The sequence below is a fragment of the Paenibacillus filicis genome (assembly GCF_038070315.1).
Lineage (GTDB): Bacteria > Bacillota > Bacilli > Paenibacillales > NBRC-103111 > Paenibacillus_G > Paenibacillus_G filicis.
Window position 1 is genome coordinate 804,901 of record NZ_JBBPCC010000001.1, and the last position, 40,483, is coordinate 845,383.

Genomic DNA, 40,483 nt, shown 5'->3' on the forward strand with positions numbered 1-40,483 from the left:
CTCTTCTCTCCATGCCTTCCCTAATAAGCATCGAAAATGAGTTATTCCTGCTGCTTGTCCCTTATGACATATCCGGGTCCGGGCTCCAGCTCGCGGAAGCCTGCCATGCGTCTGGCCTGACATCCGATAGGTCTCCCGCTCCCGATCATAAGCACGTTGCAGATCTCGCCGGCATGGGCTGAAGGTAAGACAAATGCCCGGGTATAAGAGAACGACTCGCTTAGGGTCGTATGGACGGCGTTGATGACCGGGTCATGCTCGCCTTTTCCCATCAGGTTCAGCAGCACCATGCCGTGGCCGTTCAGCTTATCGCGGATGATATCGAAAAACTCCCTGGAAATCAACGTTTGGGGAGTTCCCTTCTCCGTGAAAGCATCCAGCACAACGCAGTCATACGTATGCGGTTTTTCTTGCTCCAGAATCCGGCGCCCATCGCCAATCGTCACATTGTCCAGGCGGTAGCCGAACCATGTCCGGCTTAGCTCCACAACTCTTGCGTCAATCTCTGCTACTTTGCACCGTTTTCCCGTCAGATGTCCAGCAATAGTGCCGATTCCATGTCCGATAATAAAGACGTCTTCGGATTCAGGGACATTATGCTTCAGCAGATGAATCATAGTCCTCGGATATTCAAATAGCATACGCTCCGGATGATTTAAATCTATAGCCCCTTGCGTATCCCCATTGGCAAATTGCAGCACCCGAAAGCTCCCCTTCTCGCCATACCAATCGGTTGTATCGTACACCGTGATTTCCTGATGAAATCCGGATTCCTGAACCCGTATATGCACTGAATATTCTCCTTCTCAGGCCGGGTAACCGGGCCTTCTCGCGCTCTTACGCTGGATACCTGTGACAGTCAGTATAGCATTAGCGTTCTCCGTTTCACACCCCGTCTCTGTTAAAGCTCGGTATATATCTGCTTCTGATGCAAACAGGCGGAGTCCAGCATTCGCCGGAATCCGCCATGTTTCCCTATACGATGGAGTTTGGTTTAACGCTGGAGATCCAGCAGAAATGTCTTGATTTCATAGGGCTTGATGTCGAAGCTTACCTCCGCACCTTGCTGTTCCTCCGACACCGGCCGCTCCAGCAGATCCGTCTCCTGCCAGGACAGCAGGCGGAAGTCGCTGGTCAGACGAACCTTGCCACGCGCACCCGTGTATTCGTGCAGACGCACGATCAGACGCTCGCTGTCTTCAGCCTTCTTCACCGCATCGATGAATACATGCTCCGCGTCCAGCTTCAGCAGTGACTGGAGCGATATGGCCGAAGCACCCGCAGCCAGCGTGAGCGGATTGTTCAACGACCAGGCCTCCTGAACGGTACGGCCCTCCACCCAGTCCCCCTGATGAGGCAGCAGCGCATACGTAAATGTATGCGTCCCTTGATCCGCCTGCGTGTCTGGCTCTATCGCCGACTTGATCAGCGACAGCCGGATCGCGTTGTCCTTGATGTCATGCCCGTATTTGCAATCGTTGAGCAGGCTGACGCCATACCCGCGCTCCGAGAGATCCACCCACTGGTGGCCCACGGTCTCGAAGCGTGCATAGTCCCAGCTCGTGTTCCAATGCGTCGGACGCTTCACATTGCCGAACTGGATATCATAGGTCGCCTCCGTGGAACGGACCGATACCGGGAATGCGACCTTGAGCAGCTGCTGGCGTTCGTGCCAATCCACCTCGGTGGCAAAATCAATCCGCTTGCTGTCCGCATAGACGATAAGCTCCTGACGAATGCTGGAATCCATGTACGTCCAGGTAAAACGGACCACCGCCCGCAGCAAGCCGTTCTCCACCAGCTCCACCGCTTGCAGCTCGCCGATCTCCCGCTGCTTCTCCTGATAAAATAAATCGATATCCCACGCCTCGAACATCTTCGGCTTATCCTCGAATACCTGGAGCACATTGCCGTGCTTGCCGGCTTCCAACACCTCGCGGTCAGCCGCCTTGTCGTAAATCCGGGTCAACTGCCCCGCTTCGTTCCATGCCAGCACATAGTGCGGGGTCGTCAGTTCCGATACGGTAAATGTAAAGGGCGAGCAGTTGCTTGCAGGGAGCAGTTCGGAAGACTCGGACGCCTCAGCTCCACCCAAAGCTCCGGTAGCCGCTGTGTCCTGCGCTTCCGTCCAGCGAATCGTCAGGCCGGATAGCGCAGGAATGTCCTCCACGCGAATCAGCCACTTTCCGTCCTGCCAATCCGCCTGCAGCGTGTGGCCATCCGACGTCTGCCAGCTCCCTGAGCCGTCATGACCCGCCGAGGCCCGGATACGCACCGCCTCTGTGCGGGCAAATGACGCGCTGTTGAAGATTGTCCAGGCTGCTGAGGCTCCGTCTGTCGAAATGCCATCTTCATCTGCGAGACGGACAGCAGCAGCCTCCCAAGCCTCGCGACCGAGACGCTCGGCCTCTGCGTACTCCACACGGCAATCCTCGTACACCTCCGTAATCGATGAGCCTGGGATAATGTCGTGGAACTGATTGCGCAGAATAATCTGCCAGCCCTGATGCAGCTTGCTCTGCGGGTAAGACTGCCAGGTTCCCCCGGCAACACTGCCCAGCGTCTGCAGCCACTCAGACTCCCGGTACAGCAGCTCCAGCTTACGGTTGGTCCGTTTGTTATACGCCTGGCTCGTATACGTGCCCCGGTGGTATTCCAGATACAACTCGCCATCCCAGGTATGCACATATTGATCCGTGGCGTTTACCGTGTCATGCAAGCTATCGAAATACTCATCCGCCCGCCCTGTCGTGACTTGCGGCAAGCCTGGCATCTGATCCAGCCTGCGGCGCATCTCCAGCATATCGCGGTTGACACCCCCGCCGCCGTCCCCGTACCCATAGGACAGGAGCAGCTCCTGGTTCACGTTTTTATCGCGGTACGTATCCCAGATCCCCTTGACAGAGAACGGCTCGATCAGACCGTTATACGTATACCACCAGACCGTCGAGCCCGGCACCTCGGGTGTCGTGACAAAATGTGTCAGCACCTCCGAGCCGTCCATCCCACGCCAGCGGAACGTATCATGCGGCATCCGGTTGTACTGATTCCAGCTGATTTTCGTCGTCATGAACGTGCGGATGCCGGACTTCTTGAGAATCTGCGGCAGCGCCCAGCTATATCCGAACACATCGGGCAGCCAGAGATAGGTGCATTCCACCCCGAATTCGTCTCGGAAGAAGCGGGTTCCATACAGAATCTGGCGCACCAGCGATTCCCCGCTCGTCAGGTTGCAGTCCGCCTCCAGCCACATCGCGCCTCCGGCTTCCCAGCGTCCTTCCTGGACGCGCAGCTTGATCTGCTCGTAGATCTCGGGGTAATCCTCCTTGATGTACGCATACAATTGCGGCTGAGACTGCAGAAAGACATAATCCGGGTACTTCTCCATCAATCGCAGCACCGTACTGAACGAACGGGCCGCCTTCTCCCGCGTGTGCGTCAGCCGCCACAGCCAGGCGACATCGATATGCGTATGGCCGATGCAGCGGACGGTAACCGCGTGCTTTTTCTCCCAGCCGGAGACAGCCCCAGCGAGGAAATCCCGGGCGTCCCGCACACTGGCGTAGAAAGTCTCTGAGCCCGGACGAGACCAGTCCAGCCTCAGGAAGGCGCGATCCAGCGTCTTCAGCAGCTCCTGACGCTCCGGCTGCTGCTCGCCCAGCAGGCGGGACGTATGCAGTACGGCACGTCCTGTATAGTACAGATCATCGGCCGCCTCATCCAGCCAGGCCAGCTCCGCCCGCTTGAACTGGTGCTCCTGCTCTGTTGGGGGACCTCCTCCCTCCAGACCGGCCCAGATCCGGAAGCTGAGTTCGATTCGTGATCCGGCTTGGTGCCCGGACAAGAAAACCTCCAAGTGATTCGAATCAACGCCCTGATAAGGCGTTCCGTTTACATAAAGCAAGGACTCAAAGCCGGAGTTATTGCCTGCACCCGTGCGGCCGAAATCAAATAAGCCGACCGGCGTACGGCCCTCCCAGTCTGCCGGAATATCCACTTGACGGCGCAGCCAGACATACAGGTCACGTCCCTTCCAGTGCTCCCCCTGGCGAATGGTCGTCCACTGCCCTCCCTCAGGCGGATGCTGCACACCGTTAGCCTTCTCCTCATCCACCTGATAGTCCCATTCATTTAAGCCGACGGCGTCGCGATAGCGATACTTCTCCAATTCCTTGATGCGCTGCTCCAGCTTCTCCTCTGTCCAAAACATACGTTTCCCCCCCTGTTTATAACACGTGTTATATGGCAAATAATCAGACCACCCGTTACGAGTGGCCGATATATGTCTAACCTGAGATCATGCCTATCCCAATAAAAAACCAGCCTGCTTGGCGTAGGGACCACGCCGCAGTTCCTCAGCTCTTCTCCAGATCGTCCGTCCTGTCTCTGACGCGTCAGATGCTTTCTCCCGGCTGATAGGAAGCTCTTAGCCACCGCTTCCCCGCCACAGTCCGCACGAATCCCAGACCCGGCTCTTGCCCTGATGACGTTCCCGATTCGCCGGCCTGCTTCTGCTTAGGCTCCTGCTCCACAGCCTCTCCGCTCCCGTTGATCTGCTCAAGCAGCGCCTGCACGGCGGCCTCCCCCATGCGCGCATATGGAATTTCCATCGCGCTGAGCGCTGGCACCATATGCCGGTTGGACCGAAGCGTGTCGTCCGCGGCCATCACCCTCAGGTCGCTCCCGATACGTAAGCCATGCCGGTAGGCATACCGGTAGACGGCGATCGCGCCGATCGACCAGTTGCATAGGATCGGAGGAATCGAATCCGCTTCGCGCAGCGTCCCGAGCAGCGTCTCCACCGCTTCCCTGTCCTCTATATCGAAGGTTCCTATACACGGCTCCTGCTGTCGCTCCGCGCACCAATCTAGATAAGCCTGCCTCCTGCTCCGCTCAGCCCAATTCTCCGCACTTCGCCCCAGCACGAGCTGCATATAGACGGGCGCTCTGTCCCTGCCGTCTGCGGCAGCAAGCAGTTCCAGCGCATCCCTAATGCTCTGCCCGTAATCCGTCAGCACCGACACAACCGAAGGGGTCTCCGCATATCCCTCGACCGATACGAACGGCACACCGGATTGCCGGACCGCCTCTTCCCACTGCGGATCGGCATAGCTCACCTCATCCAGTGACACGATGCCGTCGATTCTTCGCTGCAGAAACAAATCGATCAGCTTGAATCGCCCCTCCTCACGGGTACCCTGCCCGCTGATCAGCAGATGATAGCCGGACTCGCCGCATGCGCGCTGCATCCCTTCCAACATCTGCAAAAATAACGGGTTGCCGGTATCCCCGAAGGCAGCGATGCTGAAGCTCTTGCCTGTTTTCATCCCGCGCGCCTGGGCGTCCACATGGTAATTCAGCTCACGGATCGCCGAGAGCACGGCTTCGCGCGTCTCGCTGCTGACCCCGATTCCCTGCGTACCGTTCAGTACGGCGGATACCACGCTTCTGGACACGCCCGCAAGCTTCGCAACGTCGAAGCTGGTGACTCGTTTCGTCCCCATATTGATCCACCTCACCGCAAATATAACACGTGTTATAAACGGATTCAATACTAATTTTCCAGCCTCAGCAAAAAAAGATGCGCCCTGTAATCAAGGCGCACCCTTCCCTCCAAAATTCCATTACTTGTTCGGGATCGATTTCATAAATTCGCCGATCCGTCTCACCGCTTCCTTCAGCCGGTCCTCCTCCTGAACGAGCGCAATTCGGACATAGCCCTCGCCTTCTTGGCCGAATGCATCGCCCGGAATGACGACAACACCCACAGCATACAGCATTTCCCGGGAAATTTGTCGAGAAGTCCATCCCTTCGGAATCGGCGCCCAGATAAACATCGAAGCCTTAGGCTTGCGGATGTCCCAACCTATCTGCCGCAGTCCCTCAATTACGATATCCCGGCGCCGCTCATACAGTCCAGCCACAGATTGGCTGCCAGGTTCCATATCCTCTCTCATCGCTTCAATGCCCGCCCGCTGAACGGATAAGAAGACGCCGTAATCGATATTCGACTTCAGCGTACGAAGCGCGCGAACGGCATCCGGCTGACCGACCATGAAAGCGATCCGGCAGCCGGCCATATTGAAGCTTTTCGACAGCGAATGAAATTCGACAGCAACGTCCTTGGCCCCTTCGACTTCCAGAATACTCGGAGGTCGAAAGCCGTCAAAGGCCATTTCCGAATAAGCGACATCATGGACAAGCAGCAATTCATGTTGGCGTGCAAAATCGACAAGCCGCTCGAAGAACGGAACCGTAGCCACCGCCGACAGCGGATTGCTCGGATAGTTGAGCAGCATAAACTTCGCTTGTTTCAAGACCGTCTCGGGAATTTGCTCCAGCTCAGGCAAGTAATCATGCTCCTCCCGCAGCGGGATGAGATAAGGCTTTACCCCGGCAAGCACCAGGCTCGCCGAGTAAATCGGATACCCCGGGTCCGGTACGATCGCGATATCCCCAGGGTCCGTCACAGCAAGGGCCAGATGAGCCAGCCCGTCCTGGGAGCCCATCAGCGCCACAATCTCCGAAGCAGGGTCCAGGGTAACCCCGAACCGGTGCCTGTACCAATCCGCTACCGTCTGACGGAACTCCGGTGTTCCCTCCGTCCCCGGATACCCGTATTGCATAGGATCCAGCGCCGATTCGCTGAGCGCCTTCCGGACTCGTTCTGACGGCCCTCTGTCCGGACTTCCGATTCCCAAGTCGATGACATCGACTCCCTGGGCGATCACTTCCTGCTTCCACTGCGCCACTTCAGAAAAAATGGCCGAACCAAGTTCGGCCAGCCGCTTAGATTCCCAACGCTTCATGCTTTCTATCCTCTCTCTTTCTTCTGCGTTTAAACTCCGTATTCTCTTAACGACTAACGGCGCAAGAAGCTGATCCCCGACAACTCATGAACCCCGAACATCAACAGCAGCAGGACGGCCGCCAGCGATACGTAGCTGATTCCGAACCTCCACCTTGTCGAGGGCAGTACCTCATAATATTTGTCATTATCGTAAGGCGTGTAATCGACCTGACACTTAATGGAGAGCTGCTCGCCCTCTTCCTTCTGGATTCTTTCGATGCCGGTGACATGTGTCCGGTGAATGATCGCTTGCTGCGTCATTGGCACCGTTCCATGAAACTGAAGACCTTCCCAGAACAGCTCCACGCGCTGCGTCTCATCCTGCAGGTCCGTATACGTCGTGAAGGGCAGCTCCCGTTTGTGCTCGGGTCCAGGTATCAGATAGCCCTGCTGGATCAACGGCTCCGCAGCTATCATAAAGGTCACGCTTACGGCCCGCTTCTCCTGCTTGCCCTTGCTGTTCTTCACGTACTTCACGTACAGATCATAAGCGAACATCGCCCAGATGATAAAGAACAGCCAGCTTTTCAGATAGACGATCACGACAAGTCCGCCGATCAGACCGACCAGCCACAGCCAGCGGGTGACGGCAGTCGCAATCCGTCCGCCATCCAACGGATGAATCGGCAGCAGATTGATCAGATTGAGGAAAAACCCCGTATAGGCCAAGCTGTACAACAGTCCGCTGTCCCAGATATAAGCCGCAGCGAAGACGGCGGCGGCCCCGATCGTGCCGAGCAGCGGCCCTCCCAAGGCGACATAGGCTTCCGTAGCCGCATCACGCGGATGGCGCTTCATATTGATCATCGCGCCCAGGAACGGGATGAATACCGGAGCGCTCACCGGAAGTCCCTTGATCTTGGACGCCCAGACATGCCCCATCTCATGGATGAAGATGAGCAGGACGAAGCCTACGGCAAATTGCCAAGGAAACGCCTGCGCATACGCCCAGATCGAGATCGCCATCGTGATGATCGCGCCACCTGCCTTGCCTAGCTTGAGCAAGGGCAAGAGGGCTTTCAGCTGAGTTAGCAGGAACATGGCGGCCGCGCCGATATACCATAGCGGACTTTGCTTTTTACGTTTTGTTTGCTGCTCCAAGGCACAGCCACGCCCCTTCGGTTTTTATCGTTTTAGTGGCTCCAGGCCTCGGTGTAGGCTTCCGGCTTGAAGCCGATGGTCACGCGCTTGCCGTCTGTTACGATCGGCCGTTTGATCAGCATGCCATGCGAGGACAGCAGCTTGATCTTCTCATCCTCGGTCATACCCGCGAGCTTGTCCTTGAGCTGCAGCTCCTTGTACACCTCGCCTGATGTATTAAACCATTTCTTGATGTCCAGTCCGCTAAGCGGGATCAGCTCCTGCAGCACTTCGACGCTAGGAGGCGTTTCCTTGATATGAATCCGGTCAAGCTCCCAGCCCTCCGTTTCCAGCCACTTGATGGCGCTGCGGCAGGTTCCGCAGACCGGGTAATGGTATATCGTCAGTTTATCGGTCGGTTGGGTCACAGTTCTCATCCTTTTCTCTATGAAAATTAATCAGGCCAGGTAACGCTTTTTATTATACCGACGAACGCAAGCCCACTGCAAATGACATCAGCCTCCGGCTCAAAAGTTGAAAAGCAGCGGTTATCCATCCATAATGGATACCAATGGAAACTTTTGTCGGCAAAGGAGCCTAGGCATGATTTATGTATTAAAAGCGCTTTACAGCTTTCTGCTGCCCCCCGGATTCTTCATCCTGTTGCTGGCGCTGCTCGCAGTGGTAGTGTTTATCCGTCTCCACCGCAAGTCCGGCGTGCTGATCGGGGCGGCTGCGGTTATCCTGTACGTCTTATCCACGCCCCTGGTCGCCGATGCGGTGATCGGCAGCCTGGAGAAGCGGTACGCCCCTCCGGCATCCTTCGAGGGAGACTCTTATATCGTGCTTGGCGGCGGGTCCCTGGCAGGCGTCCCGAGCCCAGCTGGAGAAGGGCAGCTGTCCGGACCTACCTTGCAGCGGGTCATCACCGCCGTCCAGCTGTATGAGCGCAAGCCACTGCCGATTATTTTCTCAGGCGGGCAGGTGTATGAAGCTTCCGGCAATGAAGGAAAGCTGGCGAAGCGGATGCTGCTAGAGCTGGGCATACCGGAGAACCGGATCCTACTGGACGATACCAGCCGGAACACGCAGGAGAATGCCCGGCATACGCAGCAGATTTTGACGAAGCAGGGACTGAGGAATCCCTTGCTCATTACGTCGGCCTTTCACATGGCCCGCTCGGTCAAGCACTTCGAAGCCCAGCAGGTAAAGGTAACGCCATACCCGACGGACTTCCGGACAAGCGGCAGCGGGAAGTCCCGTTCCTTCACCCAGCTCTGGATTCCGCAAGCCTCCGCGCTCGATAATCTGTCGGTCGCGCTGAAGGAATATCTCGGAATGCTGCAATAGTCTGACCCTTCAACACATCTACGCAAAAACAAGCAGAACGTTCCATTGGGTCCCAAGGAACGTCCTGCTTGTTCTAGTTCTGTGGAGGTCCGGCTACGGACCGGTTCGGCTACTGCACCTCACGAGCTTCGGCCTAAGTTCACTTCAGCTTTCGCGCCCTCATGTGCTTGGCCTAAGTTCGCCTTCAGCTTTCGCTCCCTCATGTGCTTGGCCTAAGTTCGCATCAGCTTTCGCTCTCTCATGTGCTTGGCCTAAGTTCGCTTCAGCTTTCGCTCCCTCATGTGCTCGGCCTAAGTTCACTTCAGCTTTCGCAGTTCAGCTTTCGCGCCCTCATAAGCGCCGACCGCAGACCGGTTCAGCTATCGCTCCCTTATCAGCTCCGACTCAGCCGTCTTGACTCAGCCTTCGCCACGCTCCAGCAGTCTCGCACAGGTCAGCATATCCTCCGGTATCGGCGCTTCGAATTCCATCCAGCGTTTCAGGACCGGATGCGTCAGACCAAGCGTGGCCGCATGGAGGGCCTGTCTCCCGATCAGGCCGCGGTCCGCCTCCGCCACGCCATACATACTGTCCCCAACCAGCGGATGGCCCAGGTGCTTCATATGCACCCGGATCTGGTGGGTGCGCCCCGTCTCCAGCCGGAGGCGCACCAGCGTCGCCGCACGGAACCGCTGCTCCACCCGGAAGTGCGTAACCGCCCGGTATCCGGATTCCGTCACGATGCGGATATGGGGGGAGTCAGGATCACGGTCGATCGGCGCATCGATGATACCTTCGTCCTGTGCGACAAGACCATGCACAAGCGCGATATATTCCTTCTTAAGCCCGTCCGCCTGCATCTGCTCGGAGATTTGCTGATGAACGTAAGGGTTCTTGGCGATCGCCAGCGCGCCCGACGTTTCCTGATCCAGCCGGTGTACGGGACGGAAGCGGAAGTTTTCGCCCCGCTCCTTCCAGTAATGGACAACGCCGTTGGCAATCGTACCGGTGTAGTGCCCGTGAGTCGGATGCACGATGACACCGGCCTGCTTGTTCAGAATCAGCAGCTCGTCATCCTCGTACAGAATTGTCAGCGGCATCGCCTGCGGCAAAATATCCTCCGAATCCTCCTCGGCCATACGTGCGGCAACCAAGTCACCGGTACGTACCGCCACATCGATATATTTGCGCGCTCCGTTGACCGTGATGCCCTCCTCGGTCAGCTTGAGACGCGAGACCAGCTTGCGGGACAGGCCCATCCGCTTCTGCAGCACCGTGCGCAGCAGCAAGCCGTCGTCCTCGGGCGGTACGATATACTCCAGCGGCTTGTAATAGGCCGTCATGACTTCCGGCGGAACACCTCGGCGCTCCGCACATACTCGACATCCGCCACACCTGCACGGTGATTGGCGGTTCTTGCGATCGTGAAGAACAGATCTGATAGCCTGTTCAGGTACCGTCTGACCTCTTCGTTAATCGGCTGAGTCCGCGCCAGCGTCACGACGCGTCGCTCCGCCCTCCGGCACACCGTCCGGCAGACATGCAGCGTGGAAGAAGCCAGACTGCCTCCCGGCAGGATAAACCGCTTGATGTCCGGCGTCTCGGCATCGTATTTGTCGATCAGCGTCTCCAGCCGGTCGACCATCTCGGCCTTCACCTTATAGGGCCGCAGCTCCTGCTTCAACAGCGCCAGATCCGAACCGCAATCGAACACCTCGTGCTGAATTTCGAGCAGATCGGCCATCAGATCGGCATCCCTCTCCGGATCAAGGAAGCCCATCGCTTGCCCGATAAAACAATTCAGCTCATCGGTCGTACCGTAAGCCTCCACCCGGTCATCGTCCTTATCGACCCGTCCGCCGATCACACCGGTCTGACCGGCATCTCCCGTTCTTGTGTAAATACGCATCGTAAACCCTCCCCTGAATGTGGTTACTTGATCATCTCATACAACCGCGTCATATCCAAGCTGCTGCGCACATGCTCCGCCAGCCGGTCGAACGCCGCCTCACGCTGCTCCTGGAAGCGCAGCTCTGCCTGCAAAGGCGCCCAGCCCTTCCCGGCCCGTATACGATTCAGGAAGGCACGACGGAAATCATCGTTGTGCAGCACCCCGTGGAGATAGGTGCCCCACAGCTTTCCATCCTGCGTCACGACTCCGTCTTGGATGAGCGCTTCCCCTGAACCCGCTGATGCACTGGAGCTTACCGCATCCGGCTCCAGGGTAAAGGCAGGCTCGACGGGCTCCAGGAAGGACGTGCGCCCCATATGAATCTCGTAACCGGTAACCGGATAGTGGGCGTCCTGCTCCGCATATAGCCTCGTGCTGCCTTCCACGCGTACCGTACGCTTATCGGCGGCAAAGACCGTCTCCGTAGGCAGCAGACCCAGTCCCGGGAGCTCCGGACGGTCTGATTCCACCAGCTCGGGATCCAGCAGCCGCTGGCCGAGCATCTGATAGCCGGCACAAATGCCGACCACCCAGCCGCCTTCGGCTGCCAGCTGTATGATCTCCCGGTCCAGCCCGGCTTGACGCAGATAGATGAGGTCATCCACCGTGTTTTTGCTCCCTGGCAAAATCACCGCATCCGGTCGTCCGAATTCGCCGGCCTTCGTCACGAACCGCACGCGAACATCGGACTCCTGCAGCAGCGGATCGATATCCGTAAAGTTGGATAACCGGGGATGTCGAATCACGACGATATCCAGCTTCTGACGCTCGTCTGCCGAGTCAGGCTGTCCCGCACTCCCGGCATGCCCCTCGGCCAGCCTGCGTTCCAGCGACGCCGAATCCTCATCCTCCAGGCCTAGATCGGGCAGATATGGAATAACACCGAGAACCGGCTTGCCTGTCCGTTCCTCCAGCCAGTCCAGTCCCGGCTGCAATAAGGTGACGTCTCCGCGGAATTTGTTGATCACGAATCCCTGAACCCGCGCCCGCTCCTCTTCCGTCAAAATCTCGAGCGTACCGACGAGCGAAGCGAATACCCCTCCGCGGTCGATATCCGCGACGAGCAGCACCGGAGCATCGGCCCACCCGGCAAGCCGCATGTTGACAATATCGCGGCTCTTCAGATTGACCTCGGCCGGGCTTCCAGCCCCTTCCATCACGACGATGTCGACCGACTGCCTTAGCCGGTGAAGCGCCTCCTTCACGACAATCTCCGCCTCCGGCAAATATTTCTCCCGGTAGGTCCGGGCATCCAGGTCGCGGTAAGGCTTGCCGTGAACGACGACCTGCGATACCATGTCCTTCTTAGGCTTCAGCAGAATCGGATTCATATCGGTCGTAGCCGCAATCCGACAGGCATCGGCCTGCATGCCCTGAGCCCGCCCGATCTCCTTGCCGTCCGGAGTGACATAGGAATTCAAGGACATATTCTGCGACTTAAAGGGAGCCACCCGGTAGCCGTCCTGCAGCAGAATGCGGCATAAGGCTGCCGTCAGCAGGCTTTTGCCGACATCGGAGGCCGTGCCTTGCAGCATTAGCGTTCTCGCATAGCCGTGACCTCCGGAAGCAGCTTCTTCTTGTTCTCCACTATGCCCAATTGTGGCCATTGCGGTAAGACCCGGCGCAGTATTCACGGCCGATTGAGCAGCCGACATATCCGAGATGGATCCCGTTGATTGCCCTGATGGCCTGCCTAGTACATTCTCGGAAGCGTCCGTATTCTGAAGCTTCACGTCAGATTCCTGCCGTATTCGCTTCTCGGATGAAGACTCCGCATCCAAGGATGTCTCCGGCATATCGAGAGACTGCCCGGCAGATGCCCTGTCCTTCTCTGCCAACAGTTCACCGATCACCTCGCCCAGCAGCACGATCACTTTAGCGTTGCTCTCTTGCCCCTTAACTGCGAGGCGTCCGTACGTGCCGTCTAGACCGGGGAAGGTGGAGGCGTCACGCAGCAGCACGCCCCGCCTGCCCATCGCCCGCTGCACATCGGGGATAAGCAATCCCAGCGGCTTCAGCGAGAACAACACAAAGTTTACGTCGCTGTCGTACACAGTTAAGCCCAAGCCGCGCAGCCCGGCAGTCAGCTCCTCCCGCGCAGGAGCCAGCCAGGCCAGCGTCCGGCGGGCGTATTCGCCGTCTTCCAGTGCGGCCAGCCCAATCCACTGAGCGAGTGCATTTACGCTCCATGGCACCTGCAGCCGCTTCAGCCCAGCGATGATGTCCGGATGAGCGATCGCATAGCCGAGCCGGATACCCGGCACCGCATAGAACTTCGTCATCGAGCGGATGACGATTAGATGCTGACTTGCCGCCGCATCGCGTGCCAGCGTCAATCTCTCCTCGTTCTCCGTGAAGTCGAGGAACGCCTCATCCACGATAGCCCTCGTGCCATCCGCGCCTGAGGCCAGCCATCTCAGCACCTCCTCCGGCAGTACCCGGCCGGTCGGATTGTTGGGATGGCCCAGGAACAGCGTGTCGCAGTCCAGGGACGCCTCACGCAAGGCATCCAGCGTGACCCCGAAGCCGTCCCGCTCATGGGCCGCAATATCCGCGATGCGTCCTCCCGCTCTCTCCACGGCCTCCTCGTACTCGCCGAAGGAGGGACGGACCAGACCGGTCACTTGCGGGCGCAGTACCCGGACCGCCAGGTCGATCAGCTCCGCAGCCCCGTTGCCGACCAGTATACTGGCCGGCTCGACGCCATGCTTCTCGGCCAGCCTGGCCGTCAGTTCCCGGACCGCCGGGTCGGGGTAATGAATCAGCTCCCGCCACCGCTCCGTCAGTATATGTCGCACCGCATCCGGCGGCCCCAGCGGATTCATATTGGAGCTATAATCGGTAAATCCTTCCTCCGGTGTGCCAAATAGCTCCGCAGCCGTTCGCAAATCGCCGCCATGCCCGTAACGCTCCAGCATCATCATCCGCTCCTTTCTACCACTGAGCCGCCAGCTTCATCAACACAAGCAGCAGCACAGCTTCCAGCACTTCATTGATCGCCCCGTAGGTATCGCCAGTGAGGCCTCCAAGCTTACGGTTTAAATACGCCGCCACAGCCGTCCCGACAAGCACCGTGGATGCAATAGTCAGTAAGGCTAGTCCCAGCGCCTGTCCGGCTGTCAGCGTCAGCCAGCCCAGACTCCCCGGCAAGCCGATAGCTGCCCCGCTCAGCAGCACGGCCGCCACCGTAGCGGCCCCTACATGCCTGCGTCCGACTTCGCGGAAAAAACCGCCGAGCCCACCGCCAGAGTCGGAAGCGTCCTTACCTGACGCATGACCCTGGGTTGTTATTTGACCCTGGATTGCCACTTGATCCTGGCCTATTACTTGACTCTCGCCTGCCGCTTGACCAACTTCAGCTTGGCCCGCTTCAGCTTGGCCCTGTCCGCTCTCAGGGGACTGCGCAGCGCTAAGCTCATGATTTCCGCTTCCCGCCGCCACAGCGGCTGCAGCATCGCCTGCCTGCTCGATGCCTTCCTGCACATGATCCGCATCCTGTACACGCACATGGCCTCCCCCGGCAGCCTTGCCGGAGCGGGCATAGGGCCATCCCCAGATGGCGACGACCATAAACCAGCGGCTCCACAGCATGACCAAGGGCAGCAGCAGCCAAGCCGATGTGCCGACGCTGCCCGATGACGGCAGCAGCTCGGCCAACAGCGTCCACTTCACGAGCAGCAGCAGCACGCAGACGATCACACCCATCGCGCCTACCCGGCTGTCCTTCATAATCTCCAGCATCCGCTCCCGCGAGCGGTGGCTCAATACGCCATCAGCCGTATCCATTAAGCCGTCCAGATGCAGCGCTCCGCTAAGCGACGCCCAGAAAGCCAGCGTCAACGCCGCCGTCACGGTCGCGGGCAGCTCCAGCACATCGGCAAGCAGCACGCCGAACGCCACCGTGAGCGCGCCCATCAGCCAGCCGGCAAGCGGATAAAAAATAACGCTCCGGCGAAACAAAGCGTTATCATAATGCAGCCGCACCGGCACCGGCAGCCGGGTCAAAAACTGCAAAGCCGCCGCACAAGCCGCGCCGGCCTCTCTTAGCCTACGAGGAGCAGTCCCCATACGAGCAATCCTCCTGCAATCAAGTAACTTACACCGTACAGCATCCGTACGGCACCTGCAATATCGTCCCGCTGCCGTTCACGCAGCGGCCAGCCCATCCGGGCCCGCTCGCTGACCCGGCCGTGGTATACATTCACTCCGCCAAGCTCGATCCCGAGCGCACCAGCCGCAGCCGATTCAGGGATACCACTGTTCGGACTAGGATGACGCTTGGCAAATCGCAGCACCGAGCGCGCGGAGCGGTTACCAGATAATCCAGGGACCGCATACGCCCAGAGGATCAGCAGCAAGCCAGCGAGCCGCGCGGGGATATAATTAAGCACGTCATCCCATCGGGCGGACGCCCAGCCGAAGTCGGCGTACTTCTCATTTTTATAGCCAACCATCGAGTCCAGTGTATTGGTGGCACGGTACAGCATCGCAAGCGGCGCACCTCCAAGCAGCGCGTAGCAGAGTGGAGAGACGAACGCATCGACGATATTTTCCGCCACCGTCTCCACCGTCGCCCGGGTGAGCTCCGGCTCCTCGAGCTTCGTCGTATCCCGTCCGACGATATAGCCCGTATACTTGCGTGCCTCCTCCAGCTCACCGTTCTGCAGCGGGACGTACACCGCCATGGCGGCTTGCTTAAGCCCCTTCACCGCCAGAGTCGTCGAGATGAACCAGACGTTCGCGGCATAGCCGAGCCATGGGTGTATCCATGACGTTAGCCAGACGATAGCGGTTATCACGGCGAAGGACAGACCGACGGTTACGGCTGTGAGCCCGATGCCTCGCACGCGCAGAGAGCGGGCCGATAAAGCAAGCCCCTGCGGGCGCAGACGGATCTCGAACCAAGCGATCCATCTCCCGATCAGCACGACCGGATGCGTAAGCCACCGCCAAGCCGGATCGCCGATAATCCAATCGGTGACGATCGCCGCAAGCGCCATCCACAACGCCTCTTCCCAGCTAAAAAACAACAAGCCCCGTCCCCCGCCATCTATGTTAGATATGTCTTAGCATTGAAAAGCGCGGCTTTTTAGCTCCACCGCAATACCAGCCGTCACAAGGAACAGCTGGTCGGCTTCCTGCGCGAGCCGTTGGTTCATCCTGCCGGAAGCATCGCGGAACAGCCGTCCCAGCTTATATTCCGGGACCAGCCCGCTTCCTACCTCATTGGTGACAAGCACGATCGGCTGCCGGGCTGAGTGAAAAGCCTCCACCAGCTCATCCACCTGTTCTTCCAGTCTACGGCCAGCATCCTCCTCCGGCTCCAGGCGCAGCAGCCAATTGGACAGCCAGAGCGTCAGGCAGTCTACCAACACGACTGGAGCCTGTGCCTCGCGGATCGCCTCAGCGAGTCCGTACTGCGCCTCGACGGTGTTCCATGGGTAGCCGCGCCGATCCCGGTCCTGACGGTGCAGAGCGATCCGCTCCTCCATCTCCTCATCATAGGCCTGTGCCGTAGCGATGTACAAGCCGTCACTCCCCAGTGTAGCAGCATACCGCTCGGCAAAGGAGCTTTTACCGCTTCGGGCGCCCCCCGTAACCAGCACCTTCACGCTCTATGTCCTGCCTGTGCTAATAATGAGGCCTGTTCCGAAGCTTGCTGGGCCGATGTTTCGCTTAGGTTAGCATCGCGTACTGCATCGGCTTCCGCTCCGCCAGCCGGCCCCTGCGAAACTCCGGCATCGGCGAAGGTCGCCATTTCCTTCATGATCCTTACCGACGCCTCGATCAGCGGAAAGGCCAGCACCGCGCCCGTACCTTCGCCGAGTCGCATATCCATCCGCAGCATCGGCGAGAGGCCAATCCGTTCCAGCAGACGCGCATGCCCCTGCTCCTGGGACAGATGCGAAGCGATCATATACGACGCGCTCAGCGGAGCTATCCGGGCGGCAAGCAGGGCAGCAGCCGATGAGATGAACCCGTCGATCACGACAGGGCAGCGGTGACGGGCAGCGCCCAAGATGACGCCGACCAGTCCGGCGATCTCCAGCCCCCCGACCTTGGCCAGCACATCGACCGGATCAGTCGCATCAGGACGGTTCAGTGCAACCGCCCGGCTGATCACCTGCTGCTTATGCTTTAGGCGCTCGTCGTCGATACCGGTCCCCCGTCCGGTAGCAGCCGCAGGGTCGGTATCGCCCAGTACGGTCAAGATGGCCGAGCTGGCCGTCGTGTTGCCGATCCCCATCTCGCCGGTGGCAAACATCCGGTAACCCCGTTCGACCAGCTCGCCGACCAGATCTATGCCGACGGAGATGGCCGCTTCCGCTTCCTCCCGGCTCATCGCAGGCCCGGCTGCCATATTCGCCGTCCCCTTGCGCACCTTGCGCGAGACGAGCTCCGGATGGCTCAGCTCCGCATTCACGCCGATATCCACGCAGACGACATCGGCTCCGGCCTGACGCGCCAGCACGTTCACCGCCGCTCCTCCGTTCAGGAAGTTTAGGACCATCTGCGGCGTCACTTCCGCTGGGAACGCACTCACGCCTTCCTCACAAACCCCGTGATCCCCGGCCATCACGATGACCGCCTTGCGGGACAGATCCGGTGTCAGCTCACCTGTGATGCCGGCAAGCTGCCGTGCGGTCTCTTCCAGACGGCCCAAACTGCCCGGCGGCTTGGTCAGACTGTCCAGACGTTCGGACGCCCGGACGACCCAAGCTTCATCCAGCGGCGAGATGGCCGATACGGCTTCCTGCCAGTTGCTTTTACTCATCATCAATTCCCCCTGCCAATAAAATTTGCGGAACACCGCTTTCCGGATGGGCCAGCACATGCGGCCGGGTTCCATATACGCGTTCCAGTAAGCCCGCCTGCAGCACCTCCTGCGGGCTGCCAATCGCGGTGACAACCCCGTTGTGCAGCAGCAGCAGTCTGTCGCAATATTGCGCCGCCAGATTCAGATCATGCAGCACAGAGATCACGGTCATGCCGCTCTCCTTCTGCCAGCGGCGAACCCTGTCCATCATCTCCACCTGATAGCCGATATCCAGGAACGTCGTGGGCTCATCCAGCAGCAGCAGCCTGGGCTCTTGCGCCATCGCCTTGCCCAGCGCCACACGCTGCCGCTCGCCTCCGCTCAACTGCTCCACCGACCGTTCCCGCAGCGGCTCCAGCTTGAGCCACTGGATCACCCGCTCCACCAAGGCCGAGGAATCTACCCTTTCATCGCCGAGCCAGTTCTGGAACGGGTACCTGCCCATCTCGATCACTTCCTGCACGGTGAAGCTGATAGGCGGCAGCGCATCCTGCTGCAGCACAGCCACTAGGCGGGCAAGCTCCTTGCGGGAATAACTGGCGACCGGTCTGCCATCCAGTTGGATGCTCCCCGCACTCGCTGGCTCAACGCCGGTCAAGGTTTGCAGCAGCGTCGTCTTGCCGCTTCCGTTGGGACCAAGAATACAGAACCATTCACCCGGCTCCACCCGAAATTGAACGCCGTCCAACACGGTCTGTGCCCCGTAACGCTTATGCAAACCTTCCACTGCCACCTCGATCATGCCTTCATGCTCCTCCCCTAAGCCCCTTGTCCGCGAACCAGCTTCTTACGCCGCCTCAATAAATACGCAAAGAACGGAGCCCCCATGAACGCGGTCACCACACCGAGCGGAATTTCCGTAGGCGCGAGCAAGGTCCGTGCCAGTGTATCCGCAAGCACCACATAGATCGCACCCCCAATGACGGATAAAGGAAGCAATAACCGGTAATCCGGTCCGACCAGCAGACGGATCAGGTGCGGCACGAGCAGCCCCACGAAGCCGACTACGCCCGCTACTGACACCGCTGCAGCCGTAATCAGCGTCGAAGCGATCAGCACGACCAGCTTGGTCCGCTCCACATGCACGCCCAGATGAGCAGCCTGCCGCTCGCCCAGCGCGAACAGATTCATGGCCCGGCCGTAGCCGAGCAGAATGATCATCCCTACCGCCAGATAAGGCAGCAGCAGCAGCGAGTAGGACCAGCCTCTCAGCGCCAGGCTGCCCATCAGCCAGAAGATGATCTCGTTGATCACCTGCTTGGACATCGAGACCATCAGCGATACCAATGCGGATAGAAACGCCTGAAGCACAACCCCAGAGAGAATGACCGTCTCAATCCTCAGCTTCCCGTCCGTCCGGGCTAGCACAAGCACCAGCATCAGAGATAAGGCCCCTGTGCCAAAGGCAACAGCAGGCACGCTCCATTCGCCGAACACATACTGCAGCCCGAATAAAATAAGAAAGGAAGCACCTACCGACGCACCCGAGGATACCCCGAGCGTATAGGGATCGGCCAGAGGATTGCGCAATACGCCCTGGAAGGCCGCTCCAGCCAGTCCCAGCGCCGCCCCCACGAGCATGCCGAGCACAATCCGCGGCAGCCGTACCTTCCAGACGATCTGCTCTGAGGAGGCAGCCCATGACGGGTCTATGCGTCCATCCATGCCCGGCAGGTGATGCAGCAGAATACTCCAGACATGAACGAACGGTACCCGGACCGAGCCGACGGACAACGCTGCGGTCACGGTCAGCAGGAGCAGCAGAATCGCCGCTCCGCCCCACATCATGAGCTTACGCTTCATTTACTTCACCAGTTCCGGATAGATGCCCTTGGCGATTTCCTTCAGACCTTCCGTAATTCGCGGTCCCGGACGACTGGTCGTATCCTTGTCGATCCCCGCCAGCTTGCCTTCCTTCACGGCATCGATCTTCTCCCACCCGCTGCGCTCGCGGATGAGCTGATCGAGCGTTTTCTTCGACTTGTCGTCGATCAGGTTATTCGGGTACAGGATCACCTTCGGATTTTCCGCGATGACCTTCTCTTCGCTCAGCTGAACATAGCCCTTCTCGGACGCATACACATTGATGCCCCCGGCTGTCTCGATCAGCTCGCTCAAGAATTCTCCGGAACCAACGGTCCAGCCGGGCGAGAACTCGATCAGCACTTTCTTCTTCTCCTCAGGCTTCAATCCTTTTACCGCGTCCGTAACCTTCTGACGATCGGCCTTCATCTGATTGACCAGCTTCTCAGCCTCGGCCTGGCGGTCGAAAATTTCGCCCATCAGCAGCAGATTGGTCAGCACGTCATCGATTTTCTTAGGCTGCACCTGGAACAGATTGATCTTCAGCTCGCGCAGCTTCTCCACGGTTTGCGTCTTCATCGACACGCCGGTCAGCGTCAGATCGGCACCTGCTCCGATCAGTGCCTCTTCATTGGGCTTGGTGATGCTGCCGAGCTTCGGCTTCGACTTGGCCTCTGCCGGATAATCGCAGAAGTCGGATACTCCGACTACCTTATCTCCCAGCCCCAGTGCGAATAACATCTCCGTTTCGCTAGGGGAGGTCGAGGCGATCCGCTCTGGTGCCTTCTCGAATACGAATTCCTTGCCTGTCGCATCCTTGACCTTCAGCGGGTAAGTCGTACGCTTCGCTTGCGCAGCACCCTGCTGCGTTCCGCTTTCGGCCTTCGGAGGGTCGACGAGCTTGCCTTGATTAGGGGCTTGTGGAGGAGCCGGGCTAGCTCCACAGGCTGCCAGTGTCCCGGCCAGTGCCAGACTCAGAACGACAGTCAACAGCTTTCTTGTCCTTCGTTTTAACTTGATATCCATGTCATGGTTCTCTCCTTCTCTATAGGGCTTACATGTACGATGCAAAAAACCTCTGCCGTCGGATCTGGATCCGGAGCAGAGGACAGACTTGTACCTAGTGGCCAGCCTGCATGAATGATTCCGCAGTAAGGTCCCATCGCCGCCTTGTCGCTGCCGCCCCTTTTTCCTCGAAAGGAACTAGCTGTTCCGGCTGCGGGCAGGTCTCCTGACTTCCGGACTCCTTACGGCGCTTCCTGCCTTCCCATGGCCGCCTTTGGGCGTCCAGCAGTGGCTTCATTCGAAAGCTTATCGTCCGGTTACAGTGGCGGGACCGCGCCGGGTTTTCACCGGCTTCCCTTTTAACCCATCGGGCAGATGCATCAGCCCTGGGCACCCGTGCCGTCGGCCATCCCGGACAGGCCGGGACGGCTTTCATCTTGATTTGCTATTTTTGCGCGATCTGCTTCATCACCAGCTTGGCCTTCTCAATATCCTTGGCATTCTGGGGAATAAACGCATACAGATCTTTTCCGTTAAACTGCAGGTCCGTAAACCACTTGGTATGCTCTAACGGAATACCGTACAGATGCTTCTCCAGCTTTGGATTCGACTTGTCTGCCGACTTATTACTCTTATCGTCGACCGGCAGCTCCAGCACCCCATCCGGGAAATCGGCCGGATTCGCCACATCATCGAGAGGCACGAAACCGCCCTGCTTGCTCATCCCCTGAAATTGTTCTCCCGGGATGACCAGAATCCCGTTGCCCCCTGCTGCAATCTCTACAATCATCTTGTCCATCGAAAACATCGGAGATGCCGATATCGATACTGTCGGAGCTTCCCCCACCTTGCCGATCAGGGAGGCCTCCAGCTTCTCCGCTACGTCGCTTGGAATGCCGGTTTTAGACATCATGAAGATCGGTACATCCGCTTTCGGTCCGCCTCCGCAACCCGCCAGAATCAGAACCAGTAAAGCACAGAGCAGCCAGCTTCCTTTCCTCAAGACCAGTTCCCTCCATCCGATATGTTCGTCAGCTTCCCAGGCAATCTGCCTAGCCGTCTCATCGTCATATCTTACCATACCGGAATCGTTTGTATCAAAATTATTTGCCCTCTGCATAGACGCCAATACCAGTTGCGGTGCAACAAAAGAAGCCGCTTCTCAGCGGCCTCTTCGGTGGTTACGCATATATTCGTTAATTTTAATATCCAGCTCCATACTGATTTCAACAACGCGGGGGGAGGTCAAGCTGCTGCCGCTCTCTACAAGCGCCTCAAGCTCTTGACGCAAACGATAAATTTCATCTTCTAAAGACGCAGATGCCGAGGTTGCTTTTCGTTTCCCAAAAATCCACTTGGCCTTGTGGTCGTTTTCATGAATCCATCCGACTTGAAGGTGTTGCCGAAGCCGATATTCCGGAAAAGCCATTGTTCATCCCTCCCTGTTCCCGATCTTTAGACCCACAAATAAAAGTTTCATAAATGTTTAGCTATGAAACTTCCATGTATCTAACATACCAGTTTTGGGAGAACTTGAAAATGGCTTTTTTTGTCGAAACTACAACTTTTTCATGAAATTTCCTATCCTGTCGAATGCTTCGGTCAGCTGGCTCACGGAATAGGCATACGAACACCTTAAAAATCCCTCTCCGCCCAGCCCGAATACGTTCCCGGGGACAGCCGCAACCTTTCCTTCGAACAAAAGCCGGGTCGCGAATTCTTCCGAACTAAGACCCGTTTCCTGGATAGACGGGAAAGCATAGAATGCGCCCTGAGGCTCATGGCACGGTAGACCAACTTCCCGGAATCCCTGAACCGTGAGTCTTCTGCGCTGGTTATAGGACTCGACCATCCGGTCCTTCTCTTCCCCACCGTTGCGTAGAGCTTCCAATGCAGCCACTTGACCCATTGACGGAGCGCACATGATCGTGTATTGGTGAATCTTGAGCATGCCCGCGATCAGCTCACGGTGTGCACAGACGTAGCCCATCCGCCAGCCGGTCATCGCGAACGACTTGGAGAAGCCGCTCACCAGAACCGTTCTGTCGCGCATCCCCGGGATCGAAGCGAAGCTAACATGCTTCTGCTCATAAGTCAGCTCGGCATAGATCTCATCGGAGATGACGATCAGATCGTTCTCTTCGACGATCTTGGCGATCGGCAGCCAATCTTCGTAGGTCATGATCCCGCCCGTCGGATTGCTCGGGTAACAGAGGATCAGAACTTTCGAGTTCGGCGTAATCGCAGCCCGCAGCGACTCCGGCGTCAGCTTGAAATTGTCCTTGGCAAATGTTTCGATGCCGACAGGCGTGCCGCCGCTCAGTCTGGCAATCGGACCGTAGGTGATATACGTAGGCTCGGGGACCAAAATCTCGTCGCCCGGAGAGATCAGCGCCCGCAGCGCCAAATCGATCGCTTCGCTGCCCCCTACCGTCACGATAATCTCATCCGACGGCTCATAAGGAACGAGGAACGAATCATACAAATACTCCGCGATCGCCTCGCGCAGCTCCGGCATCCCGGAGTTCGGCGTATACTTCGTATTGCCGCGCTCAAGCGCATGCACGCATGCATCCCTCACATGCCAGGGCGTACTGAAGTCCGGCTCGCCCACCCCGAGCGAGATGATGTCTTTGCTGCCTACAGCAAGGTCAAAAAATTTGCGGATGCCTGAAGGAGGGATATCTCTGACTACCGGCGTCAGATAGCTGCCCATGGATTTAGAGCTCTGGCCGGAGCTTTGCTTATTTATCATCGTTCTCAGCGTCCTTTACGGTGAGATTAACAGACGGCGGTCATCCTCATGATCCTCGAAGGTAATCCCGTCCTGTTTATATTTTTTAAGAATAAAATGCGTTTTGGTCGACAATACCCGATCGATCGGCGACAGCTTGTTGGAAACGAACGAGGCCACTTCCTTCAAGGTCTTGCCTTCGATTTCGACGAGAAGATCGTAGGCTCCCGACATCAGATAGACGGATTTCACTTCCGGATATAGGTAGATCCGTTCTGCGATCGCATCAAAGCCGCGGCCGCGTTCCGGCGTAATTTGAACTTCGATCAAGGCGGTCACTTTCTCGCTGTCCACTTTGGCCCAATTCACGACCGTCGCGTATTTCACGATAACGTTCGCTTCCTCGAGCTCCTTGATCGCCTCCGCCACTTCCGCCTCCGATGCCCCCAGCAAGGTTGCGATCAGCGCAGGGGTACGGCGCGCGTCTTCTTTCAGCAGCTCAACGATTTTCAATTTGAATTGTTCCATGATTCATCCTCCTGACCAAGTCATGCATGCCAAGCATAAAGCCTTTCAAGCTTTTGCTTATCTCTCCATATTACACCTATCGCTGTTCCTTGGCAAAGGAAAAAAAGCCTTCCGGGACGGAGGCTTTTATAGCATGCTGACGGCTTGCACTCAGCTGGCCTGGACGGCCGTTTGGCGGACAGCGGCCTTGAGCAGCTTGCTCATATAGGTTTCGATCTCCCGGCCGCGGTAAGCGGGCAGAATCGCGAATTCCATCGTTTCCCCTACGGCTGTGTCTTCCTTCCGCCTGCCCAGGCCAACCAGTCTCTCCTGATCATACGCGGCGATGACGCGGCCGGCGCTGCTGCGGAGTGTTTCATATTCAAAGGCTTGCAGGGGTGAACCCTGACCAGCCATAGCTTCGATGAGCTGCCGAACGTGCGCCTCGCAAGGTAATTCGTTATGCAAAGCAATTTTCATGATTTCATGTCCCTCCCAGGGTGATGATTGCAGACAGATGATCATCAATGCTCTCGCTTATTATTATACATTATAATGAATAAATATTCAAACCTATTTGACAATATGACATATAAGCCCGATTTCCCAATAGGGAAACCGGGCGCTGTTCATGCAGACAATCTCAGGTGGCTTGCGTTAAAAGATATCCATGCTTAAATACCGTTCGCCGGTATCGGGCGCAATGCACAGCACCCGCTTGCCGCGGCCCAGCTTCCGGGCAACCTGCAGACCAGTCCATACCGAGGCCCCGGCCGATGGGCCAACCAAAATGCCCTCCTGCTTGGCGAGCTCCCGCATCGTATGCAGCGCATCTTCATCGGCCACCTGTACGATTTCATCGTAGATGTCCGTGTTCAGAATCGCCGGTACGAAGCCCGGACTCGTGCCGACCAGCTTATGCGGCCCCGGCTCCCCGCCGGACAGCACTGGGGAACCTTTCGGCTCGACGACGTAGATGCTGAGGTCAGGCAGCGCCTTGCGGAGCTCCTCCCCCGTGCCGGTAATCGTCCCTCCGGTGCCAGAAGTCGCCACGAAGGCATCGAGCCTGCCCTCCATTTGCCCAAGAATTTCAGGTGCTGTGGTCAGCCGGTGAATGTCCGGGTTGGCCTTGTTCTCGAACTGCTGCGGAATAAAGCTATTCGGGATGCTGTCACGCAGCTCCTCCGCCTTGCGGATCGCCCCGGGCATCCTCTCGGCCGCCGGCGTCAGCACTACCTCAGCGCCGTAAGCCTTCAGGAGATTAATACGCTCCTTGCTCATATTGTCAGGCATGATGAGAATCGCCTTATATCCCTTGGCTGCCGCATTCATCGCCAGCCCGATTCCGGTATTGCCGCTTGTAGGCTCGATAATGGTCGCTCCCGGCTTCAGCCTGCCGTCCAGCTCCGCTTGCGCGATCAAGTTATAGGCAGCCCTGTCCTTCACGCTGCCGCTAGGGTTAAAGTACTCCAGCTTGACGTACACCTCCGCGTCCTGCTCGCCCGTCAACCGACGGATTCGGACAGCCGGCGTGTTCCCGATCAGCTCCGTTACGCTGTTTACCATTAATGCACGTCTGTTCATTCTTGCAGACAGCTCCTCTCCCGCTCTTGACCCATGCTATTCACCAGTATTTCTATAGTCTTAATTGTTATAGACCTGGGCCTGATTGTCAAGGGAAAGGACGAAATCAACCTGCCGTAAGCATGCTCGGATCAGGCAGTCTTCGCTTTGCGCATGAAGTAATAAGCGATCAGGGGCGAGCAGCCGAGGCCCAGCAACAGCCAGTTCATCACGACAGGCGAGGCGGTCCACGATACGATCAGGATGAATACGGCCGTCCCCACAAGCCGGCCCGCATTGAGCGCCAGCTCGCGCATGACGATATATTCCTCCCGCAGCTTCGCACTCTCCTCATCCTGGCCGATCAGATCGAACACGATCGTCGTCATCGGAATCCCGTACAACGGATAGAAAAGCGCAGCCCCGATCCCGAAAATCAGCAGCGTCGTAAACGTCACCTTCCAGAAAAACGGCAAAATGATAGCGACAAGCATCACCACACCCAAAAGCATCGCCTTGCCGCGGTACTCTGGCTTCAGGTACTTGCCTGCGAGCATAAAGCTGACGAGTGCCACCGCTGACGAAATCAGTGCAAAATTCCCCAGCTTCATCTCATTGCCCGTATGCACGTAGACGAGCAGCCCGATCATAAACCCGAATACGCCTTCCCGTACCCCTTGGGCTGCCAGCGCCAGCCCGACCTTGCGCCACTGGGTATCCTTTTGCCGCAGGCAGGTCCAGGTCAGCAGCCATTCATAAGTGCCTGACGTCTTCCGCTTCTTCAGGAAAAAACTGACGACCGCTCCAATCAGAAACACGATTAGTGAAATCGTGAAGATCAGACGGTACCCGGCCTCCGCTTGCATCCGAACGATCAGAAAGCCTGAGATCCAGGGAGCGGCCATCCCCGCTCCAGAGCCTAAAAAGCCAGCCCAGCCGTTGAAGCGGTCGCGGTTCTCGGGACTGGTCACTTCAAAATATACCACGTTGAAGGCCAGCCAAAAAAAGCCTGCGGCCATCCCCTGCACAATGCCCAGCAGAACAAAATAGTCTGCCGCTCTCTCTCCTAACCACAGCACCAGCATATAAAATGCGGCCGAGACTACGACCCCTGCGCGCAGGCAGTTCATTTTATTATGCTCCTTCACCCACTTGCCACCCAGCCAGAAGGTCAGCGCCATCGTCATATAGTGAACCAGCGTAAACCACCCAATCAAGGAGAAGTCATGCTTGGCCTTCCATAAATACACATTGACGAAGGTGCCGGACAAAGCGTTGCCCGTCGCGAAAAGCCCATTCACTGCCAGCAGCAGCTTGGATTGCGTATCCAGCGGCGCTCTTTTTTTACTGGCCTGCCCGGATCCGGACAGGTCTTGCTTACGCTCCTGCTTCCCGCCGATGCCGGACCAGGCTGGCTGTCCTGTCCCTGCCTCCCCGGGGGTACGTGCGCCATGATGAGGAAATTGCTTCGATCCGGTATGCATACCCTCCACCCTATCCCTCTTGGAATGTGTTAGTTAACGTTCCCTATTCCCGGGGAAAGCATGACCTCCAAGCAAAAAAAGGAAACCTCCGGCCGCAAGCGGCAGTTGGTTTCCTTCTAAAGTCGTGCTCGGCGGTGACATGCCCGAACGATGATTGGGCAAAGCTTGCCGGTCCCGTTTATTGGCTGCCCACTTGCTTGAGCAGCTGCGTCATCGCCAGACGATCCTTCTCGGCCAGAATATGCTCGACCTTAAAGCAGGATGGACAAACGAAGACCTGCGACGCGAATCCAGCAGGGAGCAGCGGCTGGCGTGCAGCGCGATGCACGAAGGGCTCGAACGTATCCGCCTGCCGGTGAACCCCTGCGAGCAGCATGAAGCTTTGGCAGGATGGACATTCGGGAGCTTCCTCCTGATGGTCCAGCAGACGCTGAGCGCCCTCCTCGTATTCGTCCATACCCTCCAGCTCGTTCTCGTCGAATTCCTCGTATGCGTCGAAATCCTCATCCTCGTCTTCATCTTCATCTTCGGACCGGTCCAGCTGACCGCTGCGGGGAACTGTCAGCTGAATACTGCGGTACTCGCCCAAATCATTAAAGCAGTGGGGACAAGCCGACTCCGGTCCAATCTCCGGATCCCACACAATCTCGGATTGACACCATGGACAAATCTGATCCTCCGGGTGAGCCAATCTTCATTCCTCCTTCAAAAAACGCAAGCATTCTGTCACCAGACAGAATGCTCACGACTTGATGCCTTACGCATGATTAATAAAATAGTAAACGCCCGCGCCCAAAAATACAAGCGCCAGCGCCAGTAATATTCCCCATAAATACTTCAACTCTGGGCACCTCACCTTGACTACGGATTGCAACTGAATCTGAATTAAGTCACGCTGGCCCCGATGACATACGACAGCGAGACGGACAAAATCATGGAGATCAAGCCCACTGCCCGGTTATCCTGCTGAATCTGCTCATCAATCTTGAAGTACGGCGTCAGGAACTCAAAAATAAAGTAAGCAACCAGGAGCAGAACAAAACCGTAAGCGGCCCAGGTCAGCGAGAATAGTAGCGAATCATTATTCAAAATGGCAAAGCGGAAAATATTACAAATTCCGAAGATCTTCCCGCCCGTCGCCATCGCTACAGCCACGTTGCCTTTCTTAATCTCATCCCAATCCTTGTACTTGGTCACCAGCTCGAAGACCGCAAGAAAGACGACGAGCGCCAGTACGGCCACCGAGAAAAATGCCAATGTCTCCACAAACGGATTGCCCATGATTGCGTCCACCTCTTCATTCATCATGTTCGACTATCACCTTGCCCTCCTCGTAGGCTCCGGACACAACCGAAGAGACTGAAGGCTCCTGCGAACCTTCAGTCTCCGTGAATCCGTTGTATTTCCTGCTGGAATTAGGCTTCAGGTTGTTTCTTGGCCGCGAGTCTCGCCCGCAGAGCGGCTAGCTCGTCGTCGACTCCGTCATTCTTCGACAACGCATTAAGCTCATCGTCCAAGCTTCTGTCCTTCGAACGAAGCTCATTGCTCGCTTCCGCTTCCGCTTCCAGCTGAAGCACCTTCTCGCTCATCCGGTCGAAGCCCTTGGCTGCATTGTCAGTCCCGAATCCAGACATCGCCTGATTGATCTGTTTTTGCGCCTTGGCAGCTTCCGCACGGGCAATCAGCAGATCCTTCTTGTTCTTCATCTTGCCGAATTCGTCCTTCATCTCAGAGAGCTGGTTACGCAGACGGTCCGCATTGGTCTTGGCGGTATCGAACTGTACCTTCACCTCGTCATGACGGGTCTGATGTTCTTTCTTATCCTGAAGTGCGCGTCTGGCCAGGTCTTCGTTGCCGGCTTCAAGCGCCTTGAGCGCCTGCTCCTCACGCTTCTGCACCATCTCCAGAGCTTCCTCGTACTGCTGCTTGAATTTTTTCTCTATGGCAATCTGTTTGGCTACCGCGATCTCGGCCTCCTGGATGTCGGCCTCCATGTCACGAAGGAACTGGTTCAGCATCTTGACAGGATCTTCTGCTTTGTCCAGCAGATCGTTGATCGAAGCCATCGTCAAATCGCGCAAACGTTTAAAAACTCCCATTGTAGTTCCTCCTAAGTAGTAGATATTATATTGTGCCACAGCCTGCAGAGCCAGTAACATCGGTGTTTATATCTATTCATACGGAGTTAGCCGACAGACGTTTCATCCAATTCGGGAAAAAATCAAAAGGAATTTTTTATTTTAACTCCGCAACCGTCACGCCTGCCCCGCCTTCGTTATAATTGCCCAGACGTTGGCTCTTGACGTGCTTATGCCTGCGCAAATAGTCCTGAACGCCGGTCCGAAGCACACCTGTACCCTTACCATGGATGATGTAGACATGCGCAAAATTCGCCAAATAAGATTCGTCCAGGAACCGATCGATTTCCATAATCGCTTCCTCGACGTTGGCTCCCCGCAGATCAAGCTCCATCTTGGCGTTCTCGTCTCTCGTCCGCTTCAGGCTGGAGGTGGCCTTTGGAGGCTGCGGCGCCTTGGTTTGGGAAGCTGCTGCCTTGAACAGCTGCACATCGGCCTTGTTGACCTTCATCTTGAGGATGCCAAGCTGCACGGTCACCTCATGGTCGCCGGCAATCTCAACCACATGGCCCCGCTGCCCGACCGTCGTGACGAGTACCTCGTCCCCCGGTTCAATCCGGTCAGGCTTGCGCTTTGCAGCAGATGGCTGCTTGGACTTCAGCTCCGGTACGGCATCGTTCAGCTTGCGCTTCAGCTCGCTGATCTTGTGATCCTTGACGCCTCCGCCTTCCTCACGCTGCAGCCGGCGCAGCTCGGTGACCACTTCCTCGGCTTCGCGGCGTGCCTTGGCGACAGCCTCGCGCGCATCGCGCTCGGCACGCTCCAGCAGCTTGTCGCGCTGCTCGTCGAAGCGTTCGCGCTCGCGGCGCAGCTCCTCGCGCAGCCGCTCGACCTCACCGCGGAGCTGGGCAGCCGAAGTACGCTCCGCTTCCGCCTGAATCGTGTTTTCCTCCAGCGTGGCGATCATCGACTCGACGCGCTGCTCCTCCTCGTCGACCTGCCCGCGGGCATGATCGATGATCGGCTTCGGCAAGCCGAGACGCGAAGCGATCGCGAACGCATTGCTTCGTCCCGGGACGCCTACAAGCAGCCGGTAGGTCGGACGCAGCGTCTGCACGTCGAACTCCATGCTCGCATTGATAACGCCAGGGCGGTCGAAGGCATAGGCCTTCAGCTCCGAATAATGCGTGGTCGCCAGAATCCGGCAGCCCATCCGGTGGATATAATCCAGGATGGAGATCGCGAGAGCCGAGCCCTCGGCCGGGTCGGTACCCGCTCCCAGCTCATCGAGCAGGACCAGGCTTTTCGGTGTCATTTCCTTCAGAATGCGGATGATATTGGTCATATGGCTGGAGAAGGTACTCAGGTTCTGCTCGATGCTCTGCTCATCGCCGATATCGGCATAGATCGCATCGAACACGCAGAGCTGACTGCCTTCCTCCGCCGGGACGAACAAGCCGGACATCGCCATCAGCGACAATAAGCCGACCGTCTTCAGCGACACCGTCTTCCCGCCCGTATTCGGACCTGTCACGATAATGGATGAATACTTATTGCCCAGCTCAAGATCAAGCGGCACCACCTGGTCCGGCGCGATCAACGGATGCCTGCCCCGCTTGAGCTTGATAAAGCCGCGGTCATTCAAGAGCGGAAGCGTCGCTTTCATCTCGCGGGCGAGTCCAGCCTTGGCAAAAACAAAGTCCAGCTCGGCAAGCGCATCGACGTTGACGAGCAGCGTATCTGCCGAATCGGCTACCAGCGACGTGAGCAGACGCAAAATCTTCTCAACCTCGACCTCTTCCTTGAGCTTAAGCTCGCGGACCCGGTTGTTCATCTGCACAACAGCTTCAGGCTCGATAAATAGCGTCGCGCCGGAAGCGGACTGATCATGGATCATGCCGCCGAAATGCCCCCGGTACTCCTGCTTGACCGGGATGACGTAACGGTCGTTGCGCAGCGTGACCAGATTGTCCTGCAGCATTTTCTGGATCGAAGGCGTCCGCACCATCTGCTCCAGACGCTCGCGGGCCTTGGACTCGCTGCCGCGCAGCTCCTGACGGATGCGGGCCAGCTCAGGGCTGGCGGAATCGACGACATTCGCATTCTCGTCGATGCATTGGCGGATACGGTCTTCCATCGGCTTATGATCGGTCAGACGGCCGGTCAGCTCAAGCAGTAGCGGAAGCGGGTACTCTCCATTCACATCGTCGAGGAACTTGCCCAGCCTGCGCCCTCCCTGACTCGTCATCGAGATATCCAGCAGCTCGGTCGTATTCAACACGCCGCCGATCCGCGCGCGATGCACGGCATTACGGATGTTCCGGATGCCTCCGAACGGCGCTCCACCCCTCAGCCGGTCCACATTCACGGCTTCCTCCGTCGCCTGCAGACGAGACTTCACCTGCTGGAACTCGCCGCTCGGCGACAGCTCCATCACGAGCTCCTGACCAAGTGAGGTCGAAGCGTGATGGGCACAGCGTTCCAGCACAGCGCGGAAATCAAGCGTATTTAATATTTTCTGATTGTAAACAGTCATGGTTTTCATTGGTTTCTGTAAAGAACCTGCCTTTCCTAGCCTTAGCCCGTTACACATGCTATTATATCCAACTTACGTTTCCAAAGCGAATGATTTTGCCTGCACCTCCCATTCATACACCATCCAGGTCCGGGCAAGGATAAGAGGTGTAGCCGGAAGAGCAAGCTGCAACGGCAAGAAAGCAAAGGAGGAATTGTCTGATGCACCTTTTAGGCCATTTAGTCAGATTTATCGTCTCCGCTCTGATGCTGCTCGTGGTTAGCTGGATCGTACCCGGTTTTTCCGTTGGAGGCTTCTGGAGCGCCTTCTTCCTGGCGCTGGTCATCGCGGTAGCCGCGTGGGTGATCGAGGGGGTCTTCGGCAGAAAGATTACACCATTCGGACGGGGTATCGTCGGATTTCTGGTCAGCGCTCTAGTCATCTGGGTCGCGCAGTTCATCGTAGGAGGCGTATCCACCAGCATCATCGGCGCTATTCTGGCGGCGCTGGTCATCGGGATTATCGACTTGTTTATCCCGGTTAAGACTCCTTTCGAGCAAGGAGTCAGAGGACGGGAAGGCGCCAAATAACGTTTCTGCCTTCACCCATCAGCCGTATCCGTCCAGGATGCGGCTGATTCCGTCTGTGGGTTCCAGCGTTCAGCTTTAACATACGATAAATCCAGTCTGATTTTCCAGATAAAATTTAGCTATAAGCAAATAAGCTTACCAGCTTAACTGTCACGGGTATTTCATACGGTTGTCACCCGTTCGACACAGCCATCCGCCGTCAAATCGGTTATGCTTATGGTTAAAGGAATCTATGTACAGGAGGGAATTAGTAATGAAAAAATGGATCGTATCGATATCGGCAATCGCCCTGATCGCCGTCATGACAGCTTGCGGAGCCAAGCAAGAACCTGCAGCAACGCCGGCTCCTGCAGGCACCCAGAACGCCGCGGCAGGCGGTGCAGGACAACAGGTCAAGCTGGTTGCGACCAACTACCAGTTCGATCAGAAGGAATATAAGGTCAAAAAGGGTGAGGATGTCACCTTCACGCTGGAGAATAAAGCGGGCTTGCATGGCGTGGCGATCAATGGGCTGAACGTCGAGCTCCGGGGCGATAAGCTGTCAGCTACCGTCAAGCCGGACAAAGCCGGTACATACGATATTATCTGCAGCGTGCCTTGCGGCTCGGGACATATTAGCATGAAGTCCAAGCTCGTTGTGGAATAACCCTATTCGGGGAAATGGTACGCAATCCAAAGAAACGTCCTTGCTTAATGCGAGGACGTTTTTTTGGATTTCAGGCAAGCCGGTAAAGTACGGTGTTTATTTAGGAGGACAGCGTCGTGTTCTTTGGTTTGGACCTGGCTGAAACCGTTAGGTACGTGCCCATCCTGAGCAGCCTCTCCACCGGCCCCATTCCGAAGCGCCGGAGATACCAGGCACTGCAATAAAGCTGGACCGCATAGATTACAAGCGCAATAGCGCAGCCTGCAAGCACCCCCAGCCGGCCGAACCATCCGAACCCGTAGCCGTAGAACAACGTCGTGCCAATCACCGACTGCATCAGATAGTTCGTCAGGGAGAGACGCCCCGTGGCTTCGAGGCGGGCCAGCCAGACGGATGACGGCTTGGTCAACGCGCAGATCCAGGCGAAAGCAAAGATATAGCCGAGAGCCAGCAAATTTCCTCCAAGCATCTCGCCCGATTCGCTCCAGCTCTCCCCCAGGCCCAAATACCCGAGTGACTTCAGCATCAGCCCGACCGGCAGAAACAGCAGCATTCTCCTGCGGTATCGGCTGCGCTCCTGATCCGGCTGCTGAAACCATTGCTTCTTAGCCCCATACATCCCCAGCAAGAAAAGGGGAGCGGTCATAAACGGGGCAAAAATCAGAACTGCTGCGATCAGGAAGTTATTCTCATCCAGCGGACTTGCCGTGTTGCTGTGATGACGGATCTCTTCATAGGTTCCACCCGCATAGATGGGGATGGTTTCTTTTACATACGCCTCCATCCGCGCTTTGTCCTCGAAAAGACCCGAACCCGGACCGCTGTCCGAGGGCAGCAGCGCCATCAGGCCGAACAGACTAAGCAGCAGCACACCCCATACCAGCAGCGTCTTGGCTTTCCGGCCCAGGAAGAGCAGCAGAAAGAAGCTCATCAGTCCGTAGTACCCTAAGACATCCCCTTCCCATAACCACTCGGCATGCAGCCAGCCCAGCGTCAGCAGCAGAATAGAACGCCGGAATAAGTGACGTCCGGCCTTTAAGCCTTGTGCCTCTAGGGATTCCTTCAGCTTCACCATGCTGTATCCGAACAGAAAGCTGAATACCGGCATAAAGCTATGTTCCACCGTCACATTCAGGATGCCGCGCCATATGAGATCGAATGTCGACAGCTCGTACAGCCGGATCTGATCCTTTCCCCATATCCCATACTGAAAGATAAGCATATTCGCCAGCAAAATGCCGAGTAAACTCCAGCCCCTAAGGGCATCGATCATTCCTACACGTCTGCGCATTTCATGCATGCGTCCATCACCTCAACCTGACTTTACCAACCGGCGATAAAGCCATCTTAAAGCGAAGCTTATCTTTCGCTTAACAAAATCGGATGGAATTTAGCTCGAATTAAGGTAAGCTTGGTATAATACTGACCGGAGGGATCCTATGCTGAATGCTAGAATACTGCTGATAGACGATGAGAAATCGATCGTTCAGCTGCTTGACATGGTGCTTCGCAAAGAAGGGTTCCGGCATATCTATTGTGCGTATTCCGCACAGGAAGCGCTCATGCTGCTGGACAAGCACGGGGCCGACGTTATTTTGCTGGATGTGATGCTTCCGGATCAGTCGGGCTTTGAGCTTGGCCCCAAAATCCGGGCAATTTCCGACGCCCATCTGATCTTCTTAACCGCCAAAACCTCGGATTTGGACATCTTGACCGGACTCGCCGTAGGCGGTGACGATTATGTGACCAAGCCTTTTAATCCACTGGAAATTGCCGCCCGCATCAAGGCCCGTCTGCGCAGAGGAATGCCTCTAGCCCCTTCACGCGTTACTGAGGAGACGCGTACCCGGTATGACTTCGGATATTTTGCGTTGGATGATGCCAGCTGTGAGCTGCTGGTCGACGGCAGACCTGTCCCTTGTCCGGCCCTGGTGTACCAGCTTCTGCTCTATCTATGCAGAAACCCCAATATGGTATTCTCCAAATCACAGCTATACGAAGCCGTCTGGGGCCTGGATGGAATCGGAGACGACAACACCGTGATGGTTCATATCCGAAAAATCCGCGAACGGATCGAGCCTGACCCTGGCAACCCCCGTTTTTTAGTAACCATACGCGGGCTTGGCTATAAGCTGGTCCGGGAGAAAAGTTTATGACCCGAATCCGGCGAAGGCTGACTCTTCATTTTATGTATCAGTTCGTCTTCCATTGGCTGTTCATCCTCGTCCTCCTCTGTGTCGGACTGATCCTGATTATCCGGTACGTCAGCAATGAGGAACTGAAAAAAAACTTTACGGCAGGCGCGCTGGACTCGATTGTGCTGGAAGCGGATTTGACAGGTTCATCGCCCGTGCTTCCTCAGTGGTGGACGGAACAGCTTACAGAACGGGGACATTGGCTGCAGATCATAGATCGTGAAGGGAAAGTTGTCTACGCCGTCAATACGCCTCAGGCGCTTAAGAAGGCATACAGGGCCACGGAATTGGTGGATATCAAACAAAGCGGACGTATAGCTGCCTACCGGGTATTCCTTAAGCTGGAGCCTCCTGATAAGCAGACGCATCTCTTCATGCTGGGCGTGGAGGATACGGGCTCCGAGAAGCTGCAGGGCTGGTTTCAAACCTATAGCTCCGCCGGACTGATCCGTTCCGATGCCCTCGGAGAACTGGAGACGCTGCTTAAGCAGTCCGGGGAATTCATCCAGGTCGTGGATCCTGCCGGACAAATCGTACAAGTCGCCGGCCCCTCGCCGCGGAGTGAGCCCTACCGTCCGCTCGAACTGATCTCGATGCAGGAGGAGCCCGATTCCTTTACTTCCAAGTCCTATATGCATGTGGATGAAGCAACGGGCCATGTGTGGATGCTGCATGCCGTTCAGAACGATGCCCCTTCCGGGGGACAACCGATTCTTCATCATTTCATGATCGCTTTATCCGTTACCGCCGGCTTTGCGCTGCTCTTGACGCTGGGCTTCTCCGTCTGGCATGGGTATCGGTACGGTCAGCCTCTGCTGCTATTCGCCGCCTGGTTTGACCGGATGGGCATGGGAGGTCACCCGGAAGCCTTAACGGAAAAGGACCGAAATCGGGTATACCGGAAAAACGGCTCCATCCGCCTGCGTTACCGGCTGTACAAGGAAGTAATCGCCGGCTTCAACCATATGGCGGAGAGGCTGGACACTGCCGAGCGCGAACGTGCGCGGCTGGAGAGAACCCGGGAAGAGTGGATGACCGGCATCTCCCATGATCTGCGGACACCGCTGTCCACGATCCAAGGGTATGGTCACTTGCTGGAGAGCGACAGCTATGAATGGACCGGTGAGGAATTGAAGGGAATGGGCAAGATGATTCGGGAAAAAGGAGATTACATGCTGGAGCTGCTGCAGGATTTTTCTCTGACCTTCCAACTGCAAAATCGGGATGTCCCGTTTTCTCTGACACGCACGGAGTTGAACGAATTTACGCGCCGGGTCGTGCTGCGCTATGTCAATGACGCTACCTTGCAGCAAGTATCCTTCCGGTTCGAGAGCCATCAGACGGATTTGTTCATCAACCTGAATCCCATGTGGTTCCAGCGGATGCTGGATAATCTGATTACGAATGCCATCAAGCACAACCCGCCTGGGGTGCATATCGTGGTCCAAACCCGAGTGCAAGCTGGCCATGGAGCCATTGTAGTAGAGGATGACGGAGCAGGGATGGATGAGGAAACGAGACGTAATTTATTCGAACGTTATTACCGGGGAACCCCTACGGAGGAAGAAGCGAATGGAACCGGGCTCGGTATGAATATCGCCAGGTCCATAGTCCTCGCCCACCAGGGCAGCATAGACGTGGAATCCCGCAAGAACGAAGGCACGAGAATCACGGTTCTTCTCCCTCTAGCCTTACCGGAATAAGGAAGAAGCTTTCCGACCATCGGCGGCAGCGAACAAAAAACGTCACGCTTCGAATGATCGAAGACGTGACGTTTTTTGGGTATGACTGCTTAGGTACGAAGAGATCAGCGGGCTCCGGTAACCTCCGTCCGCTTCTCCCATAGCTCCTTCAGCTTATCGGTGATCACCGGAGTATGCTCGACGATATAGGCGGCTGAGGTCGAAGTCTTTAGCAGCTTCTGAGCCGTGTCGTTCGGCAGCACTGTCATCACATGAACGGCAATCAGCGCAATGATAGCAGCTTCCAGCAAGCCGAGCCCGGCTCCGCTCCATTTGTTGACCGCCTTGAGGCCAGGGGCAGCTACCAGCCACTGCAGCATGCGGCCCACAATCCCGAATGCCAGCTTCGTGCCGAACAGCAGCAGGCCAAATGCCAGCGCATTGTAGATGTAGGTATCGATGCGAAGCTCTTGGGCCAGCAGCTCATAGCGGCCATACGTTTCGTGCCCGGACAAATTCATCAGGCTCTTGATCCAGGGCGCAGCTTGCCTGTAGCCGAAGAAAGCTACCAGATAGGCGGCGAAGAAACCGGCAAATGAAACCAGCTGTCCGACAAAGCCACGCGCGTACCCCAACGCCATGCCCATCGCCAGAACAACCAGCAGCCCGTAATCCAACCCGTTCATGCGCTAATCCTTCTCAACCAGTTCAATCCATTCGTTGTACTCCACCTGAAGCTTCTCGTACTCGGTTTGCAGCAAGCCAAGCTCATGAAAGACCCGCTCGGCCTTTTCCTGCTGCTCGTCATATTCGGCCTGCAAAGCTTTATGAAGCTGAACCTGCTGTTTGAGCTCCTGCTGAAGCTCGTGATACAGCTCATTCTGCAGAGCCAGCTCATCCCTATTAGAGGATAGCTCCTTCTGCAAGCGGACCGATTCCGTAGCCGCCGTCTCCAGCTCGCTGAGACGGGTGGCCTGCGCAGCCAGACGAGCCGTGAGCGCATTATGCTCGCCCAGGGACTGCTTCTGCTTATGCTCCCATGCGGCGCATTGCTCCTGAAGCGCCCGGCTAACCTCCTGTGCTTGGCGCATATCGTTCTGCAAGGCGGCGAGCTGCTTCTCCCTCGCCTCCAGCGTTTGTTTCAATTCCTCCTGCATGCTGAGCTGCTGCTCGTTCTCCTGCCTGCTCCGAGCCTCTTGCTCGGCGAGACGCGACACCAATTCCTGATGCTTCTTCTGGAGCTCATCGTACAGCTCCTGCTGGAAATGAAGCTCTTCCTGTCGCGCCTGCAATCCTGCGCGCAGCTCGTCCGCTTGAGCCGCCTGGCTCTCGCTGCGCTGCTGCCACTGGCTGCTGCTCTCCTGAAGCTGGAGATTATAGGCTTGCTGCTGGGCAAGCTGCCGCTCCAGCTGCTGACTGCGCTGCTCGCGCTCGCTTAGCTCCGCCTGCAGCTCGGTATTGCGCGTACCGAGCGTGTCCGCTTGCTTGCGGGTCTGCTCCTCGACTTGTTCCAGCTCCGCTTGGCGGCGCAGCTCTGCTTGCTCCAGTTCAGCACGCAGCGACGCTTCAAGCTGCTCGGACGCACTCCGCATTGCCGCCTCTGCCTCTTCCAGTTCGATCTGGCGGCGTAATTCAGCCTCCTCGAGCTCTGCGACCCGGCGTACCTCGGCTTGTTCCAGCTCTGCCCGCAGCTTGGCTTCCGCCTGCTCCAGCTCCGCTAGACGCCGCTCCTCGGCTTGCTGAAGCTCGCCTTCCAGCTTCTGCCTCAGCTCCGCCTCGGTGCGTTCCAAGGCTTGCACGGTCACCCTTCCGGCATCAGCTTGCTGCAGGAGCTCTGCCTCCCTCGCTGCACTGGCTTCCCGGTGGGCGGCAAGCTCGCTTTCCAGCTCACGGTAAAGCTCCAGCTGAAGCTGGAGCTCTTCCGCCTGCTGAAGCTGCTTCTGGCGCTCAGCCTCCAGCTCCATGCTAAGCGTATCGGCTTGAAGCAGGAGGCCACGTCCCTGTTCCAGCTGTTCGCCGAGCTGAATCTGCAACCGGCGCTGCTTCTCCTGCTGCTCGTCGAGCTCAGCCTGATGCCGTTGCTCGGCCTCCTCAGCTTGCCGGGCATAGTGAGCCTCCCGTTCGGCCAGTCTCTCGGCAGCTGCAGAAGCACTTAGCTCGGCCTCTTGGACCAAACTGGAAATCCTCTGCTCCAGAGCAGCCTGCCGCTCAAGCTCCTCTTCCAGATTCATCCTGCTGCGCTCAGCTGCCTCCTGCATGCCTGCCTGCAGCTCGGCTTCTTTCACTCCGCTCTGCTCAAGCAGCTCGTTATACAGCGCAATCTGAAGCTCCAGCTCCTGCTGCTGGGCAAACCGCTCTTCCTGCAGCCCATCAAGCTGTTCATTGAGCTCTTCAATCTGACGATCGCGGTCGCCGAGCTGCTTGCTATGCTCCGCACGTTCCGCTTCCAATCGACTCTCGAATTCACTTCGCTGACGTTCCTGCTCCTGTAAGCTGGCCGCCTGCTTGCTGTCAAACTCTGCGCGCAGGCGCTCCTGATTCTCCAGTTCGGCTGTTAGCAGCTCTTCGAGCTCAGCTCGTTGACGCTCATGCTCAGCCCGTTCCGCAGCCAGCTTGCTCTCGAATTCCTCGCGCTGGCTTTCTTGCTCAGCCTGCGCAGCACTCAGCTTCGACTCAAACTCCTCGCGCTGACGCTTCTGTTCGGCTTGCTCCGCTGCCAGTCTGCTCTCCAATTCCTCACGCTGATTTTCTTGTTCAGCCTGCGCAGCCTTCAGCTTCGTCTCGAATTCCTCGCGTTGGCGCTCCTGTTCCACTTGTTCTTCGGCCAGTCTGCTCTCCAGTTCCTCACGCTGGCTTTCTTGCTCGGCTTGCGCAGCCTTCAGCTTCGACTCGAACTCCTCGCGCTGGCGCTCCTGTTCAGCTCGCTCTGCAGCCAGCTTGCTCTCCAATTCCTCACGCTGGCTTTCTTGCTCGGCCTGCGCAGCCTTCAGCTTCGACTCGAACTCCTCGCGCTGGCGCTCTTGCTCGGCAGTTAGCCTGCTTTCCAGCTCCGCACGTTGACGCTCCTGATCCTCCAGTTCGGCTGTAAGCAGCTCTTCGAGTTCTTTACGCTGACTTTCGTTCAAAGATTGCTCACTTGTCAGCCTGCCATCGAACTCCTCACGCTGACGCTCCTGCTCGGACCGTTCGGCAACCAGCTTGCTCTCAAACTCTTCGCGCAGACGTTCTTGCTCGGCCCGCTCCGCAGCCAGCTTGCCCTCGAGTTCTTCACGCTGAAGCTCCCGCTCGACCTGCTCGTCTGCTAGTTTACTCTCCAGTTCAGCTCGCTGGCGCTCCAGTTCAGCTCGCTCGGCAGCCAGCCTGCTCTCAAACTCTTCGCGCTGACGTTCTTGCTCCGCTCGCTCCGCAGCCAGCTTGCCCTCGAATTCCTCGCGCTGAAGCTCCTGCTCGACTTGCTCGTCTGCCAGCTTACTCTCCAGCTCTGCACGCTGACGCTCCTGTTCAACCCGCTCGGCAGCCAGCTTGCTCTCAAACTCTTCGCGCTGACGTTCTTGCTCCGCTCGCTCCGCAGCCAGCTTGCCCTCGAATTCCTCGCGCTGGCGCTCCTGCTCGGCTCGCTCCACAGCCAGCTTACTTTCGAATTCCTCGCGCTGA

Annotated in this window: 35 protein-coding genes and 1 riboswitch; of the genes, 5 read left to right on the plus strand and 30 right to left on the minus strand. The window is 57.3% G+C overall.

Annotated features, from left to right (window positions below):
* Nucleotides 1-41 precede the first annotated feature (41 nt).
* The 6 genes from WMW72_RS03685 to WMW72_RS03710 form a co-directional block, all read right to left on the minus strand.
* Nucleotides 42-791: a spermidine synthase gene (locus WMW72_RS03685; RefSeq protein WP_341414044.1), complete on the minus strand. Its 750-nt coding sequence runs from the start codon at nucleotides 789-791 to the stop codon at nucleotides 42-44.
* A 203-nt stretch (nucleotides 792-994) separates the two neighbouring features.
* Nucleotides 995-4,210: an alpha-mannosidase gene (locus WMW72_RS03690; protein WP_341414045.1), complete on the minus strand. Its 3,216-nt coding sequence runs from the start codon at nucleotides 4,208-4,210 to the stop codon at nucleotides 995-997.
* Nucleotides 4,211-4,394: 184 nt separating this feature from the next.
* The gene (locus WMW72_RS03695) at nucleotides 4,395-5,504 is read right to left on the minus strand and encodes a LacI family DNA-binding transcriptional regulator (protein ID WP_341414046.1); all 1,110 of its coding nucleotides are present in this window, start codon (nucleotides 5,502-5,504) and stop codon (nucleotides 4,395-4,397) included.
* Nucleotides 5,505-5,624: 120 nt separating this feature from the next.
* Nucleotides 5,625-6,809 carry an aminotransferase class I/II-fold pyridoxal phosphate-dependent enzyme gene (locus WMW72_RS03700; protein ID WP_341414047.1) on the minus strand — a complete coding sequence of 395 codons (1,185 nt, stop codon included), beginning with the start codon at nucleotides 6,807-6,809 and terminating at the stop codon, nucleotides 5,625-5,627.
* 53 nt (nucleotides 6,810-6,862) lie between these two features.
* Entirely contained in the window at nucleotides 6,863-7,951 is a 1,089-nt protein-coding gene (locus tag WMW72_RS03705) for a site-2 protease family protein (RefSeq protein ID WP_341414048.1), read from the minus strand.
* Nucleotides 7,952-7,983: 32 nt separating this feature from the next.
* Complete coding sequence (locus WMW72_RS03710; RefSeq protein WP_341414049.1) at nucleotides 7,984-8,358, minus strand: arsenate reductase family protein; 375 nt, start codon at nucleotides 8,356-8,358, stop codon at nucleotides 7,984-7,986.
* Between the two features lie 175 nt (nucleotides 8,359-8,533).
* On the opposite strand from WMW72_RS03710, the gene WMW72_RS03715 reads away from it, so the two are divergent.
* Nucleotides 8,534-9,280, plus strand: coding sequence for a YdcF family protein (locus tag WMW72_RS03715; RefSeq protein ID WP_341414050.1), 747 nt, complete (start codon nucleotides 8,534-8,536; stop codon nucleotides 9,278-9,280).
* Between the two features lie 398 nt (nucleotides 9,281-9,678).
* Here WMW72_RS03715 and WMW72_RS03720 read toward each other — a convergent pair whose 3' ends face one another.
* The 21 genes from WMW72_RS03720 to WMW72_RS03820 form a co-directional block, all read right to left on the minus strand.
* Nucleotides 9,679-10,602, minus strand: a complete 924-nt coding sequence (locus WMW72_RS03720) for an RluA family pseudouridine synthase (RefSeq protein ID WP_341414051.1) — start codon at nucleotides 10,600-10,602, stop codon at nucleotides 9,679-9,681.
* Nucleotides 10,599-11,168, minus strand: coding sequence for a cob(I)yrinic acid a,c-diamide adenosyltransferase (locus WMW72_RS03725; protein ID WP_341414052.1), 570 nt, complete (start codon nucleotides 11,166-11,168; stop codon nucleotides 10,599-10,601). The genes WMW72_RS03720 and WMW72_RS03725 overlap by 4 nt, the downstream gene beginning before the upstream one ends.
* Nucleotides 11,169-11,191: 23 nt before the next feature.
* Entirely contained in the window at nucleotides 11,192-14,128 is a 2,937-nt protein-coding gene (locus WMW72_RS03730; protein WP_341414102.1) for a cobyric acid synthase, read from the minus strand.
* Between the two features lie 16 nt (nucleotides 14,129-14,144).
* Nucleotides 14,145-15,278, minus strand: coding sequence for an adenosylcobinamide-GDP ribazoletransferase (locus WMW72_RS03735; RefSeq protein ID WP_341414053.1), 1,134 nt, complete (start codon nucleotides 15,276-15,278; stop codon nucleotides 14,145-14,147).
* Nucleotides 15,254-16,243, minus strand: a complete 990-nt coding sequence (gene cbiB / locus WMW72_RS03740) for an adenosylcobinamide-phosphate synthase CbiB (protein WP_341414054.1) — start codon at nucleotides 16,241-16,243, stop codon at nucleotides 15,254-15,256. Before cbiB ends, WMW72_RS03735 begins: the two co-directional genes overlap by 25 nt.
* Nucleotides 16,244-16,276: 33 nt before the next feature.
* Nucleotides 16,277-16,822: a bifunctional adenosylcobinamide kinase/adenosylcobinamide-phosphate guanylyltransferase gene (gene cobU / locus WMW72_RS03745; protein WP_341414055.1), complete on the minus strand. Its 546-nt coding sequence runs from the start codon at nucleotides 16,820-16,822 to the stop codon at nucleotides 16,277-16,279.
* Complete coding sequence (gene cobT, locus WMW72_RS03750; RefSeq protein ID WP_341414103.1) at nucleotides 16,819-17,985, minus strand: nicotinate-nucleotide--dimethylbenzimidazole phosphoribosyltransferase; 1,167 nt, start codon at nucleotides 17,983-17,985, stop codon at nucleotides 16,819-16,821. The genes cobU and cobT overlap by 4 nt, the downstream gene beginning before the upstream one ends.
* A complete protein-coding gene (locus WMW72_RS03755) occupies nucleotides 17,978-18,769 on the minus strand; it encodes an ABC transporter ATP-binding protein (RefSeq protein ID WP_341414056.1) in 792 nt (263 codons plus the stop codon). Before WMW72_RS03755 ends, cobT begins: the two co-directional genes overlap by 8 nt.
* A gap of 17 nt (nucleotides 18,770-18,786) precedes the next feature.
* Nucleotides 18,787-19,830 (minus strand): FecCD family ABC transporter permease, encoded by a 1,044-nt coding sequence (locus WMW72_RS03760; RefSeq protein ID WP_341414057.1) that lies wholly within the window; start codon nucleotides 19,828-19,830, stop codon nucleotides 18,787-18,789.
* Nucleotides 19,831-20,856 carry an ABC transporter substrate-binding protein gene (locus tag WMW72_RS03765; protein WP_341414058.1) on the minus strand — a complete coding sequence of 342 codons (1,026 nt, stop codon included), beginning with the start codon at nucleotides 20,854-20,856 and terminating at the stop codon, nucleotides 19,831-19,833.
* Between the two features lie 178 nt (nucleotides 20,857-21,034).
* Nucleotides 21,035-21,250, minus strand: a riboswitch (cobalamin riboswitch).
* 30 nt (nucleotides 21,251-21,280) lie between these two features.
* Entirely contained in the window at nucleotides 21,281-21,916 is a 636-nt protein-coding gene (locus tag WMW72_RS03770) for a type 2 periplasmic-binding domain-containing protein (RefSeq protein WP_341414059.1), read from the minus strand.
* Between the two features lie 81 nt (nucleotides 21,917-21,997).
* Nucleotides 21,998-22,264 (minus strand): aspartyl-phosphate phosphatase Spo0E family protein, encoded by a 267-nt coding sequence (locus WMW72_RS03775; protein ID WP_341414060.1) that lies wholly within the window; start codon nucleotides 22,262-22,264, stop codon nucleotides 21,998-22,000.
* Nucleotides 22,265-22,393: 129 nt separating this feature from the next.
* Nucleotides 22,394-23,590 carry an aminotransferase class I/II-fold pyridoxal phosphate-dependent enzyme gene (locus tag WMW72_RS03780; protein WP_341414061.1) on the minus strand — a complete coding sequence of 399 codons (1,197 nt, stop codon included), beginning with the start codon at nucleotides 23,588-23,590 and terminating at the stop codon, nucleotides 22,394-22,396.
* A gap of 15 nt (nucleotides 23,591-23,605) precedes the next feature.
* The gene (locus WMW72_RS03785; RefSeq protein WP_341414062.1) at nucleotides 23,606-24,097 is read right to left on the minus strand and encodes an Lrp/AsnC family transcriptional regulator; all 492 of its coding nucleotides are present in this window, start codon (nucleotides 24,095-24,097) and stop codon (nucleotides 23,606-23,608) included.
* A gap of 150 nt (nucleotides 24,098-24,247) precedes the next feature.
* Complete coding sequence (locus tag WMW72_RS03790; protein WP_341414063.1) at nucleotides 24,248-24,556, minus strand: hypothetical protein; 309 nt, start codon at nucleotides 24,554-24,556, stop codon at nucleotides 24,248-24,250.
* A gap of 177 nt (nucleotides 24,557-24,733) precedes the next feature.
* Complete coding sequence (gene cysK, locus WMW72_RS03795; RefSeq protein ID WP_341414064.1) at nucleotides 24,734-25,642, minus strand: cysteine synthase A; 909 nt, start codon at nucleotides 25,640-25,642, stop codon at nucleotides 24,734-24,736.
* A 149-nt stretch (nucleotides 25,643-25,791) separates the two neighbouring features.
* Nucleotides 25,792-27,123, minus strand: a complete 1,332-nt coding sequence (locus WMW72_RS03800; protein WP_341414065.1) for an MFS transporter — start codon at nucleotides 27,121-27,123, stop codon at nucleotides 25,792-25,794.
* Between the two features lie 178 nt (nucleotides 27,124-27,301).
* Nucleotides 27,302-27,814 (minus strand): hypothetical protein, encoded by a 513-nt coding sequence (locus WMW72_RS03805; RefSeq protein WP_341414066.1) that lies wholly within the window; start codon nucleotides 27,812-27,814, stop codon nucleotides 27,302-27,304.
* Between the two features lie 194 nt (nucleotides 27,815-28,008).
* Complete coding sequence (locus tag WMW72_RS03810; RefSeq protein ID WP_341414104.1) at nucleotides 28,009-28,428, minus strand: DUF350 domain-containing protein; 420 nt, start codon at nucleotides 28,426-28,428, stop codon at nucleotides 28,009-28,011.
* Between the two features lie 110 nt (nucleotides 28,429-28,538).
* Complete coding sequence (locus WMW72_RS03815) at nucleotides 28,539-29,222, minus strand: PspA/IM30 family protein (RefSeq protein ID WP_341414067.1); 684 nt, start codon at nucleotides 29,220-29,222, stop codon at nucleotides 28,539-28,541.
* A gap of 136 nt (nucleotides 29,223-29,358) precedes the next feature.
* Nucleotides 29,359-31,737 carry an endonuclease MutS2 gene (locus WMW72_RS03820; RefSeq protein ID WP_423227504.1) on the minus strand — a complete coding sequence of 793 codons (2,379 nt, stop codon included), beginning with the start codon at nucleotides 31,735-31,737 and terminating at the stop codon, nucleotides 29,359-29,361.
* A gap of 200 nt (nucleotides 31,738-31,937) precedes the next feature.
* Here WMW72_RS03820 and WMW72_RS03825 point away from each other — a divergent pair, with 200 nt between their 5' ends.
* Together WMW72_RS03825 and WMW72_RS03830 are read left to right on the plus strand one after the other, a co-directional pair.
* The gene (locus tag WMW72_RS03825) at nucleotides 31,938-32,306 is read left to right on the plus strand and encodes a phage holin family protein (protein ID WP_341414069.1); all 369 of its coding nucleotides are present in this window, start codon (nucleotides 31,938-31,940) and stop codon (nucleotides 32,304-32,306) included.
* Between the two features lie 253 nt (nucleotides 32,307-32,559).
* Nucleotides 32,560-32,952 carry a cupredoxin domain-containing protein gene (locus WMW72_RS03830; protein ID WP_341414070.1) on the plus strand — a complete coding sequence of 131 codons (393 nt, stop codon included), beginning with the start codon at nucleotides 32,560-32,562 and terminating at the stop codon, nucleotides 32,950-32,952.
* Nucleotides 32,953-33,052: 100 nt separating this feature from the next.
* Here the strand turns inward: WMW72_RS03830 and WMW72_RS03835 are convergent, their stop codons facing one another.
* Nucleotides 33,053-34,252, minus strand: coding sequence for a DUF418 domain-containing protein (locus WMW72_RS03835; RefSeq protein ID WP_341414071.1), 1,200 nt, complete (start codon nucleotides 34,250-34,252; stop codon nucleotides 33,053-33,055).
* Nucleotides 34,253-34,391: 139 nt separating this feature from the next.
* On the opposite strand from WMW72_RS03835, the gene WMW72_RS03840 reads away from it, so the two are divergent.
* Nucleotides 34,392-35,108 (plus strand): response regulator transcription factor, encoded by a 717-nt coding sequence (locus WMW72_RS03840; protein ID WP_341414072.1) that lies wholly within the window; start codon nucleotides 34,392-34,394, stop codon nucleotides 35,106-35,108.
* Nucleotides 35,105-36,850, plus strand: coding sequence for a sensor histidine kinase (locus WMW72_RS03845; protein WP_341414073.1), 1,746 nt, complete (start codon nucleotides 35,105-35,107; stop codon nucleotides 36,848-36,850). Before WMW72_RS03840 ends, WMW72_RS03845 begins: the two co-directional genes overlap by 4 nt.
* Nucleotides 36,851-36,954: 104 nt before the next feature.
* On the opposite strand, the gene WMW72_RS03850 is transcribed toward WMW72_RS03845, so the two are convergent.
* The gene (locus tag WMW72_RS03850) at nucleotides 36,955-37,515 is read right to left on the minus strand and encodes a CvpA family protein (RefSeq protein ID WP_341414074.1); all 561 of its coding nucleotides are present in this window, start codon (nucleotides 37,513-37,515) and stop codon (nucleotides 36,955-36,957) included.
* 3 nt (nucleotides 37,516-37,518) lie between these two features.
* The coding region (locus WMW72_RS03855; RefSeq protein WP_341414075.1) for a coiled-coil domain-containing protein at nucleotides 37,519-40,483 on the minus strand (2,965 nt) is incomplete at its 5' end.

Coding starts and splice junctions, on each gene's coding strand:
- WMW72_RS03830 (WP_341414070.1), top strand. CDS start 32,560: ATGAAAAAATGGATCGTATCGATATCGGCAATCGCCCTGATCGCCGTC.
- WMW72_RS03720 (WP_341414051.1), bottom strand. CDS start 10,602: ATGACGGCCTATTACAAGCCGCTGGAGTATATCGTACCGCCCGAGGAC.
- WMW72_RS03725 (WP_341414052.1), bottom strand. CDS start 11,168: ATGCGTATTTACACAAGAACGGGAGATGCCGGTCAGACCGGTGTGATC.
- WMW72_RS03785 (WP_341414062.1), bottom strand. CDS start 24,097: ATGGAACAATTCAAATTGAAAATCGTTGAGCTGCTGAAAGAAGACGCG.
- WMW72_RS03835 (WP_341414071.1), bottom strand. CDS start 34,252: ATGCATGAAATGCGCAGACGTGTAGGAATGATCGATGCCCTTAGGGGC.
- WMW72_RS03790 (WP_341414063.1), bottom strand. CDS start 24,556: ATGAAAATTGCTTTGCATAACGAATTACCTTGCGAGGCGCACGTTCGG.
- WMW72_RS03845 (WP_341414073.1), top strand. CDS start 35,105: ATGACCCGAATCCGGCGAAGGCTGACTCTTCATTTTATGTATCAGTTC.
- WMW72_RS03695 (WP_341414046.1), bottom strand. CDS start 5,504: ATGGGGACGAAACGAGTCACCAGCTTCGACGTTGCGAAGCTTGCGGGC.
- WMW72_RS03820 (WP_423227504.1), bottom strand. CDS start 31,737: ATGACTGTTTACAATCAGAAAATATTAAATACGCTTGATTTCCGCGCT.
- WMW72_RS03810 (WP_341414104.1), bottom strand. CDS start 28,428: ATGAATGAAGAGGTGGACGCAATCATGGGCAATCCGTTTGTGGAGACA.
- WMW72_RS03715 (WP_341414050.1), top strand. CDS start 8,534: ATGATTTATGTATTAAAAGCGCTTTACAGCTTTCTGCTGCCCCCCGGA.
- WMW72_RS03840 (WP_341414072.1), top strand. CDS start 34,392: ATGCTGAATGCTAGAATACTGCTGATAGACGATGAGAAATCGATCGTT.
- WMW72_RS03760 (WP_341414057.1), bottom strand. CDS start 19,830: ATGAAGCGTAAGCTCATGATGTGGGGCGGAGCGGCGATTCTGCTGCTC.
- WMW72_RS03735 (WP_341414053.1), bottom strand. CDS start 15,278: ATGGGGACTGCTCCTCGTAGGCTAAGAGAGGCCGGCGCGGCTTGTGCG.
- WMW72_RS03730 (WP_341414102.1), bottom strand. CDS start 14,128: ATGCTGGAGCGTTACGGGCATGGCGGCGATTTGCGAACGGCTGCGGAG.
- WMW72_RS03700 (WP_341414047.1), bottom strand. CDS start 6,809: ATGAAGCGTTGGGAATCTAAGCGGCTGGCCGAACTTGGTTCGGCCATT.
- WMW72_RS03850 (WP_341414074.1), bottom strand. CDS start 37,515: ATGAACGGGTTGGATTACGGGCTGCTGGTTGTTCTGGCGATGGGCATG.
- WMW72_RS03815 (WP_341414067.1), bottom strand. CDS start 29,222: ATGGGAGTTTTTAAACGTTTGCGCGATTTGACGATGGCTTCGATCAAC.
- WMW72_RS03800 (WP_341414065.1), bottom strand. CDS start 27,123: ATGCATACCGGATCGAAGCAATTTCCTCATCATGGCGCACGTACCCCC.
- WMW72_RS03825 (WP_341414069.1), top strand. CDS start 31,938: ATGCACCTTTTAGGCCATTTAGTCAGATTTATCGTCTCCGCTCTGATG.
- WMW72_RS03765 (WP_341414058.1), bottom strand. CDS start 20,856: ATGGATATCAAGTTAAAACGAAGGACAAGAAAGCTGTTGACTGTCGTT.
- WMW72_RS03775 (WP_341414060.1), bottom strand. CDS start 22,264: ATGGCTTTTCCGGAATATCGGCTTCGGCAACACCTTCAAGTCGGATGG.
- WMW72_RS03780 (WP_341414061.1), bottom strand. CDS start 23,590: ATGATAAATAAGCAAAGCTCCGGCCAGAGCTCTAAATCCATGGGCAGC.
- WMW72_RS03770 (WP_341414059.1), bottom strand. CDS start 21,916: ATGGTAAGATATGACGATGAGACGGCTAGGCAGATTGCCTGGGAAGCT.
- WMW72_RS03755 (WP_341414056.1), bottom strand. CDS start 18,769: ATGATCGAGGTGGCAGTGGAAGGTTTGCATAAGCGTTACGGGGCACAG.
- cysK (WP_341414064.1), bottom strand. CDS start 25,642: ATGGTAAACAGCGTAACGGAGCTGATCGGGAACACGCCGGCTGTCCGA.
- cobT (WP_341414103.1), bottom strand. CDS start 17,985: ATGAGTAAAAGCAACTGGCAGGAAGCCGTATCGGCCATCTCGCCGCTG.
- WMW72_RS03690 (WP_341414045.1), bottom strand. CDS start 4,210: ATGTTTTGGACAGAGGAGAAGCTGGAGCAGCGCATCAAGGAATTGGAG.